This is a genomic window from Halopseudomonas sp., from assembly GCF_036960865.1.
Taxonomy (GTDB): domain Bacteria; phylum Pseudomonadota; class Gammaproteobacteria; order Pseudomonadales; family Pseudomonadaceae; genus Halopseudomonas.
The window spans coordinates 286742-342310 of record NZ_JBALWE010000004.1; the positions used below are offsets into that span (position 1 = coordinate 286742).

The window sequence follows — 55569 nt, forward strand, 5'->3', positions numbered from 1 at the left end:
AGATCCAGAATGTTGCGACCCACCGCATCGGCACTGGTTCGGCCAGTAATCACGCTGTAGGCCTGGTTGACCGCCAGCACGTTCTGCTCCGGGTCGAGAATGAAAATGCCTTCGGAGGTGGCCTCGAACACGGTAGAGGCCAGCAGCGCCTGCTCATCCTGGTATTTGCGCGCGGTGATGTCGCGACGGGTGCCGATCATGCGAATGGCGCGTCCCTGGGCGTCGCGCTCCACCACGCGCCCGGCGTCTTCGACCCAGACCCACTGGCCGTTCTGGTGCCGTACGCGGTATTCCATGCGGTAGGCTTCGGTTTCACCTTTCATGTGCCGTACCAGGGTCTTGCGGACCATGGCCGCATCGGCCGGGTGCAGACGGGGCTTGAGGTCGAGCAGCATGCTCATGCCTTCATCCTGAGCAATGCCGAAAATGGTATCGACCTGCGAGTGGAATACCCGGTCGGTTACCAGGTCCCAGTCCCAGAGCCCTAGCTGGCTGGCATCCATGGCCAGACTCAATTGGGCCTCACTGGCCTGCAGGTTCTGGGTGGCGCGCTCCAGTTCAGCGGTACGCTCCTGTACTCGTGCCTCGAGTGCTTCGTGGCTTTCTCGCAGCGATTGCTCGGCGTTGCGGCGTTGGTTGATCTCGCGGGTCAGCTGCTGATTCAGTTCTTCGCTGCGCTGCTGGGTGCTACCAAGGTTGGTGAGCAGGGCTTCATTGCGCAGGTTACTGATCAGCGCCTCGAGTACCGAGCGATGAATAAAGACGGCGCACAGCACGATGCAGACAAACAGGATCAAGCCCATCAAGGCCCAGGACTGACTGAAATCGTCCTGTTGCATCAACAGGAAGGCAACGGGCGGTAACCAGGCGGGAACAATGAAGCTGGCAAAGGCCGGGAAGCGGCTGGCGTAGATCACTCCGACACAGAGGGCGACACCGCCGGCCAGGCTGTAGATCGGCGCCTGCAGGGTGAAGTCGCCGACCGGCGTCAGACCGACATAGACCCAGGCCAGGCACAAGCCCGAGGCCAGGTTGCCGAGATGGAAGAAAAAGCGCCAGCGGGCCCGCAGACGATCTTGTGGCAGGCAGTTCTGATAGCGCTTGACCAGACGCTGGCGCAATACCGCCAGCAGGCCGATCAGGGCGACCCAGCTCAGCAACCGGGTCGGGCTGGTGTGCTCCCAAAGCAGCGGCACAATCAGCAGGGCTACGCCCAGTATCAACCACTGGGGCAGACGTGAGTAGGCATACAGCTGATTGGTTTGCTGCAGGCGCAGGTCTGGCTCGGAGATGGGCGTGGTGCTGGAGCGCAAGATCGTCATGACGACGTGGGAGTCCTGGAACGCTGTGCGTTTCTTTTTATCATCGGCGGATCTTATAGCTGATCAAAGGCTTTATTCGCTCAACCTTACACCAGCGTACCGGTGCGGCACAGCCCCAAACGGGTAAAAAACTGCAACGCGCGCCTCTGGACCGGGATATGCAGGCTTGGCTTTCGAGCCGAGCGCGGTCGCTGGTAGAATGCCGCAATGGATATCTCCCACCTGCTTCACTCTCTCAATGACGCCCAGCGCCAGGCGGTCACCGCCAGCCTTGGCCAACAACTGGTGCTGGCTGGCGCCGGCTCCGGTAAAACCCGCGTGCTGGTGCACCGCATTGCCTGGCTGGTGGAGGTCGAAAAGGCCTCGCCCTGGAGCATTCTGTCGGTCACCTTTACCAACAAGGCGGCTTATGAGATGCGCGGGCGCATCGAACAGATGTTGGGCATCTCCCCGCAGGGCATGTGGGTTGGCACCTTTCACGGCCTGGCGCACCGCCTGTTGCGCGCGCACTGGCGCGAGGCGGGGCTGGCCGAGCAGTTCCAGATACTCGACAGCGATGACCAGCTGCGGCTGGTTAAGCGGGTGATCCGCGAGCTGGGGTTGGATGAAAACCAGTGGGCGCCCAAGCAGGCACAGTGGTGGATCAATGGCCAGAAGGACGAGGGCCTGCGCCCGCAGCATATCCAGCCCGCTGGCGATCTGTTCCTGACCACCATGGTGCGGGTCTATACCGCTTACGAGCAGGCCTGCGCACGGGCTGGTGCGGTCGACTTTGCCGAGCTGCTACTGCGTTCACTGGAGTTGTGGCGCGACAACCAGACCCTGCGCGAGCAATACCAGGCGCGTTTCAAGCACATGCTGGTCGACGAGTTTCAGGATACCAACGCCGTGCAGTACGCCTGGTTGCGGCATCTGGCGGGCAAGAATCCCAGCCTGATGGTGGTGGGCGATGACGACCAGTCGATCTACGGCTGGCGCGGCGCGCGGATCGAAAATATCCAGCAGTTTCAAACCGACTACCCGAATGCCGAAATGATCCGGCTGGAACAGAACTACCGTTCTACCGCGACCATCCTCAAGGCCGCCAACGCGCTGATCGACAACAACGCCGGGCGTCTCGGCAAGCAGCTGTGGACCGACGGCAATGAGGGCGATCCGATTGCGCTCTATGCCGGTTTCAACGAGCAGGACGAGGCGCGCTTCATTGTCGAGCGCATTGAGCAGGCGGTACGCGATGGCATGAGCCGCAGCGAGATTGCCATCCTCTATCGCTCCAACGCCCAGTCACGGGTGCTGGAAGAAGCCCTGCTGCGTAGCGGCGTGCCCTACCGCATCTACGGCGGCCAGCGCTTCTTCGAGCGCGCCGAAATCAAGAACGCCATGGCTTACCTGCGGTTGATCGGCAACCGCGGTGATGACGGCGCGTTGGAGCGGATTATCAACGTGCCCACCCGGGGCATTGGTGACAAGACCGTCGAAGTACTGCGCCAGCATGCCCGCCAGCAGGATGTCTCATTGTGGCAGGCGGCCTGTGATCTGCTCGACAACAAGGGGCTGCCGGGCCGTGCGGCGAATGCGGTGCAGGCCTTCATGGTGCTGATCGAAGAACTGGCCGAGCGCGCCGAGGGTGTGCCGCTGTACAGCAAGGCGCAGATCGCCATCGAGCACAGCGGGCTGTTGCGCTTTCATGAGCAGGAGAAGGGCGAAAAGGCGCAGGCACGGGTCGAAAACCTGGAAGAACTGGTATCGGCTGCGCGCGGCTTCGAGAACGACATGGCCGACGAAGACGAGGAGGGCGATGTGCTGCTCGCCTTCCTTGCCCACGCCTCGCTGGAAGCGGGTGAAACCCAGGCCGACCGCTTTGAAGACAGCGTGCAGCTGATGACCTTGCACAGCGCCAAGGGGCTGGAGTTTCCGTTGGTGTTCATGGCCGGCGTGGAGGAGGGCCTGTTCCCGCACAAGATGAGCCTGGAGGACCCTGGCCGCTTGGAGGAAGAGCGCCGCCTGGCCTACGTGGGTATTACCCGCGCCATGCAGCAATTGGTGATCACCTGGGCCGAGACGCGCCGCCTGTACGGCAGCGAGACTTTCAACAAGCTGTCGCGCTTTGTGCGCGAGGTGCCGGCGGAGCTGATTCAGGAAGTCCGCCTGGGTAATCAGGTCAGCCGACCCTTCGGCCCCGGCAAGTCCGGCCTGTTTGCTGCCGATGCCAGCGAAAGTACCGGTTTCGCGCTGGGGCAGCGGGTGATGCATTCGCTGTTTGGCGAAGGCGTGGTGCTCAATTATGAAGGCCAGGGTGCGCAGGCGCGCATCCAAGTCAATTTTGATGATGAAGGCAGCAAGTGGCTGATGGTGGCGTACGCCAAACTTGAAGCGCTGTAGACACAGTTAACCCCGGCAGGCCGCAGGCGTGGTGAGCGTCGCCGCCGCTGATTGACGAGAGAAAGGCATCAATGGACAGACGTAAACTACTGACCGCCGCTGGGCTGGGTCTCGGCGTGGCTGCACTGGCTGGATGCAAGGACGACGCGGCTCCGGCGGCGGGTACCGCTACCCAGGCGCAACCCGAGCAGCGTTTTCGCTGGAAGATGGTCACCTCCTGGCCGGAGAACTTTCCCGGCCTGGGCACAACGGCGCAGCACTTTGCCGATACCGTGGCGCGACTGTCGAATGGCCGCCTGAGCATTCAGGTGTTTGCCGCAGGCGCGCTGGTGCCAGCTTTGGAGGTCTTTGACGCGGTCTCCAGCGGCACCGCCGAACTGGGTCACAGCGCGGCTTATTACTGGAAGGGCAAGAGCGCGACAGCGCCGTTCTTTACCGCCGTGCCTTTCGGTTTGAACGCGCAGGAGATGAACGCCTGGCTGTATGAGGGCGGCGGGCTCGAGCTATGGCAGAAAGCCTACGAGCCGCTGGGCGTGCTGCCCTTGCCCTGCGGCAACACTGGCGTGCAGATGGCGGGTTGGTTCAACAAGGAAATCAACAGCCTGGATGACCTGCAGGGGCTGAAAATCCGCATGCCCGGCTTTGGCGGCGAAGTGCTGTCGCGCGCTGGAGCGACCACGGTCAACCTGCCGGGCAGCGAAATCTTCACCTCGCTGCAGACCGGCGTCATCGACGCCACCGACTGGGTCAGCCCCTACAACGATCTGGCCTTCGGTCTGTATCAGGCTGCCAAGTACTATTACTACCCGGGTTGGCAGGAGCCCTGTGCGGTCCTCGAGTTGACCATCAATCAGCAGAAGCTGGCAGAGCTACCGGCGGATCTGCAGGACATCGTCAAGGTCGCCGCCCGCGCTACCAACCAGGCGATGCTGGACGAGTACACCAAGCGCAATGCCGAGGCGCTGGACACGCTGGTGAACGAGCACGGTGTGCAGCTACGGCGCTTGCCCGACGCGGTACTGGAGCGTTTGCGTGATATCAGCCTGGATGTACTGGAAGAAACTGCCGCGGCCAACCCGCTCAATCGTGAGGTGTGGGACTCCATGCAAGCGTTCCGCGATAAAGTGAATGCGTGGCACGCGATCAGCGAAAAGGCGATGTACGACCTACGTAGCTGAGTGCAGGTCTGATACGAAACCCGCCGTCCCGGCGGGTTTTTTGTTTGTGCACGTTCCTGGCCTTTTCCTCGCGGATGCCGTGTTTTTTGACTTGATGGACGCAAGATGGGTATCGTTGTTGCTAGTAAATTTGAAGCACGACAGCACCCGGCTGCGCCGCGCAGCCAAGAATAACAGGTACCCCCACGGCGGAAGGGTAGTCAGCCATGGCGGGTCGGCGAGGTAACGTTAATTGAGCGAATTAAATGAGCAGTACGCGGCTATGGGCTTTCTCGGCTGGTGGCAGCTAGAGGGCGAGTGGGTCGAAGAGCCCAATGAACGGCGCGATGGTCTGAGTGGTGTTCAGTACCTGCATACCCCGGATGGCAAGGTTCTGTACGCTAAACGTCAGTGCGGCCATTTGAGTCGTTCGTTGCGTTATCCCCTCGGCCGCCCCACGGTGGTGCGTGAGCACCGCGCGCTGGAAGCCTATCGCGCCGCCGGCGTGCGCGTGCCACGTCTGGTTTTCGCGGGCTCACGCAAGCAGGATGGCGTCTGGCAGGGTCTGCTGGTGACCGAGGAACTGAAAGGCTTTATCAGCATGGACCAGTGGTACGCTGAGGACGCGCCCAGCGTGCACGGTAGCGCCACCCATCAACATATGCTGCGCGAGTTGGCAAAAACGCTCAGTCTGGCCCATGCCGCCGGGTGGCAGCATGGTTGTCTGTACTCCAAGCATGTGTTTATCCGGGTGCGCAGTCAGGGTGTAGAGATTGCCCTGCTGGATCTGGAAAAGGCGCGTCACCGCCTGCGCCATCACGCCGCCGTGCGCCACGACCTCAAGCAGTTCTACCGTCATCGTGGGCCGATGCCCGAAGCCGATTGGTTTACGCTGCTGCAGTACTATCAGGCAATCGGCACCATTGAACCGACGCAGAAGCTGCTGGGTGCCAAGACACCGGTGACGCCGCACTGATGGGCTGCACCTCACCAGGCTCGGGGGTGAGGCTACAGCGATTCCAGGTCGTCGAGTAGCTGTTCGGCCTGCGCCAGAATGGCCTCGCGCTGCGCCAGCGGTTTTTTCTGCCAATTGGCGTACACCATTTTGTTGCGCGGGTTGCCAGCAAAATCGCGTTGGTGTTGTTGCATGAAGCGCCAATACAGTGAATTCAGCGGGCAGGCGTCAGCGCCGGTCACCTGCTTTACCTGGTAAGTGCAGTCGCTGCAATAGTCGCTCATTTTCTGCACATAGTTGCCGCTGGCGGCATAGGCCTTGGAGCCGACGATGCCGCCGTCGGCAAACTGGCTCATGCCACGGGTGTTGGGTAGTTCAACCCACTCGATGGCGTCGATATAGACACCCAGATACCACTGGTCGACCTCATCCGGATCAATGCCGGTCAGCAGGCAGAAGTTGCCGGTGATCATCAGGCGTTGGATGTGATGCGCGTAGGCAAACTCCAGCGATTGGCTGATCGCCTGCTTCTGACAATTCATGCGGGTATCGGCGCTCCAGAACCAGGACGGTAGCGCGCGCTGCGCGTCCAGCGCATTCAATTGCGCGTAGTCCGGCATGTTGGCCCAGTAAAGGCCACGAACAAATTCGCGCCAGCCAAGAATCTGCCGTACGAAGCCTTCGATCTGAGCGATACCTATGCGTTCCCCGCTCGGGTCGGCCTGGTAGTGCTCGATGGCGACCCGGATGACCTGCTGTGGATCGAGCATCTTGCAGTTGAGCGCAAAGGACAGCCGTGAATGAAACAGACTCCACTGGCGGGCGCGGTCACTGACGTCGAGCTTACCGGTCATGGCATCCTGATACTGGCCAAACTGCGGCAAGGCGTGGCGGCAGAAGTGCTCCAGCAGGGCGATTGCCTGCTGTCGGTTCACCGGCCAGGGCAGCTGCGTCATCGGTGTGCCCATGGTATTGATGCCGTGGCGCCTTAAGCGCTCAAGGATCGGACCGACCTCGTTGGCAAACAGCAGCGGCTCGGGTATCTGATCGAGGTCGGCGGCCTTCAGTTTGTTGCGGTTGTCGGCATCGAAATTCCACTGCCCGCCCTGGGGTGCGGCGCCATCCATCAGAATGTCGAAGCGCACCCGCAGCTTGCGGTAGAAGGCTTCCATCTGGTGTCGCTTGCCCGGCTGAAAGTAGTGCGAGAGTTCCTGATCGCTCAGGCAGAAATGCTCGGTTTCCCAGGCACTGGTGGTGACCGGCACCGCGCTGGCAAAATCGGCCAACTGGGTCCGCAGCCGATATTCGTCGGGCAGCTGGTATTCGAAGCAGGTGACCTGGTATTCGGCGATCAACCGCTTCAGCAGCTCGGGTAGGGTGGCGTCGGCGCGAGTGTCATCCAGGTCCAGGTGCAGTACCTGGTGCCCGGTTTTGCCAAGCGCCTGCGCGAAGGTGGCCATGGCGGCGAAGAAGGCACAGACTTTCTGCACGTGGTGGCGGGTATAGCCGGTTTCCTGATGCAGCTCGGCAATCACGTAGAGCGTGTCGGTATCCTTGTCGCGATACCAGCTGTGGCGCGGGTTGAGCTGGTCCCCCAGGATCAGCCGCAAGCGTTTGTAGGTCTTGGCCATACAGTGCGTCTCGGTGCAAGCGAAGGGCGATAGCCATCAGGTTCAGGCCTTCAAGCGGCGCAACGTCCAGCTGAGTCGGCTGGCGCGCGCAGGGTATCAGTCTGGGGTATGCTGGCGCGATGAACAACAGCGCATCTTCTAGCCGCCCTGTACCACCAGATCGCATCATCCTGTTTGATGCGGTCTGCAAGCTGTGCAATGGCTGGGCGAACTTTCTTATCACGCATGATCGCCGTCGCGTTTACCGGCTGTGCAGCGTGCAATCGACGGCGGGTGAGCAGCTGTTGCAGCAGTTCGGTTATTCGTCCGAGCGGGTTACGACCATGCTGGTGATTGAGCAGGGTTGCTGTTTTGAGAAGAGCGCGGCGTTCTTTCGGGTGATGAGCGGGCTTGGTTGGCCCTGGCGGATGCTGGGTGTTCTGCGCGTGGTGCCAAGGCCAGTACGCGATTGGCTGTATGACCGTATTGCCTTGAATCGCTATCGGTGGTTTGGCCGCTACGATTATTGCACGCTGCCCAACGCCGACCACGCCAAGCGTTTTCTGGATGATGACTGACCCGTTGCGCCTGTTCGTGCTCTGTTATCGCCTGGGATAGAGACTTTACCGCGTGCCGTTGCCGCTTTTTGCATGGGGTGCTGCCAAGCCCTCGGATTCTGTTGTGCGAGCAGCGCAAGGAATCTAAGCCGCATGCTGCGGTCACAGTAGGGCCTGTTCTGGCGTCCACCAAGGAGCTGTTTTGGCCACTGTCAGTCCCCCGAAAATCTGGCTTGCCGCGGTGCTCGGCATCTTTCTGCAACCCTTCGTCTTTCTTTATGTGGGTCGTCCCAGGCTGTTCTGGTCCTATCTGGTGGTTGCCCTGGTGGTCGCCGCGATGGACTGGTATCTGGGATGGGGGCTGCATCTGCTGCTCAGCCTGATTTGTCCGCTGCATGCCTGCTGGGTTATTCGGCGTAGCAAACGAATGCTGGCGCGGCCCTGGTATAGCCGTGTCTGGATGGTGGTCGGGTTTTACCTTGGCCTGATGTTGAGCATCTTGCTGGTGCGCGCGTTGTGCTATGAGCCCTACGCGATACCCTCGGCCTCGATGCATCCGGGTCTGGTTGAGGGTGATGTAGTGGTAGTGCAGAAGTGGGGTTTCGCGCAGTCGGCGCTCTACGGTTACGCGCTGCCCGCCGCAGCGGAGCTATCGCCAACGCGGATGCAACGGGGCAAGGTCTACGTGTTTTATCCGCCAGACACCGACGCGCTTTATGTGAAGCGGTTGCTGGCGTTACCGGGCGACGTCATTGCGCTGACCGAGCAAGGAGTGGTGCTCAACGGCAAAAACCTGACCCGCCGTCAGGCTGGCGAAAGCGAGACATTACGCACGTTTGTCGAGCAGGCCGGTGACCAGACCTATCAAGTTCAATATCGCAAAGACGCGCCAGCGCAAGCCATTCGTACTTTCAAAATACCCGAAGGGCATTACTTCTTTCTCGGCGACAACCGCGACAACTCCGACGACAGCCGGCACTGGGGCAGTGTGCAGGCCGAGCGCATTGTGGGTGAAGTGGTGGCTGTGGTGCCCAACTGAGCAGCCGCTCAGCGTGCCATCAGCCCTGGCAGCCAGGTCACCAGCCCGGGCCAGCAGGCGGCGATGATCAGCATTAGTAGCTGAATCGCGATAAAGGGCAACACACCGCGATAGAGGGCGCTGGTCGGCACGCTGGCCGGGGTCACCCCGCGCAGATAGAACAGCGAAAAGCCAAAGGGCGGCGTCAGGAACGAGGTTTGCAGGTTCAACGCGATCATTACGCCGAGCCAGACCGGGTCCAGGCCCATGCTCAGCAGCACGGGGCCGACAATCGGCACTACCACGAAGGTAATCTCGATAAAGTCGAGAATAAAGCCGAGCAAGAAAATCACCAGCATGACCACCAGGGTGGCAGTGAACACACCGCCAGGCAGCTGCGCGAACAGATGGTGGATCAGATCGTCGCCACCGTAGCCGCGAAACACCAGCGAAAAGATCGAGGCGCCGAGCAGGATCATGAACACCATAGCGCTGATTTCGGTGGTGGCCTGGGCCACTTCGCGCAGTTTCCCGAGGTCAAGCTGCCGCTTGCCCAGCGCCAGCAGTGCGGCACCCAATGCGCCCACGGCGGCCGCCTCGGTCGGCGTGGCAATACCGGCGAGAATCGAACCGAGGACCGACATGATCAGCAGCAGGGGCGGGAGCAGGCTCATCAGTATCCGTCCCCAGGACACCTCGCCACGCTCTTCCGGCGACAACGCCGGCAGCTTCTTGGGTTGCCACAGGGCCACGCCGACCAGGTACAGCAGATAGAGGCCGACGAGCATCAGGCCCGGCAGCAGCGAGCCGATGAACAGGTCGCTTACGGTGACGGTCTTTGGTGAGAAGATGCCCATACGGATCTGCGCTTGCTGGTAGGCGTTGGACAACACATCACCCAGCAGCACCAGAATGATCGAGGGCGGAATGATCTGGCCCAGGGTGCCAGTTGCAGCCAGGGTGCCGGTGGCCACCGCAGGATCGTAACCGCGCCGCAACATGGTGGGCAGCGCGAGTAAGCCCAAGGTGACGACGGTGGCGCCAACGATGCCGGTGCTGGCGGCCAGCAAGGCGCCCACGATGCACACGGAAAATGCCAGGCCGCCACGCAGCCCGCCAAACAGGCGTGACATGGCGTCGAGCAAATCTTCGGCAATGCGCGACTTCTCCAGCATCACGCCCATGAAGACGAACAACGGAACCGCCAGCAGCGTCTGGTTGTTCATAGTGCCGAACAGGCGGCTGGGCAAGGCGCCGAGAAAGCTCGGCTCAAAAAAGCCCAGCGCCATGCCGGCGCCGGCAAACAATAACGACATGCCACCCAGGGTAAAGGCCACCGGATACCCGGCCATGAGGGCCAGGCAGATGCAGATGAACAGCGCCACCGCCATGTATTCCACACCCATTACAGATGCTCCTCGTGGCTGGCCGGTAGATGGGTGGGCAGGGCGCCGAATATCACCGCGCCGGTTTTGATCAACTGCGACAACGCCTGCAAAAACAGGCTGGCTACCAGCAGCAGGATGAAACTCTTCTGGATGTAAACCCACTGCAGGCCGCCGGCATCGGCGGAGCGCTCCTGACGCTGCCAGGCGACACTGACGTAGTCCCAGCAATTCCAGGCCAGAAACAGGCACAGCGGCAACAGAAACAGCAGGGTGCCGGAGCAGTCGATCAGGGCCTTGCCACGCGAAGAAAAACGACGGAAGAAAATGTCCACGCGCACATGGGCATCGCGCTGCAGCGCCCAGGCGGCTGCGCCCATAAAGGCCAGCGAGTGGCTGTACATGATGAATTCCTGGGTGGCGGTCGCGCCGATATTGAAGGCGTAACGCAGCACAACGATCAGGCAGGTGAGCAGCACCATAACCACGCTCAGCCAGGCGACACTGCGACCCAGCAGGCTATTGGCGGCGTCAATGGTGCGCGCCAGCGCTAAGCTGGCGGTGAACAGCGGGCGGGGCATATCAGCGGACACTCAGTTGGGGTGGCGGCGCTGCTACTCCCACCCGGTGGGCATCAGGAGGGAATAACGCGGGTTCGGCCACGGTCATCAATGGCAACGAAGACGAAAGTCGCCTCGGTCACCTTGCGGCTTTCATCGTGGGCCAGGTCTTCGCTCCAGACTTCGACCAGCATCTTGATCGAGCTGCGGCCAATATCCAGCACATCACAGTGGAAGGCCAACTGGGCGCCCACCGGGACCGGTACCATGAAGCCCATGCGATCAATCGCCACCGTAGCCACCCGGCCACGCGCAATGCGCGCTGCGGTGCTGGTGCCGGCCACATCCATCTGGGCGACCAGCCAGCCGCCGTAGATATCGCCAAAGCTGTTGCAATCGCGGGGCAGGGTGGTGATTTTCAGCGCCAGTTCACCCTGCGGAACCGGGTCCATATCTAGATCGTGCATTAAACACTCGAGTCTTGGTCTATTTGTATTTGTTGTGCTGGCCGGCGGCAGAAGGTCAAGAAAATCCGGCTAAGCCTTCTATGGTAAGGGATTGCGGCGGGTGGCTCAATCATTCTCTGCGCTGAAATGCAGGCGTTGGGCGCTGGTTGGCGTGTTTCACACAATTGTCATAATTCGTGAATAGAGTTGTCACATCACGCTTTGATACTGAGTCGCGTGTTGCAAACACTACCTCACTAGGAGAATGACATGAAACTCAAGCGTTTGTTCGCTGCTGTGACCTTCGCTGCCGCCGGCGTAGCCGCCAGCACCAGCTTTGCTGCCGTTGACCAGAGCCTGGAAGATTACCAGCGCGTTGGCGGTGTATCCGGCAACCTGTCCAGCGTTGGCTCTGACACACTGGCTAACATGATGACGCTGTGGGCTGAAGAGTTTAAGCGCATGTACCCTAACGTCAACATTCAGATCCAGGCTGCAGGTTCTTCTACTGCACCGCCGGCGCTGACTGAAGGTACATCCAACCTGGCTCCGATGAGCCGCATGATGAAGGACAGCGAAATTCAGGCCTTCGAAGAGCATTACGGCTACAAGCCGACTGCCGTGCCGGTTGCCATCGATGCCCTGGCGGTCTTCGCACACAAGGATAACCCGATCGAAGGCCTGACCATGGCTCAGGTTGACGGTATCTTCTCATCCACTCACCTGTGCGGCGGCGAAGAGCTGGCCACTTGGGGCAAGCTGGGACTGACCGGCGCCTGGGCTGACCGTGACATTCAGCTGTATGGCCGCAACTCGGTATCCGGTACCTACGGTTACTTCAAAGAGCACGCACTGTGCAAAGGCGACTTCCGTAGTGGTGTGAACGAGCAGCCTGGTTCCGCTTCTGTTGTTCAGTCGGTCAGCCAGTCGCTGAATGCGGTCGGTTACTCCGGTCTGGGTTACAAAACCTCCAGCGTTCGCGCTATTCCGCTGGCCAAGGCTGAGGGCGAACCCTTCATCGAAGCCAACGAAGAAAACGCTATCGCCGGTACCTATCCGCTGTCTCGTTTCCTCTACGTTTACGTAAACAAGGCGCCGAACAAGGAACTGGCTCCGCTGGAGCGTGAGTTCGTCAAGATGATGCTGTCCAAGCAAGGTCAGGAAGTCGTCTTCAAGGACGGTTACGTGCCCATGCCCAAGCGCGCTGTTGACAAGGTTCACGCCGAACTGGGCTTCTAAGCCATTTCGGACAGGCAAGGACGCCAGAGAGAAAGGGGTGTGTCGTAACGACATACCCCTTTTTACCGTCATACCGCTGTAACTAATTTGTCACATTGACCCTGTAGGGTGTGCGCCATGACTATGCAATCATCACCCAAGACGTCCCGCGTCGATTTCAATACGCCAGCGATGCAGCGCCATCGAGCCATGCGTCACTTCAAGGATCACTTCACCCGCTGGTACGTCGCGATTGGCGGCCTAGGTGTGATCGTCGCCGTGTTGCTGATTTTCCTCTACCTGTTATCGGAAGTGCTGCCGTTGTTTGGCGGGGCCGATATGGAGCAGAAGGAACGTTACTCCACCAGTTGGCTGAGTCCGGCGGATCCGCCGTTGATGCTGGCCATGGAAGAGCAGGGTGAAGTCGCGATACGCGTGTCTGCTGCAGGTCAGGTGGTGTTCTTCAAGACCGCCGACGGCGGGCTTGTCTCCGAGCAGCGGTTGCCGATACCCGAAGGCGCGACGGTGTCCAGCTTCAGTGTTGAAAGCCCGAATACCCGTCGCTTTGTGGTCGGCCTGAGCAACGGTCAGGCCATCATCGGCCAGCACAACTACCGGGTGACCTACCCGAATGACGTGCGGCTGATTACCCCCGAATTGAAGTTCCCCTTTGGCGCTGAGCCCCTGACGCTTGATAAGCAGGGGCGCGCGCTGGAGCACATCGCCATGAGTGCCAATGACAGCGGCATGACGCTGGCGGCAAACGTGGGGCGCGAGCTGCTGGTGACGAGTATCAGCCGGCAGGAAAACATCATGACCGGTGAGGTGACTACCTCCCAGAATGACCTGACCTTGAACCCGTCACAGGGCGATGTCAGCAATATCCTGATTGATCCTCTGCGCCAGTGGATGTACGTGTTCAACGGCAATCAATATGTTGACGTGCTGTCCTTGCGCGCCAATGGTGAGCTGAATGGTCACTACAAGGTGGTTGACGGCACTGGCGTGCGAGTAACCGCCAGCAATCTCATGCTGGGCGGTATTTCGTTGATCATCGGCGACAGCAGCGGTGGCCTGCAGCAGTGGTTCATGGTGCGCGGCAACGGTAAACCGACGCTGACACCGGTGCGCAGTTTCGATCAGCAGGCCGGTGAGGCCATCCAGCTGATCCAGCCGGAAGAGCGCCGCAAGGTGTTTCTGACCACCGATGTCGACGGCCAGTTGGGCATCTACAACTCGACCGCGCATAACAACCTGCTGGTTGAGCCGCTGGACGAGCAGCCGGTGCGTTCCTTCGCGATTGGCCCGCGTGCGGACCACTTGCTAGTCGAGCACGAGGACGGCCAGCTCAGTTACTGGGACGTGCAGAACGAACACCCGGAAATTTCCTGGTCATCACTCTGGGGTAAAGTCTGGTACGAAAGTTATCCCGAGCCTGACTATGTGTGGCAGTCGACCTCGGCGACCTCCGAGTTCGAGCCCAAGCTGAGCTTGGCGCCGCTGACTTTCGGTACCCTGAAAGCGGCGTTCTACGCGATGATCCTGGCGACGCCGATTGCCATTGCCGCTGCCGTTTACACCGCTTATTTCATGGCCCCCGGTATGCGCCGCAAGGTCAAGCCGGTGATTGAGCTAATGGAAGCGCTGCCAACGGTCATCCTCGGCTTTCTGGCCGGGCTCTGGCTGGCACCGCTGCTGGAAGACAATCTGCCGGGCATCGTTTCGCTGCTGATTCTCACGCCTATCGTATTTATCGCCTTTGCCTACGGTTGGAGCCGTTTGCCGGAGCGCGTGCGGCTGACCATACCGGATGGTTGGGAAGCAGCGCTGCTGATTCCGGTGACCCTGGTGCTGGGCTGGTTCTGCTTTGAGATGAGTGTCTATATCGAAGCCTGGTTCTTCGGTGGCGACATGCGCGTCTACCTGACCCGCGACCTGGGGATCGACTTTGATCAGCGCAACTCGCTGGTAGTCGGCCTGGCCATGGGCTTTGCGGTGATCCCGACGATCTTCTCGATTGCCGAAGACGCCGTGTTCAGCGTGCCGCGGCACCTCACCCAGGGCTCGCTGGCTCTGGGTGCCACGCCTTGGCAGACCATGAGCCGCGTGGTCATCCTGACCGCCAGCCCGGGCATCTTCTCGGCGGTGATGATCGGCATGGGGCGCGCCGTGGGTGAAACCATGATTGTGCTGATGGCGACCGGCAACACACCGATCATGGACTGGAACATCTTTGAAGGCATGCGCACGCTGTCGGCCAATATCGCGGTAGAAATGCCCGAATCGGAAGTCGGCAGTACCCATTACCGCGTGCTCTTCCTTGCCGCACTGGTGTTGCTCAGCTTCACCTTCCTGATGAACACGGCAGCAGAGCTGATACGTCAGCGCCTGCGCAAGAAATATGCCTCACTCTGACCTACAGGAATGCACACAGTGAAACAGAGCAACTTCACAACCTGGTTCAAATCGGGCAGCCCCTGGGTCTGGATGAATGCGGGCGCGGTCGCCATCGCGGTGATCATGACCTTGGGCCTGCTGTTCCTCATCGCGGTGCGCGGCCTCAGCCACTTCTGGCCGGCCGATATTGTCGAAGCCGAATACACCATTCCCGGTCAGCCGTCGATTACTCTGCTGGGTGAGGTAACGACCCGCGAGCAGGTGCCGACTGAACGTCTGCAAGGCGCGGGCCTACCGGTCGACCCCGAGAAGAACGAGTTTATGGACCGCGAGCTGCTGAAAGTCGGCAACCGTGATCTGTATGGTGCGGATTTTCGGTGGATCGTCGCCGATTGGCTGTCGAACGAGCGCTATCCTGAGGATGTCGTTGCCATCGAACGGCGCGAGTGGGGCAACTTCTATGGTTACCTGCTGAGCGTTAGCCACGATGGCGAAGTCGTCGCCGAGGGCGAGCAAGGCCTGCCGGCGCTCCAGGCCGCCGTCGAGCGCGCTTCTGGCATCTATGAAGAAATCCACTCGCTGGAAACCGGCGCCATCGGCAAGATCAATACCGAGCTTGAGCGGCTGCGGCTGCGGGAGCGTGGCTACGAGCTGGACAACGCTCTGACTCCGGACCGGCAGGCCGAACTGGAAGCCGAGCGCGCCGTGCAGAACGCCCGTTACGCCGAGCTGGAGAGCGAGCTGGTCAACTTGTACCGTGAGTTCAACCGCGACAGCATTATGACTCGGGCCATGGACGGGCAGGAGAAGCGCATCAGCCTGTCGGCAATCGTGCGGGTATTTCAGCCCAATGCCATGAGTTTAACCGACAAGATCGGCCACTATTTCGCCAAGCTGTGGGAATTCGTCAGTGACGAGCCACGGGAGGCCAACACCGAGGGTGGGGTGTTCCCGGCGATCTTCGGTACGGTGCTGATGGTGTTGCTGATGTCGATCATCGTAACTCCCTTTGGCGTGCTGGCGGCGGTCTACCTGCGTGAATACGCCAAACAGGGATTTGTCACCCGTACCATCCGCATCGCCGTGAACAATCTGGCCGGTGTGCCGTCGATTGTGTACGGCGTGTTTGGTCTGGGCTTCTTTATCTACTTTCTCGGCGGCAATATCGACCAACTGTTTTTCCGCGAGTCACTGCCATCGCCCACGCTGGGCACCGGTGGCATGCTCTGGGCGTCGCTGACGCTGGCGCTGTTGACCGTGCCGGTGGTGATCGTAGCGACAGAAGAAGGTCTGACACGGATTCCTCGCTCTTTGCGTGAAGGTTCGCTGGCGCTGGGTGCGACCAAGGCCGAGACGCTGTGGAAGGTGATTCTGCCGATGTCTAGCCCGGCGATGATGACCGGCCTGATTCTGGCCGTAGCGCGTGCCGCAGGTGAGGTGGCGCCGCTGATGCTGGTGGGTGTGGTCAAGCTGGCGCCGACCTTGCCGCTGAACGCCAACTACCCGTATCTGCACCTGGATCAGAAGTTCATGCACCTGGGCTTTCATATCTACGACGTCGGCTTCCAGAGCCCGAACGTCGAGGCGGCGCGGCCGCTGGTTTATGCCACCGCGCTGTTGCTGGTGGGCGTGATTGCCTCGCTGAACTTTGCGGCGGTTGCGATTCGAAATCACCTGCGCGAAAAATACAAAGCGCTGGAAAACTGATAACCCTTTCAACGCGGACTCAAGACTATGTCTAACAGTACCAAAACCCACGCAATGGATATGAGCGCCCTGGGTCGCCCGCAGCAGGACATGAGCATGGATCAGGAAAGCATCGCGCTGGAAGTGCCTGGCCTGAGCCTGTTCTACGATACCAAGCAGGCGCTTCACGACGTCAGCATCAAGATTCCGCGCAACCGCGTCACTGCTTTTATCGGCCCGTCGGGCTGCGGCAAATCAACCCTGCTGCGCTGTTTCAACCGGATGAACGATCTGGTCGACAGCTGCCGCGTCGACGGCCAGATTCTGCTCGATGGTCAGGATATCTACGCCAAGGGTGTGAACGTGTCCGAGCTGCGTCGCCGCGTGGGCATGGTGTTTCAGAAGCCCAACCCCTTCCCCAAGTCGATCTACGAAAACGTGGCCTACGGCCTGCGCATTCAGGGCGTGAACAACAAGCGCACCCTGGATGAGGCGGTGGAGTGGTCGCTCAAGGGCGCTGCCCTGTGGGATGAGGTCAAGGATCGTTTGAATGAGTCGGCTCTCGGCATGTCCGGCGGTCAGCAGCAACGTTTGGTGATCGCGCGAACCATCGCGGTGGAACCCGAAGTACTGCTGTTGGACGAGCCGGCCTCGGCGCTGGACCCGATCTCGACTTTGAAGATCGAAGAGCTGATCAATGAGCTGAAGTCGAAGTTCACCATCGTCATCGTGACCCACAACATGCAGCAGGCGGCGCGGGTATCCGACTACACTGCGTTCATGTACATGGGCGAGCTGATCGAGTTTGGTGACACCAACACCCTGTTCACCAACCCGTCGAAGAAACAGACGGAAGACTACATCACTGGCCGCTACGGCTAACCGGGGATTTTCACCATGCCAGATAAAGAATTGTTTAATCAGCACATCTCCCAGCAATTCAACGCTGAGTTGGAGGAAATCCGTACCCAGCTGCTGGAGATGGGCGGTTTGGTCGAGAAGCAGATCAACGACGCCATAGTGGCGCTGATCGAAGGTGACGCCAAGCTGGCCGAGCAGGTCCGCGAAAAGGACGAGGCCATCAACCAGATGGAGCTGGATATCGACCAGGAGTGCATGCGCATTCTCGCTCGCCGCCAGCCTGCGGCCAGCGACCTGCGTCTGGTTATCAGCATCAGCAAGATCATCGTTGACCTGGAGCGCATTGGCGACGAGGCCTCCAAGATCGCCCGGCGCGCCATTGATCTGGTGGAAGCCGGTCAAGCACCCAAGGGTTACGTCGAGTGCCGCCACATCGGACATCATGTGCGCCGCATGGTGCAGGAAGCGCTCGACGCCTTTGCCCGTATGGACACCGATCAGGCGTTCTCGGTAGCGCGCGAAGACAAGTCGGTGGATCAGGAATACAAATCGGCGATGCGCGAGATGATCACCTTCATGATGGAAGATCCACGCTCCATCTCGCGGGTGCTCAATATCCTCTGGGTATTGCGTTCACTGGAGCGGGTGGGCGACCACGCGCGCAATGTGGCGGAGCATGTGATCTATCTGGTCAAGGGCACCGATGTGCGTCACATAGGCCTCAAGCGCATGGAAGCCGAGGTACGCAAGGACAGCGCGCCGGAGTAACCCATGCTCTGGCTGTGCACAAAAAACCCGCCGAATGGCGGGTTTTTTGTCGGTGGCGGACTCAGTTGTGGCTGAGAACCCACTCGGCCAATATCTTGGCCTCTTCGTCGGTTACCTGATTCGGTGGCATGGGAATCGGGCCCCAGATGCCGGAGACGCCATTCTTGATATGCCCGGCGAGGGTGTCCACCGCGCCTTCCTGGCCGGCGTACTTTTTGGCCACCTCGGTGTAGGCGGGGCCAACCAACTTGGTGTCGATCTGGTGGCAGGCGACGCACGCCTTGCTCTTGTACAGGTCTTCACCTTCGCTGGCGAACCCCGTGCCGGCGGCGAGTAGCGCGCTGGCGGTCAATACCGGTAACAGTATACGTTTCATAAGGCAGTCCTCACGAGCTGAACGGAATAGGCAGGTTGACCTGCTTGTTATGGGCGCTTTACGAGCGTCTTTCTGCGTTTAAACATGCACGCAAAGTGGATAATTGGCAAGTGACGCTTTGCCACGCTCTGCTACCGCTCGTGTGCTTCAGCTGAAGCTGACCCGAACCTGCGCGCCGACGATGCTGATTTCGCCCGCTTCGGGTATTTGCCCGGTGATTTTCTTGTTGCTGGGCGGCGAGTCCAGAGGCTCACCGTTCTTGTCTACCGCGATGACCTCGAGGGCAAAGCGCGCCGCCAACGTCTCGGCTTCCTCCAGCAGTTTGCCCACCATGGCCGGCACTACCCGAATCTCGCTGGCGCGACCGGGTGCCGGCACGGGCACTATACGGAACTGAATCTTGGCTGCTGCGCTGGCCTGAAAGCCGTATCTGTTGGTCAGGTCGGCATTCACTGGGGCAGCATAGACCTTGGCTGCGGGCAGGCGTGGCAGAAAGCGTTCGGCCAGACTCAGCGCCTTGCTGCGCGCCGCGGGCTGGGTTGCCGGCGCGTTGTTGTTGGCACCGCTGTTCTGGCCGCTGATGCTGAGCGCTACCTGAATCTCGCCGGTGGTATCGGGCAATGCGTAGAAGGTGGGCTGATAGCCTATTTCCTGCAGCAGCTTGAGTTCGTCGCTGTCGCTGTCCTGATAGATGGCCAGCACTTGGGCGAGGGAGGCTCGGTCGAGCGCTTCCTGTGCCTGCGCCACGCCCTGGCCGACCGAGGCGATGATGTCGCCGATGGGAGCGGCCATGACGTCGTGGACCAGATCTTTGATAGTGGGCATGGCGTTTATCCTGTGCAATTGGGGGTGTCAGCGGTGCGCCTTGGACGCGCGCTCAGGGTTGAGTAAAGACCACCAGCACCACTTCACCCGGCGGCAACTGCTTGCCCTTGGCGGGTATCTGGCGAATAGCCTGGCCGACCGGCTGTGCACTGTCGCCGACGCTTTGGTAGGCTGCCTCCAGCTGCAGACCCAAGTCTCCGGCCAGGCGTCTGGCCAGTGTCTCGGTGAGATCGCTGAAGTCGGGCACCGTGACCATCGGCTCGCTGGTTTGCGTGTGGCTATCGTCCGGCAGGTACTCCACTGCGACGTCGGTGAAGATGCCGGCGTTGTGCTTGTCTATCTCGGCCAGGGTAGGCAACGTCATGCTGTTGCCGTTGACCAGGGTTTTCAGATTCAGCGACACCTTGCCGAGCCGGTAAGGCACGCCATCGTCGTTGAGTTTGCTCTGCGCCTGCTGCAGCTGTCGGGCAATATTACTGTACAGTTCGCCGGCGTCGACCTGGGTCTCCATCTGGCTTTTCAAGCGCTCGCTTTCCTCTCGCGCCAGAGCGGCCTCTGCGGCCGCCTCACTGCGCTGCTTGCTTAGTACTTCAAGGCGTTCGGAGACTTGCGCCAACTCCAGGTTCTTCTGGTTCAGATTGCGCTGCAGACTGGCGGTGGATAGCTCGAATTCGGTCGACTGGCGCAGAATTTGTTCGTTCAGCTGCAGTTTTATCTGGTTGGTCGCCAGTTCGATCTGCTCACTCCCGGCCGCAGCTGGCTTGCTCTGCAGCTGCTTTTCCAACGTCTGAATCTTCAGTTGCGCCTGCTTGAGCTCATTACCCGTGGTTTGCTTGTCGCGCTCCAGGGTGTTGATCAGTTGCGCCTTCTGGTTCAACTCCAGCGATTGCACCTCGATCTGCTTGCTCAGATCGGCCTGCAGCTTGAGCTGGTTGCTGCTGACCGGCTGCACCTGTGGTTGGGCTTTGATCACTTGCGGGTTAATACGCAGGCTGGCCATGTTCAGGGTCAGCTTGACGATTTCCTTGGGCATGCCGGCCAGCAGGTAGTCGTCTGCGGCACTGAACGGGCTGTCACGTTCGCTACGTGCCACGGCGTTGTCACCCAGACGCTCGATGTCGCCGTAGGACAGTCGCACCAGTTTGCCCGGCTCCACCTTGATGAGGCCTCCTTCGGCCAGCACGCGATGTGGCTGGTTGGCTCTGCTGGGTTCGCACAGTCGGACGGCGGGCAGGGTTTTGTCTTCAGCCAGGTTCAGCTTGAGCGCGAAGTCGCCCTTGGCGTTCAGGCTGCCCTTGGCGGCACTGCGCCAGAGCTGCCTGGCCATGTCATAGAGTTGCAGTTCGACCTGGCCGCTGGCGGGCTTGCCGTCTGCCTCGAACACGCTACCGGTAATGCTCCATTGCATGGGGGTGTAGTCCTATGGGGTCAGGATAAGCTGGGTAAGGGTTGCACCGCTGTTGATCAGCAGGACCAGGTTGGTGTTGGCCGGTAACGTCTTGGTCAGCGTGGCGCCAACCAGAGCGCTGCCTTGCTGGTCGGTCTGCACCAACCGTTGTTCCAGCTGCAGGCCATTGCGCAGCTTGTCCTCGGTGAGGTTGTTGGCGCCGGCGGCTTCGCTCAGTTCGAGGCTGGCCAGCAGGTCGAGATTCAGTTCAACGGGGGCCTCGGCGATGCGCTCGCCAGTGCTGTTGCTGAGTTCGATCAACACTTCGCGCTTGAGCGGGCTGGCCGCATCCGGCACCCGCTCGCGGGCGCTGATGCGCAGGGTTGGCAGGCTGTTGCTGGGCGGCACCGATACCAGACGGCCACTGAAAGTGCTGGTCAGTTCGGTGGCGCCGGCGCTGGCTTCGTTGCTGCGCTTGAGGTCGGGCAGTTGCAGTTTGAGTTGCGGAATACGGCTGGCCTTGATGGCGCTGGTGCGCAGGTGGCGCACCGCGCCCGACGGCTCGGGCTCGCTGGGCAGGCTGGCCTGCACCGTGGCCTTGATGCTGAAATCCAGGTAGGGCAGGTGATAACTGCTTTGCGGTCGCCCGAAGGCATCGGTAGGGGGGATGTCATCTAGCACTGCCTGGGCGTCGCGCAAACCGCGCGCCAGCCCAAGCAGTATCTGCTCGAACGAGCCGCTGACGAAGTTACTGGAGTCGCTCATGATTAGTCGGTACTCAGTTGTGGGCGTTGGCTGCGGCGCTCGGCGGCGCGTTGCTGCAGCAGATCTTGCTGGCGCTCGGCGCGGCGCGCTTCACGGCGCTGTTCAAGGCGCCGCTCCTGCGCCTGTTCGCGGCGTTGCTCAAGTTGGTCGAGCGTTCCAGTCTCAATGCCGAGCAGCCTGCGTTGGCGCTGCGCGTAACGGTCGTCGAAGCTTTGCAGGCTGGTCGGCTCTCGACCCGCTGCCCGAGCGTCTGCCTGGGTGCTGCCAAAGGCGTTGGTCAGGCTGTCGGTGAGCGGCCGCAGCAATGGTTCGCGTAGGGCGTCACTGCGCTCCTGCTGTAGTCGGGACAAGGCATGGCTGCGCGCCTGCGTAACGCGCTGATCAAGCCGCTGCAACAGATTCAGTTGCCCCTGTTGCTGCTGCGTGGCGGTCTCCCTGGCCTGGACCACTTGGCTATCGCGTGCCTGCCACCATTGCTGCAGCGCTGTGGTGCCGCTAGCAGGAGTGGTTTGCTGTTGTCGGGCGCGACGTCGCTCCCAATCAGCCTGCTCGGCACGGCGCTCAGTGCTGCTGGCGACCGGGTAGACGCGACTGGCGGGATTGTTCTGCGGCTGGCCACCGAGCGCGCGCATCTGCTGCTCGAGCGTTTCGCGCTGTTGCAGCAGGCGTTGCAGGCCGGGCACCTGAGCACTCAGTTGGTCAAGGCGGGCACCGGGTGACTCAACGCCGCCACCGCCAGCCTGCTGACGGGCTAGATCGCGCCAGGTCTTGCGGCTCATTCTTCGGCCTCCAGCAGTGCGCGTATGCGTTCTTCCAGCACCGCCGGCGCGGGCACAGGTACCAGCTTTGTGCGCATTACCGAGCTGCCTTCGGCCGAATACTGGTACTTGCTGGCGTAGCTGGCGCTGACTGAGCTGGCGCTAACCGAGCCCGCCGCAAAGAACGGCAGGCCCACGCCTTTGGCGCTGGCCTTCACTTGGGTCCGTTTGTAGGTCGAGCTGCGTTCACTGTTGATGCTGATCGACAGTTTTAGCTCAATCACGGTATCAACAAACTGATAGAAGCTGGGGGTAAAACCCAGTTCCAGCAGGCTGTAGGATTTGCCGTTGCTGAACTCCACTTTGTAAGGGGCTTCGGCGCTGTTCTCGTCTTCATCACTGCCGGTGGCAAAACCGGCCATCATGCGGGCGATGCGCAGTGAGACCAGATCCAGTTCAAGCTGGGCTTCGGCGATGCCTACGCCCATGTTGCGCACAATCAGTGGAAAGGGCGCATTCAATAGTTCTGTGCCAACACTCATGGTGCTAGTCCTCCGTCAGCGCAGTTATTCGTCAACCGGTTCGGCTGGTTGGCGGCGAGCCTCAGCGGCTTCCATCATGCTGCGGATGCGTTCTTCGAGAATCGGCGGCGGCGGCACCGGTGAGAGCTTGGTGCGCAGCAGGCTGGAGCCTTCGGCCGAATAGGAGTATTTGGAGGAGTAGCTGGCGTCAACCTGGCTGGTGGACACGGTGGAGGAGGATTTGTCCTTGCCGCCGAATATCTTGCCGAATACGCCGCTGCCTTTTTTGCTATTGCTGTTGCGTGTGGTCTTGTTGCTGCTGGTGCGGCCGTACTCGGAGGTGCGGGTGATCTTGATCGCGATCTTTACCTCAATGATGGTGTCGACGAAGTTGTAGAACACCGGAGTAAAGCCCAGCTCCAGCATGGACAGGCGAGTAGGCACGCGAATCTGTCCGTCTTCGGTCTGGAATTTCTTGGCCGCCGCGACGATCTCGGTATAGCCCTTGTCGGTGGCGGCCAGGCTGTCGGCTTCGGCGGGGGTCATGTATTCGTGGCCAAAGAAGATGCGGCTGTCATCGAAGGTGATGTTGCCGTCGTCATCGTAGATAGTGCGCAGGCCGCCCATCATTTCCGCCACCTCGATCGAGCTTTCGTCCAGCTTTACCTGGGCCTCGGCGATGGCGAAGGCCATCTGGCGAATCATGTCCCCCATGGGGACGTTCAACAGTTCCTGTCCGATACTCATTGTGATGCTCCTTTAATAGGCAGTCGCCAATCAGCTGTTTGCTCCGGGCAGACCCTCGTCATAGAGGCGCCGCAGGACTTCGTTGAGGGCGTCGGGGGCGGGCAGCGATACCAGGCGTGCGGCAATCGAGCTCGACCCTTCGGCGGATACCGAAAATTTTCGGGCATAAGACACATCAACGCTGGCGGCCACCATGACCACGCCGTAGTTGACCTTGGCGGTGACCCCGGCCGAGACCGAGGTTTCCGTGGTTTCAGTCATGCTGAACGACAGCCTGGCCTCCACCGTGGCCTCGGTGAAGGCGTAGAAACTGGGAGTGAAGCCCAGCGTCAGCAGGTTGTAGGTTTCACCGCCCAGTTCGACCGGGGTTTCGGCCATGGTTTTGGCCACGGCAACCGAGTTGGCATCGAGCGCCGACTGTGCCTGGGCAATGGCCACGCCCAGGCGCTCGATGATCTGCGGCAGCGGGGCACTGACCAGCGAGCGGGTAACGCTGACGGTCTCGCTCATGGCCTAGTCCCTCAGGTAGGTGCGAATGGTGTCGAGAAATTCCGGCGGCGCCGGAATGGACACCAGGCGCGCCGAGATCGAGGAGTTGCCCGTTACATCCAGCTCGAACTGCCGCGCATGACGTACATCCAGCGTGGCACCAAAGGCCACGGTGCTGTTGCCGGTGCGCCGGGTGGTTTCGCGCTCGCTACTGCTGTTGGCGAACTGCTCGTTGATGGTGATGCTGTCGCTGCTGGTCATGCGCAGATCACGGCTGGAGGTGCTGATCAGGTGCAGGTGCACCGGGTCGGTTTTGCGCGCCAGATGACAGACTGCGCCGCCGGATGATGCGCTGATCTGGCTGGCGCTATCGGCGTTGATGCTATTGGCGAGGTTCTTCGCGAAGGCTTGCGGGCTATCGGCGGCAAAGCCTTCAACAGCCGCGCCGGAGAGGGTCCAGCTGCGCCCTTCGGCGGTGACCTGTTTGCCGTTCACACCGCTCATGTCGTTGGCGTCGAAGGTATGTATCCAGCCGTTGCTGGCCGGCTCCGAGTGGTCGCGCCGATCCGGCTCCACGCCGCTGATCACCTGCCCGTTGGCACCTTCGATCACCAGCAGGTCGACATCCAGCAGAATCTGCACGCGGCGATGGGCCTGATCATGTGGTATGCCTTCTGCGCCGCCGGGGTTGGCTGCGGCCTCACCTTCGGCAATGGACGCGGTAATCTGCGTCGGGTCTACCCCGTTGGCGATCAGCTGGCGCTGTACCTCATCGACGCGGCGTTGCGACAGCGCCAGGTTGTAGCCTGGGCTGGCCGGGGCATCAGCATGCCCGACCAGGCGGAAGGGCAGGCCGGCACGGGCCAGCATCTGCGCTGTCTCCTACAGTTCGTCACGCTGGTCGGCGCGAATGTCGTTGCGGTCGATGTCGAACAGGACTTCGTGAATTGCCTCGCCGGGGGGCCAGTGGGTCACGGTGTATCCCGCATCGGTGAAGGCGGTCTTTACCTTGCGGGCGTAGTTGCCGACGCTGTTGGAGCGCGACACCGCCAGACTGGTATCGGGGTTGGCGACAAAGGTGGTATCGCTGTTGCTGGCGATGCGGATCACCCCGCCGGCGTAACCGAAGGCGCGAAAAGCGACCGCGTTGGGTGAGACGATGACCTGCTGCGGGCTGGCGTCGGTGCTCGGGTTGATCGGGGTTTCGCTGCGCTCAAAGGCCACGGCACTGATATCGCTGTTGCCGGCCAGGCCATCAACCAGGCTGCGCAGCCGGCTGTCCAGATCCGGTCCGCTGACCGTCACGCGGCTGTCATTGAGGCGCACCTCACCGGCCGAGCGTGAGGTGATCTGCAGGCTGGCTTCGCGGTTGCGGGTCTCGCTGCGGCTGCCGCTACTGCTGCTGGATGAGCTGCTTTCACTGTCATCATTGCTGGTTTCGGCGTTGTTGAAAGCGCCGTTGATGCCGAAATCGACACCGGTCGACTCTTCCACACGCAGGTGCAGGTTCATCGAGCAGCTGATGTCGGCGTGCTGATAGTGATAAAAGGCCGGGCTGAAGCCCATCTCGATCAGCGTCTTGCCGCCCAGTCCCGGGATGGGCTGAATGAAGCTGTCGAGTTGCTCTATCGAGTTGGTATCCAGTGCCTGCTGCGCGCGGGCGATGCCCAGACCCAGACTGGAGATGAAATCGGCGACACTGGCGTCTGCCAGTATTTCGCCGGGACGCAGACCGTTGTAATCGCTCATGCTGCACTCCTGCTAGAAGGGAATCGCCGCACGCGCACCTTGCCGGTGCGCGGGAGGCAGGGGGATCGCACGCGCCGGATCAACCAGCGCCTTGCGCACAATGAAGTACTGGTGTCGCTGCTGGGCGTCGCCCAGTTGGCGGCTGCCGATCGTCAGGCCACGTCTGTGCCAGCCGGTAAGCTCATGCGCCAGTGGCAGCGGGTCGGGTGCGACCAGCTGCAGTGCCTGCTCAAAACTGGCCATGGCGCAGGCCAGTTGGTGCTGGCGCAGAAGAATACAGCCCCGACGCTGCAGGTTCTCGGCGCGATCACGGCGCACCAGCGCCAGCGCGGAGCTCAGCTGCTGGTAATGCTGCTCGGCTTCGTTGCAGTACCGCAGCACGCTGTCGAGTTCGCCACTCAGCTCCAGGCTTTCCATCACACATTGGGTGTAATGCCGAAAGAAGACCTCCGGTGAGCGGCTGCTGACCGCCAGTCGCAACGCTTCCCGGTAATGCTCCAGCGCCGCCTGATGCTTGCCCTTGAGAGCCAGCAACTTGCCTTGCTCGGCAATACCGAGATGCAGTTTCAGGTTCTGCTCAGTGGCGGCCATGGTCGACCTCCTCCCAACGGTGCTCTATGCCGAGCTGTTCCAGCGCTTGCTGCAGCCAGCGGGGCATCAGCTCGCCGTAGATCACCGGTGAGCGCCAAGGCAGGGAAAGGTGGGTCTGGCCGGGCTCCACCAGGCCGGCTTGTGCGAGCAACGGCAGCGCTGCATCAGTGGCAGTGCTGCCAGCACTGAGCGCCAGCCGAGATTGGCGCAGGGTCACCGGCACGGCTTGCACGGGCAGCCTGGCGCAGCGCCAGGCTTGCAGCCGGCTATCCAGATCCTGCGCGGCAATGCCTTCCTCGACCACCACCGGCAGATTGGTAATCACGCATTCAATCAGCTCGGCCGGCAGGCCAGCCAGTTTGGGCAACTGGCTGGTGTCGCTGTCGGGCTGAACTGCATTGAGACTCAGGTCGTAACGCATGAAGGTCAGGTCGAGCAGACGGATGCCGCCGGCCGATTGGTGGCGGCGCCAGAGGTAGAGCGCCTGATGGGTGTCGATGGCGTCGAGCACCTCGCAGCTATCCGGATCGTAGCGAATCTGCTGCTGGCGCAGGTCGTGCAGCAGGCTGTCGAGACTGGGCCCGGGGGCGCGGTTGATCAGTAGTTGATAGCGCGCCAGGACGCGGGTCGAGCAGATCAGCTCCACGTCCAGGTCGCTCAGGTGATGCCGCAGCGCATGCGCGGTAGCCTCACTGACGTCGCCCAGTACCACGCCGGGCGGGGTGAGCAGCATGTTCAGTGCGGCCTCGGGCCGGCAGCCCAGAAAATGCGCGAGGCGCTGACAGCACGCCGGCAGCTGGCTGATGTCGCGTACATAAAGCGCGATGTCCAGCGTCTTGCCCGCCTGCGGCGCGGGGGTGTTGGAAGGCTCAACGCGGATATGCAGCCCCGCCTGTTGCAGAATGTTGGCCAGCCCTTGCGCCTGCGCCGGCGGCAGGTCTTCCAGCAGCACCGAGGGAGCGCGGTAAAGCGCATTGGCCACGCGGTTGGCAGGCAACCCCAGCTGCCGCGCGAGCAGGCCGGCAAGCCCAGGCTGGGCGGAGCCGACCGACTCGATGACGACCCGCTGAGCGTTGGCAAGGTGGGGCAGAATGGATGCGTCCATGACGGGGGCTCCTTAAGGCAGGCGCCGGCGCTCGGCGCGCGCGTCGTCTAGGGGGGATCGGGTTGGATATGTGGCGTTGTTTTGCAACCGCGCGGTGGCGCGAGAGGGCAACCCCACCGGGGTATTGGAGATGGCTCGCGAGTGCGCATTGCTCAAGCTGGCAAGCATGCGAACAACGCCCTCAGCCTGCGTTGCGGGATGCTCGTGATAGCGGAATGAGCGCAGTAAAGCATCTGCGCAGGTCATGCTGGACTTCGCCAAAACCCACACCTCCGTGTCGGGAATCGACGACAGCGACGCGGTTAAGGCGTCCGACGATAAAAAGAAAATTACAGCTAGGTGATTAACATAGTTCAGCGCAAAAAACTGTCAATGGTGGCCCTTTGCTGTAAAGCTGCTGGGGTTTTTGTGCTGCTCTACGCTAAGCTAGGGGCATTATTCGAGGAACCAGAAAACCATGGCAAAAGTGTCTGTCCTGATTGTTGATGATGCCCCCTTTATCCGCGATCTGGTGAAGAAGGCGCTGCGTAGCCACTTCCCTGGCTTGCAGATTGAGGAAGCGATCAATGGTCGCAAGGCTCAGCAGATGCTCACGCGCAGCAGCTTTGACCTGATTCTGTGCGACTGGGAAATGCCGGAGATGGGTGGCCTTGAGTTGCTTCAATGGTTCCGTGGCCAACCGGGTAAGGAGGGCATTCCCTTCATCATGGTGACCAGCCGCGGCGACAAGGAGAACGTGGTTGAGGCCATACAATCTGGCGTGAGCGATTATGTCGGCAAGCCCTTTACCAATGAGCAGTTGCTGGCGAAGGTCAGAAAAGCGCTGCAGCGCGCGGGCAAGCTATCGTTGCTGCAAGGGCCCCAGGCGCCGCGTCCGAGCGTTGGTACGGCGCAGGATTCGATCGCCAACCTGACCGGCGGTCGGAAAGTTGAAACGCCGGTCGCGGCCGCGCGCCCCGCCGCCCCGGCACGCAACCCCGAGACCCCTCCCGCGGTCAAGCCGGCCGCGGCGACCAGCGCCCAGTCGGTACGCGGCCAGGCGCAGTTGCGGCTGGCTGGCGAGCAGTTCGCCTGTGTCATCAAGACGCTGAGCTTGCGCGATGCGCTGGTGGTGGTGCGTCGGGGAGAGCGGCTGCCGCAGTTGTTTGAAAGTGGTGTGCTGGATCTGGAGCAGGACAGCGATCAGTCCATCGCGCGCATCAATGCCTACGTCCATGCGGTCGCTGCGCTGGAGCCGAAGATGGACTCGGAGTGGGTCAAGGTTACGCTGAAATTTGTTGATCAGGACCCGCAGAAGCTGGACTACCTGTCGCGGCTGATTGCCTCAGGCACCGCGCAGCAGCACTACAGTCCGGGCGCCTGACGCCGCTCAGGGGCGGCGCTTGGCCGGAAAGTGGCAGATGAAGGTGCTGCCTTCGCCCGCCTTGCTGAGTATCTCCAGGCGACCCTGATGGCGCAGCAGCACGTGCTTGACGATGGCCAGACCCAGTCCGGTGCCGCCGGTATTGGTGCTGCGGCTTGAATCGACACGGTAGAAACGCTCGGTCAGACGGTTGATGTGCTGGGGTGCGATGCCCACGCCGTTATCTTTGACGGCCAGATGCTGACCCTTGTCATCACTCCACCAATGCAGCTGTATCTCGCCCTGTTCCGGGGTGTACTTCACCGCGTTGAACGCGAGGTTGGAAAACGCGCTGCGCAGCTCCCCCTCCACGCCCTGCAGCTGGGTATTGCCATCGATTTGCAGATGGATGTGGTGACCCTGCTCGGCGGATAATGCCTGGGCATCCTTGCGAATGCTTTCCAGCATGGGCGCGACGTCCACGTTCTCCTCTTCACTGGTATGGTCCGATGTTTCCAGGCGAGCAAGCAGCAGCAGGTCGTTGAGTAAGCTTTGCATGCGGTTGGATTGCTGCTGCATCTGCTGCAGCGGCCGCTTCCAGCGCGGATTCATCTGCTCTTCACTGTCCAGCAGCGTCTCTACATAACCGACTACGACAGTGAGCGGCGTTCGCAACTCATGGGAGACGTTCGCGACAAAATCCTTGCGCATCTGCTCAAGATTGTGCAGTCGGGTAACGTCGCGCACGACCATCAGACGATCCCCCGGCCCGTAGCGGGTGACGGCATACTGCAGCTGGGTATTGAGGTCTATTGGCGAGTGAATTTCCAGCGGTTCGCGGAAATCACCCTGTTCGAAAAACTCGATAAAACGTGGGTCGCGAATCAGGTTGTTCACGTGCTGGCCACTGTCGTCCGGGGTGCGCAGGCCGAGCAGACGTTCGGCGGCGTGGTTCCACCATTCCAGGTGCCCGTCCTTGTCGATCATCACCACTGCATCGCGCAGCGCCGAGGTGGAGGATTGAATCCGATCGATTACAGCCTGCAAACGCGCGCGCATGCGCCCATCGCGGCGCTGCAGGTGGTAGATGCTATCGAATATTTCGCCCCAGACGCCTTTGGCTTCGGGGGGCGGCTCGTTTGGATGGGTGCTGAGCCATTCGTAGAAGCGCGACATCTGGCGCAGCGTCCAGGCCAGATAGAAGCCAAGGCCGAAGACCAGCGTCCAGGCGGGTTGCTTGATGATCCAGCCAACCAGCAGGCAAGCCAGGACCAGCAATAGCAGCTGACCCAGGACCCGACTGAAACTGTTTTTACTCACAGGCGCTCCCTAGGTTCAGCTACTTCTGCGTGCCGTTGCTCGTGAGTTACACGCACACGCGGCCGTCAAGCCTTGGTCGAAAACCGATAACCGGTGCCGCGCACGGTTTGTACCAGATGCTCGTAGTTGCTGCCAAGCGCCTTGCGCAGGCGGCGGATATGCACGTCAACGGTACGCTCTTCCACGTACACATTGCCGCCCCAGACCTGATCAAGCAACTGTCCGCGGGTGTAGGCGCGTTCCTGGTGGGTCATGAAGAACTGCAGCAGTCGGTATTCGGTAGGACCCATTTCAGCGGCGCTGTCGTCGATGGTGACGCGGTGGCTGACCGGATCAAGGTGCAGGCCGGCAACCTCGATGGGGGCTTCGCTGTCGACCGGGCCGGCACGGCGCAGTACGGCCTTGAGGCGGGCGACCAGCTCGCGTGGTGAAAAGGGCTTGGTGATGTAGTCGTCGGCGCCCACTTCCAGGCCCTGAATCTTGTTGTCCTCTTCGCCCTTGGCGGTGAGCATGATGATCGGGATATCCGTGGTCATCTCGTCGCGCTTGAGGCGGCGCGCCAGCTCAATGCCGGTCGTGCCTGGCAACATCCAGTCGAGCAGGATCAGATCCGGCTTGCTGTCGATGATGCTGGCGTGCGCTTGTTGGGTGTTTTCGGCTTCGAGGCAGTCATAGCCTGCCATTTCCAGTGCAACCGCGATCATTTCGCGGATTGGAGCTTCGTCATCGACGATCAGAATGGTTTTGCCTGACATGGTTTACCGTCTCGTTGCAGATTTCTGACATGCGCCGATTAGATAACATTTTTATTTCAGTTATGTGACCGTACCGGGTCGGGTCGATGAAAGTGTGCTGCCTTGCGCCTCTTCAACCCAGCCAGTAGTCGAGCGCCAGGCCGATAAACACCAGCATGCCGGCCCAATGGTTGGACAGGAAAGCACTCAGACAGGCATCGGCGTCACGCTCACGGATCAGCCAATGTTGCCAGACAAAGCCAAGCACCATACCCAGCAGCCCCAGGTAGTAGTAAAGGCCCAGATCGAAGCGCGCACCGACCAGCAGCAGGCAGAGCAGCGTCAGTCCCTGCAGCATGCCGATGATGGCACGGTCGGCCTCGCCGAACAGGATAGCGGTAGACTTGATGCCGATGCGCAGGTCGTCCTCGCGGTCGCACATGGCGTACTCGGTGTCATAGGCTACGGTCCACAGCAGGTTGGCTAGAAACAGCAGCCAGAGTGCCGGTGGCAAGTTGCCGGCTTCGGCCGCAAAGGCCATGGGGATCGCCCAGGAGAACGCGGCGCCCAGCACCACCTGCGGATAGAAAGTAAAGCGCTTGCAGAATGGGTACAAGGCGGCCAGCGCCACGCCGCCGAACGACAGCATGATAGTCAGTTGGTTGGTAAACAGCACCAGTAGGGCGCTGAGCGATACCAGTACGGCAAACAGGATCAGCGCCTGCTTGGCACTGATACGGCCGGTGGCCAGCGGCCGTTGCTGGGTACGTCGTACGTGGCCATCGAAATGGCGGTCGGCATAGTCGTTGATCACACAGCCGGCGGCGCGCATAAGAATCACGCCAAGTACAAAGATGATCAGGTTGGCGGTGCCGGGGACGCCCTCGGCAGCCAGCCATAGGGCCCAGAGCGTGGGCCAGAGCAGCAGATAGGTGCCGATCGGGCGATCAAGCCGCATCAGTTGAATGTAATCGTTGGCTTTCGGGTGCAGGCGCCCCAGCGGTTTGATCAGCAGACCCAGCAAGGTGTCACTCCAGACAGGATGAAGGTTCAGGTGCCGGCCGGCGGCCAGCCCTGCAAGAATACTTCACAGACCAGCAGCTGCAAGTCGCCGTCGGAAAAGTGTGAACGCCGTGCCCAAAGCCCCTCGGCTTGCCATGCGCAAGGCAGCCATGCGGCCGGGTAGCGCGAGATCTCGATTGGTCCGCGACGAATCTGCGGGTTGCGAAACAGCAAGTGGCCCAGACTGGTGGTACCCAGGCCGTTGAGTTCGACGGCAGCGCTGCCGAGTGCGCTGAGCGGGGCTACCGAGCGCGCAAATACCCTGGGTGCACCATCGGTATGCAGCAATACCTGGCGTACCCAAACGGGTTGCCCGGTAGCAATGCCGAGCGCCTGCGCCTCATCCGTGCGCGCGGGCTGCTCCTCCTGGGCGAGCAGTTCAACCCGGAAATCATCGTTGCCGGCGTCGGTCAGCCGCTGGGTCAGTGAGCCTTCGGCACACAGCCAGTTGAACAGGGGAACAGGGGGCGGTGCCGGGTGGCAGTCGGTGGCAAACCAGTCGGGCAGCATTGCGAAAGGACATCTCCGGCGGGCGGTTTAACGGGTGGTCGGCAGAGTACCACGAAACACCGCTGCACCGCGCTGGCAGGCGCTGATACGCACCGTTACAGCGGGCCAGCTCATGGCCTGGCCTTGGACTTGCATTGCAATTGCGGTAGTGTCGCCAGCAGATTGATTCCAATTTTTTATGTGGGTAGCAGCAATGAAGAAGTGGCAGTGCATCGTGTGTGGTTTCATTTATGACGAAGCCGAGGGCTGGCCAGATGACGGCATTGCCGCCGGTACGCCTTGGGAAGATGTTCCAGCAGACTGGATGTGTCCGGACTGCGGTGTAGGCAAGGAAGACTTTGAAATGATCGAGATTGGCTGACGCCGCTGGCAGGGAGATACGCAGGTGAGTGATAAGGCCCCGCTGGTTATCGTGGGCACCGGATTGGCGGGTTACAACCTGGCCAAGGAAGTGCGCAAGCTGGACGCAGAACGTGAACTGGTGCTGATTACCGCCGATGATGGCCGCTTTTATTCCAAGCCATTGCTGTCCACCGGCTTCGCCAAGGCCAAGGAAGCCGACGAGCTGGCTGCGCACAGCGCCGCCGGTATGGCCGAGCAACTGAATGCCCGGGTGCTTGAGCGTACCCAGGTGACCGCAATTGATGCGCAGCAACGCCGCGTGCTACTCGGTGATTGTGAGCAGGCATATTCCGAGCTGGTGCTGGCGGTGGGTGCCGAACCGCGCCGTCTGCCCTGGGCCGATGAGCTGGGTGAGCGGCTGCTGTCGATCAACGATCTGCACGATTACGGCCGCTTCCGCGCCGCTGTGCAGGGCAAGCATCGGGTGGTCATCATCGGCGCGGGCCTGATTGGCTGCGAGTTTGCTAACGACCTGGTGGCCGGGGGGTTTGAGGTGACCGTGGTCGCCTCCGATCCTTATCTTATGCCGCAGCTGATTCCCGAACCCGTGGCCGCGGCTGTGCAGGCACAATTGGAAGCGCTTGGCGTGGTCTTTCATCTGGGCTGCGCGATTGAATCATTTGAAGGCAACGAACAGGGCGTGCAGCTGCGCCTGGACGACGGCAGTCAGGTCAATGCCGATCAGGCACTGTCTGCCATCGGTCTGTCGCCGCGCTTGGCGTTGGCCGAGCAGGCCGGACTGGAGATCGGCCGAGGCATAGTGGTGGATCGGCACCTGGCGACCAGTCAGCCGCACATCTACGCGCTGGGTGACTGTGCCGAGGTGCAAGGCCTGAATTTGATGTATGTGATGCCGCTGATGACGGCTGCGCGCGCTCTGGCCAAGACCCTGTGCGGTGATCGCAGTGCCCTGAGCTACCCGGCGATGCCGGTGGTGGTCAAGACACCGGCCTGCCCGCTGGTCGTCGCTCCGCCGCTCACAGCCGAATCCGGACACTGGAGCACGAGCGGTGAAGGTGCGGATCTGCAGGCGCTATTTCACGATGAGCAGGGCCAGCTGCACGGCTTTGCCCTGACCGGCAACCGGGTCGCAGAGAAGCTCAAACTGACCCGTGAATTGCCCGGTTGGCTGCTGCCCCTCGAAGACTGAATGAGGCACTTTGGCCTTTTGTCGGGAAAATGTGGTTTGCGGCACGGCTTAGGCCCTATGGCGGCTGGCGTAATCGAATCAGTCGTGCCATGCTGAACGGGCTGTGGCAGAGCGCCTGGGCCTTGCGTCCGGGTGCCTAATCACTCCCGCTGCGAGGATGCGGCGGTAACAACAAAAACAACAGATTAATGAGGCTTTATATGCGTAAACCGGATCTCGCGGCGGCGATTGCCGACAAGGCGGACCTGAGCAAGGATCAGGCAAACCGAGTACTCAATGCCGTACTGGATGAAATCACTCAAGCCCTCAGCCGCCAGGATTCAGTGACCCTGGTTGGTTTTGGAACCTTCCTGCAACGTCATCGCGGTGCCCGTACCGGCAAAAACCCGCAAACCGGCGCTCCCGTTCAGATCAAAGCCAGTAACACAGTGTCTTTCAAGCCAGGCAAGAGTCTCAAAGACGCCGTCAACTGATTGCACTGCGTAACAGGGGCCGAGCCTCGGCCCCTGTTACTGAAAGTCCTTCTTCGGTGCTGTCAGTTCGCCGCCTGATAATTGTTGACCAGCACCCGCAGCGCATCGCGCGCCTCCAACACCTTGCCCACGACTTCTTCCGCCTTGTCCTCGCTCAGGCCAAGACGTGTCAGCAGTGCGTCTGGAATCGGCATCTGTGGACCCGAACCAATCTGATGTCGGCTGAGTAGCGCCAGGGTCAGGTACACCAGATTGGCATACACATGCTCTTCACCCTGATAGTGCGGGTTGTGCTGGTGGCGCAGCGCGATGCTGACCTCATCGGGCATGTCCCAGCAGCGTGACAGCCAGCTGCCGATTTGATCACGCGTTACCCCGATCAGGTGCTGCTCAATCAGGTGCGGTGCCACATGGGGGTTGGCCTCCACATGACGGCAGATCATCTTGAAATACGGCGGGAAGATGTAGGCCAGGACCAGGTAGCCAAAGTTGTGCAGCAGCCCGGCGAGGTAGTTCAGGCCCAGCTCGGGGCGCCGATCGCGGGGCATGGCTTTGGCCAGACCTTCGATCACGGCGGCGGTATAGATGGCCTGTTCCCAGTAGGGCGTGCTGCGCTCGGGGGCATCCTTGGGCAATTTGAAGGTCTTGCCCAGCGCCAGGCCCACGGCGAGATTGATCACCAGATCAAAGCCCAGCACGCGACCGATGGCATCTTCTACCGAGCGAATCTTGCCGGGCGCCGCGTAGTAGGGCGAGGCGGCCCAGCTGACCACCTGAGCGGCAAGGCTGGGGTCGGTTTCCACCACATCGGCCAGATCTTCAATGTCGGCATCGGGATTGACCCGCAGCTTCATGATCTTCTGCGCGGACTCTGGCAGTGGGGGAATTTCGATTGTTTCTTCCAGTCGCTGCTTCATGCGCAGGGCAGTGAAGTTCTGTACGGCGTCGGTCAGGTCCTGGCTGTCCTGCTCGGGGCTGCCTGCCGGATCGCTCAGGCTGCTCAGGGGGACGGCGAAGCGGGCCATGCTGGCCTTGGCCAGCAGCGTGCGAGCGTCGTCCTGGCTGAGTTGCAGGCACCAGCCAGGCAGACCGCTATCGAGGCTGACGTAGCTGTAGTCGAGCAGACTCTGCTCGCACACGCAGGGTGAGTTGAACAGGATGGGTAGCCCCGGCAACTCGCTTAGCTGATGTTTGCTCAGAATGCGCTGTAACTCGCCGTCGCGCACTGGTTGCAGGTCGCGGCCGAGCAGGCTGCCAACGCGTTTCAAGTCAAGCAGATGGTCTTTGGGAATCAGCGACAGCACGGTGCCGATGCTGTCGCACAGCAGGCAAGCCTGCACTTGCTGGGCTGCCGGCCCGGCATACGCGACAGGCCGCAACTGGTAAGCGATACCCTGCTGTTGCAGGAGCTTTTCAATAAGATCAGGCAGGCTGGTGCCGTGGGTGTCGCGGGCTGCTTCAATGGTCATTGCGCTTTCCTTGATCCGTAGGCTGAGACGGGCTCAGGGTGTCAGGCTTTTCTTCGATATTAGCATGGCTGCCCGACCCTTCGAGCATAGCCGGCCTCAGACTTGCGCAAAATGCTGGCCCTGGGCTATCCAGCGGTCCAGCAGGGGTTGCACGTGGCCGGGGTAGCGGCTGGCCAGTTGTTGCGCGGCCTGTTGTACCTCCGGCAGCAGGTCGGCATCGCGCACCAGGTCAGCAACGCGGAACTGCACCAGCCCGGTCTGGCGCGTGCCCAGCACCTCGCCGGGGCCGCGCAGGGCAAGGTCCTTTTCCGCAATCACAAAGCCGTCGCTACTTTCGCGCATGATACCCAGTCGTTCCCGCCCCAGGGCTGAAAGCGGCGCGTGGTAGAGCAGTACACAATGGCTGGCGGCGCTGCCCCGTCCGACCCGGCCGCGCAACTGATGCAGTTGCGCCAGGCCCAGGCGCTCGGGGTTCTCGATCACCATCAGGCTGGCGTTGGGCACATCCACGCCAACCTCGATGACCGTAGTGGCGACCAACAAGTGCAGGTCTCCGCCCTTGAATGCCGCCATGATCTCGGCCTTTTCGCCGGCCTTCATGCGACCGTGGATCAGCCCGATGGACAGCTCCGGCAGACTGTTGCACAGATCTTCCCAGGCGCTTTCTGCCGCCTGCGCCTGCAACTGCTCGGATTCCTCGATCAGCGTGCAGACCCAGTAGGCCTGGCGGCCTTCGGCGCAGCCGGCACGTACCCGCTCGATCACCTCCGGGCGGCGGCTGTCCGACACTAGAACGGTGTTGACCGGCGTGCGTCCGGGTGGAAGTTCATCCAGTACCGAGGTGTCCAGATCGGCGTAGGCGCTCATCGCCAGGGTGCGTGGGATGGGCGTGGCGGTCATGATCAACTGGTGCGGTGAGAAGCCGCCGGCGGCGCCCTTGTCACGCAACGCCAGGCGTTGCTGAACACCAAAGCGGTGCTGTTCGTCGATGATCGCCAGTCCCAGGTTGTGAAACTGTACCTCCTGCTGGAACAGCGCGTGGGTCCCGACAATCATCGCCGCCTCACCGGTGGCGATCATCTGTAGTTGATTGGCACGGGCTTTGCCCTTGAGCTTGCCGGCGATCCAGGCCACTGACAGGCCCAGAGCGGAAAACCAGCGCTGGAAATTGTTGAAGTGCTGTTCGGCAAGAATCTCGGTGGGTGCCATCAAGGCCACCTGCCAACCGGCTTCCAGTGCCTGCAGCGCAGCCAGCGCAGCGACCACGGTTTTACCTGCTCCGACATCGCCTTGCACCAGGCGCAGCATGGGTTGGGGCTGGCGCAGATCAGCCAGTATCTCTTCGGCGATGCGCGCCTGGGCGCCGGTCAGCGGGAAGCCCAGCTGCTGTAAAAAGGCCTTGGCCAGCGTACCTTTAGCCTGCATGACCGGGGCGTGGTGCGCGCGCATCTGCGCACGCAAGCGCAGCATCGCCAACTGGTGCGCCATCAGCTCCTCGAAGGCGAGACGATGCTGGGCCCAATGCCGCCCATCCTGCAAGGCTTCGAGGTCAATGTCGGGCGGCGGTCGGTGTAGGATCTGAACGGCCTGATGAAGCGATGGCAGCTGGTATGCGGCCGTCAGCTCGGGCGGCAACCATTCAGGCAGGTGATTGCCATTGTTCAGCCAGCTTAGTGCGGCTTCGCTCAAGCTGCGCAGGCGCTGTTGCGACAGGCCCTCGGTAGCGGGATAGATGGGCGTCAGGGTCTCGTTGACCGGCAGCGTCTGGGCACCATCAAGATTCTGCATCTCGGGGTGATAGATCTCCAGTCCCGAGGCACCTGGGCGTACCTCGCCGTAACAACGCCAGTGGCTGCCGCGGCTCAGGTTGGCCTTGAGTGCGGCTGAAAAGTAGTAGAAACGCAGGCTGATAGTGCCGCTGCCATCCTGAATACGACACATCAGACTGCGCCGCCGCCCCATAACGACATCAGCGGCGACTACGACCCCTTCTATTACCGCGTCGAGGCCCGGCTGCAACGCGCCGATTGGCGTCACCCGGGTACGATCCTGGTAGCGTAATGGCAGGTGGAAGAGCACGTCCTGCACACTGTTCAGGCCGAGCTTACCGAGCTTTTCTGCCAATGCCGGGCCTATGCCCTTGAGCACTGTCAGCGGTGTGTGTTCCGTAACGCTGCTCACTTGGGCGGCTGGCCCACCGAGCACAGGCGTATTGAGTCGCTGAGTATTTCTACTGCCTTGGGCCTTGGGAAACTGGCGCGCCAGGCAATGGCCACCGTGCGGTAGGGTGCGGGTGCGGCAAAGCTTTTGGTGACCAGCAACTCCGAGCTGTAGTAGCGATCATCGGCGGCGGACATCGGCAGCACCGTCATGCCGATACCGGAGGCGACCATATGTCGAATGGTTTCCAGTGAGCTGGATTCCACCGTGGTGTGCTTGTGCTGCTCATCGCCCTTGCGCAGCGTCGGGCAGGCTTCCAGCACCTGGTCGCGGAAACAATGGCCTTCACCGAGCAAAAGCAGTTTGTTGTCGTCCAGCTCGTCGAGGCTCACGTTGGTGCGCTCGGCCCAGGGATGGCTGGCCGGGATCAGCAGGCTGAAGGGCTCGTCGTACAGCGGCTTGGTGAGTACGTCCGGCTCCTGGAACGGCAACGCGATGATGATGGCATCCAGATCGCCATTGCGCAGTTTGTCGCGCAGCACGTGGGTGAAGTTTTCCTCGATGTATAGCGGCATTTCCGGGGCCACCTTGTGCAGCTGCGGCACCAGGTGCGGAAACAGGTAGGGCCCGATGGTGTAGATGGCGCCGACCTTTAGTGGCGCGGCCAGCTGGTTCTTGCCGGCGCTGGCCAACTCGCGGATGGCCAGCGCCTCTTCCAGTACCTTTTGCGCCTGGGCGACGATGCGTTCGCCGATCGGGGTAACCCGCACCGCGCTCTTGCTGCGCTCGAAAATCATGATGCCCAGCTCTTCCTCCAGCTTCTTTACCCCCACGCTGAGCGTTGGCTGGGACACGTGGCAGCGTTCGGCAGCGTGGCCGAAATGCTGTTCCTGGGCGAGGGTGACGATGTAGCGTAATTCGGTCAGGGTCATGACGTCGCGGCCTGCGCTGGCAACTGGGAAGGGTCGGGCTCTAGCATAGCCCTTTGGTCGATAGAGTAAAACAATCAGAGGGCAGCGCACACAAGGTTATCTCTGCCGCGCGGCCTGCTAGAGTGTGCCCCTGACACTTATCAATGAGGTGGTTATGAAGCAGGTGGTCATTGCCGGTTGTGGCGATGTGGGTACGGCCCTGGGACTGGCGTTGCACGCGCGCGGTTGGCAGGTATACGGCTTGCGGCGTGATCCGTCGTTGTTGCCCGAAGGCATTTTGCCCATCGCGGCCGATCTCACCCAGCCTGCCAAGCCGGCGGACTGGCCGGCCAAGGTCGACTACTTGGTGTACTGTCCGGCGGCAGGCAAGCGCGACGTCGAGCTGTATCAACGGCTGTACGTTGAGGGTTTGCAGCATGTACTGGGCTGGATCAGTGAAAGCCGGCAGCAATTGCAGCACCTGTTGCAGGTCTCCAGCACCGCTGTTTACGCGCAATCGGAGGGCGAATGGGTCACTGAAAATAGCCGCGCAGAGGCTGATACCCCCACCGCGGCGCAGTTGCTGGCGGCGGAGGATGTGGCGTTGCGCAGCGGCGTGCCGGCCAGCGTGGTGCGGTTGGGTGGCATTTACGGCCCTGGCCGCAATCGGTTGATCGAGCAGGTGCGCGCGGGCTTGCAGGTCGCGGAAGTGCCCCCCCAGTACACCAACCGGATTCATCGCGATGATGCTGCTGGGCTACTCGCGCACCTGTTGGCGCTGGCCGAACGGCGTGAGCTGCTGGCGCCCTGTTATCTGGGCGTGGACGACGAGCCAGCCAGTCTGTTCGAGGTCACCAGCTGGCTGGCCGCGCAGTTGGGAACCCGGCTGCAGGCTGATGGGGCGCGATCAACCCGTAGCGGTAGCAAGCGCTGCAGCAATGCGCTGGCCCGCGAATCCGGCTGGCAGCCCGCGTATCCCGGTTATCGTGAAGGCTACGCCGAGTTGCTGAAAGACTGAGGCTCAAGGCTGGGTGCTGCTTACGCGCCAGATGATGTTACCCACGTCATCGGCGACCAGCAGCGCACCTGCTCCGTCTATTGCAACGCCGACCGGACGGCCCTGGGCTTCGCCCTGAGCATTCAGGAAGCCGTCGAGCACGGTGTAGGGCGCATCATTCGGGCGGCCTTCCTTGAAGGGCACAAACAGTACCTTGTAGCCGCTAGGCGGCTCGCGATTCCAGGAGCCGTGCTGGCCAATAAACAGCCCTTCGGTAAAGGGCGCAGGCAGGCGGCTGCCCACCGCGTTGCTCAAACCAAGCGAGGCGGTATGTGAGCCCAGGGCGTAATCGGGCTTCAGCGCCTTGGCCACCATAGCGGGGTTGCCCGGCTGGACCCGTGCATCCTCATGCGAGCCGAAGTAGCTCCACGGCCAGCCGTAGAAGCCGCCGTCCGCTACCGAAGTCATGTAGTCGGGCACCAGATCGTTGCCCAGCCCATCGCGTTCATTGACCACCGTCCATAGTTCGCCGCTGTAGGGCTCCCACGCCATGCCAACGGGGTTGCGCAGGCCACTGGCATACAGCCGTTTGCTGCCGTCAGTCGGATTGATCTCCCAGATGGCGGCGCGGCCCTGTTCCTGTTCCAGACCGTTTTCTGCGATGTTGCTGTTGGAGCCAACCGTGGCATAGAGCCTGCTGCCGTCCGGGCTGGCGATCAGATTCTTGGTCCAATGATGGTTGAGCGGGCCGGCGGGCAGGTGGGTAACTGGCTCGCCGGGCGTGGTGATCTGTGTCTGGTCAGCGCGGTAGGGAAAGCGCAGCACGCCGTCGGTGTTGGCGACATATAAATCGTTACCGATCAGCGCCATGCCGAAGGGTGAATGCAGGCCGGCGATGAAAACCGTGCGCTGATCTGCGATGCCATCGCCATCGCTGTCTCGCAGCAGGCTGATGCGGTCCGCGCTGGGCGTGGCGGCGCCCGCCTTGGCCATGGCCTTTTGGGTCAGCCAGGCTTTCACGCCGCCACTGTCTTCGGGCCGTTCGGGCGCGTTGGTTTCGGCCACCAGTACATCGCCATTGGGTAGGACGTGCAACCAACGTGGATGATCCAGCCCGCGGGCAAAAGCCTGAACCTGCAGACCCTTGGCGGCCGTCGGCTTGCCCCCGGACGGCCATCCGACGGCAGGGGCGATGTTCACAATGGGTAGTAAACCCGTCTGTGGCTCGGGTAGGGCGGGGTGCGGTCCCATGCCGGCGGTGATCGGCAGAGCCGGTTGGTTGCTGCTGCAACCGCTGAGGATCAGCGCCATACCGAGGAGTGGTAAACAGACGCGTGGGGAATTATTCACGGTATTTCCTTGTCGGTGTTAAGGCAGCCGGAGAAAAGCTCAGTTTAGGTGAGCTGCTGGATAACCTCTATCACTGACCCGTTCAGGACGGGGATGTTCACCCGGCTGGCTCGATTCCGCATCACTCCGCTGGTCAATCGGTCAGCGGCGCAACTCGTAAAACGAGGAGAAACAGATGAAAAAGTCAGCATCCGCACACTGGGAAGGTTCGCTGAAGGAAGGCAAAGGTACTATTTCGACCGAGAGCGGTGCGCTCAAGGCTAACCCTTACGGCTTCAATACCCGCTTTGAGGATCAACCCGGCACCAACCCGGAAGAGTTGATTGGTGCGGCGCACGCGGGCTGCTTTTCGATGGCTTTTTCCATGCTGCTGGGCGAGGCGGGCTACACGCCGGACAGCGTCGATACCCAAGCTGTGGTCACCTTGAGCAAACAGGACGATGGCTTTGCCGTGACTGCGGTCGCGCTGACCATGAGCGCAGCGATCCCGGGTATTGAGCAAAAGGAGTTTGATGAGATTGCTGGCAAAGCCAAGAGCGGCTGCCCGATTTCAAAACTGCTGAAGGCGGATATCAGTCTGGACGCCAGCCTGAAAGGCTGAGTTCACGCTGTTGGTTCATGCAGGCTGGGGCGTTGCGCCCCAGCCTGTTTTGTTTGTGCTGGCGGCTCAGCCAACCACCATGATGCCATCCATTTCTACCGGCACGCCCTTGGGCAGTGCGGCAACGCCAATCGCCGCGCGGGCCGGGTAGGGCTTCTCGAAGTAACGCTCCATGATCTCGTTGACCTTGGCGAAGTTGCCCAAGTCGGTCAGGAAGATGTTCAGCTTGACGATGTCCTGCAGCTGGCCACCGGCGGCTTCGGCAACGGCGGTCAGGTTGTCGAACACGCGGCAGACCTGGGCTTCAAAGCCTTCAACCACTTCCATGGTGGCCGGGTCGAGCGGAATCTGGCCCGACAGGTAAACCGTGTTGCCAACTTTAATGGCCTGGGAATAGGGACCGATCGCGGCAGGTGCCTGCTCGCTGGTGATGACTTGCTTGTTCATTTGTGCTCCGGGAAATCAGTTTTTCAGACGGGTAATACGCATCACGCCATTGAGCGAGCGGATGCGTTTGATGAGTTGTGACAGGTGCAGGCGGTCGCGCACCCGGATGACCAGTTGAACGACGCTGATACGGCCGTCGCGTTCGTCAACGCTGATCTTGTCGATACTGGCATCGGCGACGGTGATGCCGGTGGCCAGCTGGGCAATGATGCCGCGCTGGTGTTCCAGTTCGACCCTGAGCTCTACTGTAAATTCGCCGCTGACATCTTTGTCCCATGTCAGATGCATGGTTTTTTCGGTGTTATGGCGGCTGTCGACCAGATTTTTACAGTTCTCTTGGTGAATAACCATACCCTTGCCGGATGACAGGTAGCCGACAATCGGGTCGCCCGGAATCGGGTTGCAGCACCGTGCAAAACTGACCACGAGCCCTTCCGTGCCGCGAATTGCCAGTGGGCTTTCGCCGCTGCCGGTGTCGTCCTGGCTCTGGTCGATGCGTTGCTTTTCGGTCTCTTCTACATTGCCGTCCGCCGCCAGCAGTCGGCGGGCGACCACATACGCCATGCGGTTGCCCAGACCGATGTCCGACAGCAGGTCTTCCAGGTGCTCCATGCCGCAGTCCTTCAACACCCGATCAATGCGGGGCTGGGGAATATCGCCCAGGTGGGTATCAAAGCTGGTCAACACTTTGTCGAGCAGCCGCTCGCCCAGTGCAATGGACTCAGAATGGCGCTGATGCTTGAGGAAGTGACGGATGTTGCTGCGCGCCTTGCCGGTAATCACGAAGCTCAGCCAGGCTGGATTGGGGCGGGCCCCAGGCGCGGTGATAACTTCGACCGTCTCACCACTTTGCAGGGGCTCTGACAGCGGCGCCAGGCGACGGTTGACGCGACAGGCGATACAGCTGTTGCCCACATCGGTATGCACCGCATAGGCGAAGTCGACTGGCGTAGAACCCTTGGGCAGCTCCATGATGCGGCCTTTTGGGGTGAAGATGTAGACTTCATCGGGGAACAGGTCGATCTTGACGTTTTCGATGAACTCCAGCGAGTTGCCGGCGTTCTGCTGCAGTTCCAGCACGCTCTTCAGCCACTGACGGGTACGCGCATGGTTACCGTTGATCACGTCGTCCTTGGACTTGTACACCCAATGCGCAGCGATGCCGCTATTAGCCAGCTCTTCCATCTCTTCGGTGCGAATCTGGATCTCGATGGGGACGCCGTGCATGCCGAACAGCGTGGTATGCAGTGACTGGTAGCCGTTGGCCTTGGGGATGGCGATGTAATCCTTGAAGCGGCCGGGGAAGGGCTTGTAGAGGCTGTGCACTGCGCCGAGTACGCGGTAGCAGGTGTCGGCCTTGTCGACGATGATGCGGAAGGCGTAGACGTCCATGATCTCGGTGAAGGCTTTACGTTTGCCGCGCATCTTCTGGTAGATGCCATACAGATGCTTCTCGCGACCCATGACCTTGCCCGGTAAGCCTTCGCGTTCCAGGCAGGCCTGCAGGGACTCCAGGATCTTGTTCAGTAGCTCCTTGCGGTTGCCACGGGCGCTGCGCACGGCCCGGTCAATCAACTGCGAGCGCATCGGATACATGGCCTTGAAGCCCAGATCCTCAAACTCGGTGCTCAGGCTATGCATACCCAGACGCGCTGCGATAGGGGCGTAGATTTCCAGGGTTTCCTTGGCGATGCGGCGACGCTTTTCCGGTGCCAGTGCGCCCAGTGTGCGCATGTTGTGCAGGCGGTCGGCCAGCTTGACCAGAATCACGCGAATGTCGCGCGCCATGGCCAGCGCCATTTTCTGGAAGTTTTCGGCTTGCGCTTCAGCCTTGGTCTCGAAGGTCATCTGGGTCAGCTTGCTGACGCCGTCGACCAGCTCGGCCACGGTATCGCCGAACTGCGCGACCAGCGCATCCTTGGGGATGCCGGTGTCTTCGATCACATCGTGCAGCATGGCGGCCATCAGGCTTTGATGATCCATGTGCATGTCGGCAAGAATGTGGGCTACCGCGAGGGGGTGGGTGACGTAGGGCTCACCACTGCGACGGGTCTGGCCGTCGTGCGCCTGTTCGGCGTAGAAATACGCGCGCCGGACCAGGTTGACCTGCTCCGGCTCGAGATAACTGCCGAGGTTGTCGGCAAAAACTTCTATCGCAGACATGTAGCTCTCCTGCGTCCAACCAGATGGACGTATACGTCAGGAATGCCCGGCCTGCGCAATCTGCTTACTCGGCTTCGTCGGCTTCCAGCGAGTACAGCGGTTCTTGCTGATCCTGCAGGGCTTCTTCAGCCATGATCTGGTTGGTCACCAGGCCTTCAGCAATTTCGCGCAGGGCAACCACGGTCGGCTTGTCGTTTTCCCAGGCTACCTTGGCATCTTTGCCGCCGGTGGCCAGCTGACGTGAGCGCTTGGAGGCCAGCATGACCAGCTCAAAACGGTTTTCTACATTTTCCAGGCAGTCTTCAACGGTGACGCGGGCCATGGTGTTACTCCGGAACGGGTATCAGTGAAATCGGGTTGCGCTGCTATCAAGGCCTAGCAGCAGCTTGATAATAACGCAGGACCGAGCAGTTTACTTAATTGCGCCTCAGTCTGACAAGAGCGCCTGTAACAGGCGGGTGTGGCGCGATTGCTGCGAGTTCGTCTGCAGGTGCTTGGCGCGCAGGATGGCCTTGAGGTCATCGAGCGCCGTAGTGAAGTCGTCGTTGATCACCAGGCTGTCGAATTCGACGTAGTGGCTCATCTCGGCCACGGCCTCGGCCATGCGCTTGTCGATCACTTCACCGGCATCCTGGCCGCGCTGGGTCAGGCGTTCGCGCAGGGCGCTTTGCGACGGAGGCAAAATGAATATCGAGTGCGCCTGCGGCAGCTTGTGACGTACCTGCTGCGCGCCTTGCCAGTCGATCTCGAGGATCAGGTCATGACCTTCGGCGAGGGTCGTTTCAACGGTACTCTGCGAGGTGCCGTAGAGATTGCCAAAGACCTCGGCATGTTCGAGAAAGTCGCCATGGCCCACCAGCTCCATAAAGCGCTCGCGGCTCGTGAAGTGGTAGTTGACGCCGTCTATTTCGCCTGGGCGCATGGTACGCGTGGTGTGCGAAACAGACACGTGCAGGTTGTCGGTCTGCTCCAGCAGCGCCTTGACCAGGCTGGTCTTGCCTGCGCCTGAGGGGGCGGAGACGATGTACAGGGTGCCGGTGGCGTGGCTCATCAGAAACAATTTCCTGCGGGTCGTTGGTAGGGGGAATGGCGCAAATTATAGGGACATTGCCCGCCGCCGTCATGGGTAACCTTTGTCTGACGCAATCCGTTAAGCTGTCAGCACTGGTCAAACGGCAACAGGATGCGCATCGGTATGATCTCCAAATGGCAGTGGCTGCTGGCGCAGCTGACCCGCATGCTCTGGTTACGAGCGTCCTTGTTCGCACTGCTGGCGGTGTTTGCGGCCTTGCTCGCCACCGCCGCCGATCGCGTGATGCCCGAGGATTTTCCGCTGAGTATCGGCGCTGACTCGGTGGAGCCGATTCTGAATATCCTGGCCTCCAGCATGCTGACGGTGACCACCTTCTCGCTCACCGTGATGGTGTCGGCCTACGCGGCGGCGACCACCAGCGTGACGCCCCGTGGCGTGCGTCTGCTGATGCAGGACACCACCACCCAGAACGTGCTGGGTACCTTCTTGGGCTCGTTCCTGTTCAGTCTGGTGGCGATCATCGCGCTGAGCACGAACGCCTACGGCGAGCGCGGGCGCATCGTCTTGTTCGCTTTCACCTTACTGGTCATCCTGATCATCGTAATTACCATGTTGCGCTGGATCGACCACCTGTCACGGTTTGGCCGCGTGGGGGATACCACCGACCGGGTGGAGCAGGCGACCCTGGCGGCGTTACAGCATCGCATCGACAACCCCTGTATGGGTGCGCGGCCTTGGTTGGATGGTGCCCTGCCGGCGGATGTGGTGCCGATCTATGCGCAGAGTGTGGGTTACGTTCAGCACGTGGATGTCGAAAAGCTGCAGGAGGCGGTCGTTGGCCAAGGCATGCGGGTTCACGTTACCGCGCTGCCAGGCGGCTTTGTGCAGGCCGGTCGAGCACTGGCCTGGGTGGACGCAGACGCCGATGAGCAAACGCGCGCGCAGTTGTGCGCCGCCTTTACCGTGGGCAAGGAACGTTCCTTTGATCAGGATCCGCGTTTCGGTCTGGCGGTCTTGGCGGAAATCGCCTCCCGGGCCCTGTCACCGGCGATGAACGACCCGGGCACCGCGATTGATGTGATCGGCCGGGGCGTGCGCACGCTGTCGTACTGGCCTGCCGACCCCGGCACCGTGCTCTCCAAAACCATACACTACCCGCAGGTGAGCGTGCCGCCGCTGGCCCTGGGCGACTTGTTCGATGATGTGTTTGCCCCGATTGCCCGTGACGGTGCCAGCCTGATCGAGGTGCAGTCACGGCTGCAAAAGGTATATCAGGGGCTGGCGGCCAGAGGCGGCAGTTTTCAGGCTGAGGCGCAGCGGCACGCCGCGCTGGCCCTCAAGCGCGCTGAAACAGCCATGACCCTGGAAGAGGACTTGGCCAAGGTGCGCTCGCTCGCTGCCCCGCTGGTGAGCTGATCGGCTTGACGTTTTTGCTCGGGCGCCCCCTCAGCTGTATACAATAGGCCCCCCGTTTGCCTGTATTCGAGAGACCGTTTTGATGAATGATCACCGCTCGCCGCCAATCGCTACCCGCGCTGAGCCCGAGCCTGCTGACGCCCCGCTAGCGAGCGACGACAGGGCCTCTGGCCGGCCCAAGGGCGCGTTGCGGCAGGATGCCATATACCGCGCGATCAGCGACGCGGTGATCGAGCACCGCCTCAAGCCCGGCGCACGGTTGCGTGAGGACGCCCTCGCCGAGGTGTTTGGCATCAGCCGCACCGGCATTCGCAAGGTGCTGCAACGCTTGGCGCTGGAGCAATTGATTACGTTGACGCCGGGGAAGGGGGCTGCGGTGACGCGACCCTCTGCGGAAGAGGCGCGAGATATCTTTGATGCCCGGCGATTGACCGAATGCGCTTTGATGGCGCGTCTGGCCGCCCGCATTCAACCCGCCGAACTGGCGCAGTTGCGTGCGCTGGCCGCTGACGAGCAGCACGCTCTGCAGGGGCGCGAGCAGAGTGTTGCGATTCGCCTCTCGGCCGACTTCCATGCGCGCTTGGCAGAGCTGGCAGGTAACCAGACCCTGGCGCGTTTTGTGGGTCAGCTGTGCTCGCGTTCGTCACTGATTCTGGCGGTCTATGGGCATGCGGGGAATTTGGGCTGCGAATGCAATGATCACAATCAGTTGATCGACCTGCTACAGGCCGGTGACAGTGAGCAGGCGGCGGCCTTCATGCGCCGCCATCTGGACTCAATCGAAGCGTCGCTGTCGATTGACGAGGCCCCAGACGAGGCCCCGGATCTGCGCGATATCTTCGCTACCTACCGGTAACCGACCCAGCGCCACCCATGCGCGACGGGCTGAGCGCGATCGGGCGCCGTGCGGGTTACTGGCGGAAACGCTGGCAGGGTCCCCAGTACTGCATCAGCAGGTAATAGCTCAATCCGGCGGGAAGCAGACTGGCATACCAAGACACGGTGGCGATGTTCAGCGCCACGATAGCGCCGATGGCGGTGGCGATCAGTGCTGCATAGTTGACGCCCCGGTAAGGCCCCTGGGCATCGTACAGGTGCTCCAGGTTCAGCGTACGTTTGCGTAGCAGATAATAGTCGACCACCAGAATGGCGAAGATCGGGCCCAGGAAGGCGGAGTAGGTCTGCACGAAGATCTGCAGCCCGGCGGCAGAATCATCACTCACCAGTTTCCAAGGGAAAGTGGCAAAGGCCAGCAGGCCAACGATCACGGTGGCAGGGCGAAACTTCAGCTTGAACACGTCCATCAGCACGTAGGTCGGCGGCACTACGTTGTTCAACACGTTGGTGGTGACCTGCGCAAAGGCAATGAACAGCAGTGTGGTCATCAGCAGCGGCGTGTTGTCGACCGCATTGGCAAACACCTGGATCGGATCCGCCACGCCGGTGGCTTCCGACACCATGTAGCCGATCAGGCCCATGAACAGCGTGCAGGGCAGAATCGACATCGAGTAAATGGTGGTCAGCAGGCCGGGACCAGTGCCGTGCTTGTGCTCGCGCGAGTAGTCACTGACGTTGAGGATCATGGTGCTGTAGATGCCCAGAAACAGCATGGTCGCACTCCAGAACGGCAGCCCCCAGGAGCCCTGCATGGTCAGCAGGCTGGTGGACAGCTCATCGCCGTAGCGCTGCACCGTGCTGTAGAACATGTAGACCAGCGAGGCGAGGATAAAGGCGCTGCCGACATTCTCCAGCCACTTGATGCCCTGAAAGCCCATGACCGACAGGCCGATCTGCAGGAACTGGAAGGCAATAAAGAAAAACACCAGATTGTCGAAGCCGAATAGGGTGGCAGACACCATGTTCAGCGCGCCGGCACCGATCCAGCTCTGAAAGCCGTACCAGACAATCGCCGGCACCGCGCGCACCAGGCCGGGCAGGCGTGTGCCGCCAAAACCGAAGGCAGCGCGCGCTTGCACCATGAACGGAATGCCGTACTTGTAGCCGGCGGCACCATTGAGCACCAGGGCAATGCCGATGACGAAACAACCGATGGCGATCGCCAGCGTGGCCTGCAGCAGATTAAGCGTACCGACTACGCTGGAACCCATGGTGAAGGTCCCGATGGAAACGCAGCCGCCGAACCAGGCTAGCAGGTAGGACACGCGGCCCATGATGCGGGTTTTCTGCGGCGCCAGTGATTCCTCGCCGGGCGCTTTGCTGGCGGCGGCCGGTTGGCCGCTCAGGGTGGCGGTGTTGATGTCAGTATTCATGAGGCAGCCTCTTGGCATTTGTTGTGCATTGTTATCTCCGGAGGTTCAGCTGTCGTTTACTGCTTGCGAGTGGTGGTGATGCTGGCAGCGACCACGCCCAGTTCAGTGGCGTGGTAGTCAGTCCAGCGTGAGATTGGAATAGCGCGCAAAGCTGCCGCTAAAGGGTTTCGGACGCGGGAACGCCAAGTCGCCGAACTTGCTGGTGCCCAGCCCAAGCCCAACTACGGCTTCGGCCAGCTTGACCGCGGCGGTCACTCCTTCGACGATCGGTAGGCCCACGGCCTCAGTAATCTGTGGTGTCAGGTCAGCCATGCCGCCGCAGCCGAGCACGATGGCACCGATGTTGTCTTCGCGCTTGGCGCGCAGACACTCTTCGATGATCAGTTGCAGGGCCAGATCGGGATTGTCTTCCAGTTCCAGGACTGGAATGTCAGCCGCGCGTACCTTGCGGCAGCTATGGCTGAAGCCATAGCTATCGAGCAGGTGCTCGGCGATGATGGCGGTGCGGGGCAGGGTGGTCACCACTGAGAAGCGTGTGCTGATCAGGCTGGCAACATGGAACGCTGCCTCGGCGATGCCGATGACCGGTGCGCGGGTCAGCTCCCGTGCGGCATTCAGGCCAGGGTCGCCAAAGCAGGCAATAATGTAGGCGTCGGCACCTTCCCGTTCGCCGGCAAGCACTTCTTCCAGGACGCCGACCGCGCTGACGGCCTCGTCGAAGTGGCTCTCGATCGAGACCGGTCCGCAGCTCGGCTGGCTGGCGGTAATCAGGGTGCCTGGTGCGGCCGCTGCCGTGGCAGCGCTGCCGATGGTCTCGGTCATGGCACGGGTGGTATTGGGGTTGATGACGCGAATATGCATTGCTCTGGCCTGCTCGGTAGTGAGATGTCTGTTGTTTGTACACAACAGTATTTGATAATTGTATACAATTGATCGAATGTAAAACCAAAGATAGCCCCTGCTTATTGTTCGCAATAAGCATGCCTTGTGCGCCATAGCCGCGTGCGGGCGGTAAAAAACGTAGAGAAAGGACACACCACGATGAGCAACAGCTCCCATTACCCGCGTGATCTGATTGGGTACGGCAGAACCCCGCCCGAGGCCAACTGGCCTGGCAAGGCCCGCATCGCCGTGCAGTTTGTGCTGAACTATGAAGAGGGCGGCGAAAACTGTGTGCTGCATGGCGACAGCCACTCCGAGAAGTTTCTCTCGGAGATAGTCGGCGCCGAAGCCTTTGCCGACCGCCACCTGAGCATGGAGTCCATCTACGAATACGGCTCGCGCGCAGGCGTGTGGCGGCTGCTGAACGAGTTTGAAAAGCGCGGCTTGCCGCTGACCGTCTTTGGTGTGGCCATGGCGCTGGAGCGCCACCCGGAGGTGGCACAGGCATTCCAGGAGTTGGGCCATGAAATCGCCTGCCACGGCTGGCGCTGGATCCACTATCAGAACATCCCCGAAGCTGTGGAGCGCGAGCACCTGCAGCGTGCACTGGAGATATTTCAGCGCCTGTACGGTGCACAGCCGGAGGGTTGGTACACCGGCCGCGACAGCCCGAATACCCGCCGCCTGCTGCTGGATCAGGGTGGGTTCTTGTATGACAGCGACTATTACGGCGACGATCTGCCGTTCTGGACCCGCGAGGCCGACAGCCAGGGCGAGCTGCACAACCACCTGATCGTGCCCTACACGCTGGATACCAACGATATGCGCTTTGCTTCGCCGCAGGGCTTCAATACCGGCGAGCACTTTTTCCAGTACCTGAAAGACGCCTTCGACGTGCTCTACGCTGAAGGGGAAGAACTGCCGAAAATGCTGTCGATCGGCCTGCACTGCCGGCTGATCGGTCGGCCGGGGCGGTTCCGTGCGCTGCAGCGCTTTCTTGATTACATCGAATCCCATGATCGGGTCTGGGTGACACGGCGCGTCGATATCGCCCGTCACTGGGCCACGCATCATCCCATACAGACCCAGGAGTCAGCATGACCAAGCCAGCCATACCTCGCAGCTATTACGCGCCGACCGGGGGTCACCCGCCGCAGACCCAGCTGACCACCGACCGCGCAGCCTTCACCGAGGCCTATGCGGTGATCCCCAAGGGCGTAATGCGCGACATCGTCACCAGCCACCTGCCGTTCTGGACCGGCACGCGTCTGTGGGTGCTGTCGCGTCCGCTCTCAGGCTTCGCCGAGACCTTTTCGCAGTACATCATGGAAGTGCAACCGGGCGGCGGCAGTGACAAGCCGGAAACCGACGCCACAGCCGAAGGCGTGCTGTTCATCGTTGAAGGCGGCATGACGCTAACCCTCAATGGTCAGCAGCATCAGATGAAAGAAGGGGGTTACGCTTTTATTCCCCCGGCCAGTGACTGGCAGGTGCGCAACGATTCCGGCGCCGTGGTGCGCTTTCACTGGATACGCAAGGCCTACCAGAAAGTCGAGGGTATCGACGCGCCGGAAGCCTTTGTTACCAACGAGAACGACATTGAGCCACTGGTGATGCCCGGTACCGACGGCGCCTGGAGCACCACGCGTTTTGTCGACATGAGCGATATGCGCCACGACATGCACGTCAACATCGTCAACTTCCAGCCCGGCGGCGCGATTCCCTTCGCCGAAACCCACGTCATGGAGCACGGCCTCTATGTGCTGGAAGGCAAGGCGGTGTATCTGCTGAACAAGGATTGGGTTGAAGTCGAAGCCGGTGACTACATGTGGCTGCGCGCCTTCTGCCCGCAGGCCTGCTACGCTGGCGGCCCGGGCCCATTCCGCTACCTGCTGTACAAGGACGTCAACCGTCACATGAAGTTGCCGACCTTTGCGCGCTGAGGAGTGATCGAAATGGCCGCTGACGTATTGCAGCTTACCGCGCAGCCACTGACACCGGAGGCCTTCGCGGCTTTCGGCGAGGTGATCGACTCGCGCAGCTCCGAGCACTTCCTGATCAACTCAGGCCGTACCCGTCGGCATCATGATCTGGCCAGAGTTGAAGTGGCTGGTGATGAGGCGCGGGTATTGATCAGCATCTTTGTCAGCCAGCCGGTACAGGTGCCATTGGAGTTGAGCTTTCTCGAGCGACACCCGCTGGGCAGTCAGGCTTTTATGCCGCTGCACGAAGAGCAGTTCCTGATCGTGGTAGCGCCGCCGGGCGACACTATTGATCCGGCCGAGGTGCGGGCCTTCATTACCGACGGTCGGCAGGGCGTCAACTACCGTATCGGTACTTGGCACGCGATCCAGTCGGTGCTGGAGCGGGAGGGCGAGTTTCTGGTGGTGGATCGCGGCGGTGCAGGGCACAACTGCGATGAGTACCCCCTCGGTATCCGCGTCGTTCTCTGACGTAAGGGTGGCCGGGCGTAGCGTGCCGGCTCACCAGCCATGAGCGCTCAGTCCTGAGCGCTCTTTTCCTGATAGCGGACACGCGACTCGACTATTTCGCGGTGGTGGCTATCGGCCCAACCTATCAGCTGTTTCATCGGCTGCAAAAATGAATGCCCCAGCGGTGTTAGCGTGTACTCAACCCGTGGCGGTACTTCAGGGTAGAGCTGGCGCGTGACGAACCCATCCTGCTCCAGCTGCTTGAGTGTGCGTGAAAGCATCTGCCGCGAAATGTCGCCAATTTCCCGCATCAAGGCATTAAAGCGCAGCGTTCCTGGCTCCAATGCTTCAAGAATCAGTAGGCTCCACTGATCGCCTATGCGATCCAGTACGTCGCGGATAGGGCAGGGCTGCTCAAAGATAAAGCTGCCGTCGTCATTTGTAAGCATGGTGGTTTCCCGAGTTATCAAGCGCCCAAAGGTCAGCTTGGTGTGACTGTGTCAGGCCCGCCTGACCTCTTGTGCTGATCTGCATAGTGCCTTAGATTGCCTTCATTGGTCTAGTAAGTAGACCAAGTGCGAAAAACACACTCAAGGAAGCGACACATGAAAATCCCCACCCGGTCTTCTGGTCTGGCGCTGCTGGCTTTGCTCGCCCCGCTGTCTACCTACGCCCAACCGGCTGAGCGCAACCTGGCAGCCGAAGAGGCTAATAAAGCCCTGGTCGTCAATTTCTACAACCAGTTCTTTAACAATCATGAAACCGAAACCAGCAGCCAGGTGGTTGCCGACGATTACATACAGCACAACCCTGACGTACCAGACGTGAAAGCGCCTTTTGTCGGCTATTTTGCGGAATATTTCGTTGAAAACCCCGATTACCGCAGCAAAATTGTACGCAGCGCCACTGACGGCGATGTGGTTTGGCTGCACGTGCATTCCACCAATGGAGAGCAGGATCGTGGTGATGCGGTAGTGGATATCTTCCGGGTTCAAGACGGAAAGATTGTCGAGCATTGGGATGTGATTCAGCCGGTGCCGGCAGAGGCGGCTAACAGCAACAGCATGTTCTGAGGTGCCTTACCTTGCTAGCGGGCAGATCACCGGCCGGTAGCAAGGTTTTGATACTGGCATTTCAGTCGATTAATCATTCGATATTCTGGATTTGCTCGCGCATCTGCTCGATAAACACCTTCAGATCCACTGCCGCCTGGGTGCTGCGGGTATCGATCGCCTTGGAGCCGAGGGTGTTGGCTTCGCGGTTGAACTCCTGCATCAGAAAATCCAGGCGGCGGCCGATGGCGTCCTTGCTGTCCAGCACGCGGCGGGTTTCGACCACGTGGGTGTCGAGGCGGTCGAGTTCTTCGGCAACGTCGATCTTCTGCGCCAGCATGACGATTTCCTGCTCAACACGGGTGCTGTCCAGTTCCAGCTTGGCTTCGTTGAAGCGGTCGATCAGCTTTTGCCGATGGGCGCTGAGCAGGGTGGGCATCATCTCGCGCAGAAGAGCAGTGCGGTCGCTGATGCTGGCCAGGCGTTCTTCAATCAACAGTTTGAGCTCGGCACCTTCGCGGGCGCGGTGCGCCTTGAGTTCGCTGAGGGCGGGTTCGAACAGCTCGCGCGCAGTTTTCACCAGTGCTGCTTGATCGCGCTCCTGACCACTGAGTACGCCGGGCCAGGCCAGCAGCTCCAGCGGATTGACCGCTGCGGGATTCGCCAGTTGGTCAGCAATCTGCTCGGCAGCCTTGGCGAGCTGCTCGACCAGCGGCTGGTTGAGGGTCAGGCTCTGGTTGGCGTCGTCGCTGGCGTTGAAGCGCAGGGTGCATTCTACCTTGCCGCGGGCCAGCTGCTTGCGCAGGCGCTCACGCAGCGGGCCCTCCAGTTCGCGGAAGGCTTCGGGCAGGCGCAGGGTGACTTCCAGGTAGCGATGATTGACCGAGCGGATCTCCCAGGCGAGGTTACCCTGATCAGTACTGAGTTCGCTGCGGGCGAAGGCGGTCATGCTGTTAACCATGGGATTCCTCTGAGCTGGCTGATGCGGACGGCAAAGGCGCATTGTAGCCGCTTGGCGTCGTTAAGGTTAAGCAGGTGGTCAGGTTGGCGGCGGGCCTGGCCCGCAGCCTGCTATACTCCGCCGACTTTACACACTGCAGTACAAGGATTCCGCTATGAAACGTCCCAGTGAACGCGCCGCTGACCAAATGCGTCAGGTAACCCTGACTCGCCATTACACCAAACACGCGGAAGGCTCGGTCTTGGTCGAGTTTGGCGATACCAAGGTCATCTGTACGGTCAGTGTCGAAGCCGGCGTGCCGCGTTTTCTGCGTGGCTCTGGCCAGGGTTGGGTAACCGCCGAGTACGGCATGCTGCCGCGTTCGACCGGTTCGCGCATGCAGCGTGAAGCCAGCCGTGGCAAGCAGGGCGGTCGTACGCTGGAGATTCAGCGTCTGATCGGTCGCGCGTTGCGCGCGGCAGTTGATCTGAAAACGCTGGGTGAGAACACCCTGTATATCGACTGCGATGTGATTCAGGCGGACGGCGGCACGCGTACGGCTTCCATTACCGGTGCCTGTGTGGCACTGGTTGATGCGCTGCGGGCGATGAAGGCGCGTGGGGCTATCAAGAAGGTGCCCGAGGTGCAGATGATCGCGGCCATCTCGGTCGGTATCTACCAGGGTGTACCGGTACTGGATCTGGACTACCCGGAAGACTCTGCCGCTGACACCGACCTCAACGTAGTGATGACCGACAAGGGCGGTTTCATCGAGGTGCAGGGTACCGCCGAGGCGGCGCCGTTTAGCCCGGAAGACC

Annotated in this window: 56 protein-coding genes (2 of these 56 only partly in view); 23 read left to right on the forward strand and 33 right to left on the reverse strand. The window is 61.1% G+C overall.

Annotated elements, in window-relative coordinates; genetic code table 11:
• On the reverse strand, window positions 1-1322 hold the beginning of the coding sequence (locus tag V7747_RS07705; protein WP_335615466.1) for an EAL domain-containing protein. Its footprint begins 1540 nt before the window's first position; 1322 of the gene's 2862 nt are visible here — the first part of the coding sequence; it begins with the start codon at window positions 1320-1322; its stop codon lies off the left edge, out of view.
• Between the two features lie 207 nt (window positions 1323-1529).
• Here V7747_RS07705 and uvrD point away from each other — a divergent pair, with 207 nt between their 5' ends.
• From uvrD to V7747_RS07720, 3 genes are all read left to right on the forward strand, one after another.
• Window positions 1530-3704 (forward strand): DNA helicase II, encoded by a 2175-nt coding sequence (gene uvrD / locus V7747_RS07710; protein ID WP_335615467.1) that lies wholly within the window; start codon window positions 1530-1532, stop codon window positions 3702-3704.
• A 71-nt stretch (window positions 3705-3775) separates the two neighbouring features.
• Complete coding sequence (locus V7747_RS07715; protein ID WP_335615468.1) at window positions 3776-4882, forward strand: TRAP transporter substrate-binding protein; 1107 nt, start codon at window positions 3776-3778, stop codon at window positions 4880-4882.
• A 262-nt stretch (window positions 4883-5144) separates the two neighbouring features.
• Entirely contained in the window at window positions 5145-5837 is a 693-nt protein-coding gene (locus V7747_RS07720; protein ID WP_442909205.1) for a lipopolysaccharide kinase InaA family protein, read from the forward strand.
• Between the two features lie 32 nt (window positions 5838-5869).
• Here V7747_RS07720 and V7747_RS07725 read toward each other — a convergent pair whose 3' ends face one another.
• Entirely contained in the window at window positions 5870-7447 is a 1578-nt protein-coding gene (locus V7747_RS07725) for a cryptochrome/photolyase family protein (RefSeq protein WP_335615470.1), read from the reverse strand.
• 119 nt (window positions 7448-7566) lie between these two features.
• Between V7747_RS07725 and V7747_RS07730 the strand changes: the two genes are divergently transcribed.
• The gene (locus tag V7747_RS07730) at window positions 7567-8004 is read left to right on the forward strand and encodes a thiol-disulfide oxidoreductase DCC family protein (protein ID WP_335615471.1); all 438 of its coding nucleotides are present in this window, start codon (window positions 7567-7569) and stop codon (window positions 8002-8004) included.
• 181 nt (window positions 8005-8185) lie between these two features.
• Window positions 8186-9022 carry a signal peptidase I gene (gene lepB, locus V7747_RS07735; RefSeq protein ID WP_335615472.1) on the forward strand — a complete coding sequence of 279 codons (837 nt, stop codon included), beginning with the start codon at window positions 8186-8188 and terminating at the stop codon, window positions 9020-9022.
• Between the two features lie 8 nt (window positions 9023-9030).
• Here lepB and V7747_RS07740 read toward each other — a convergent pair whose 3' ends face one another.
• Genes V7747_RS07740 through V7747_RS07750 form a run of 3 tightly spaced genes read right to left on the reverse strand, consistent with a single transcriptional unit; the run spans window position 9031 to window position 11413 of the window.
• Complete coding sequence (locus tag V7747_RS07740) at window positions 9031-10407, reverse strand: TRAP transporter large permease (RefSeq protein ID WP_335615473.1); 1377 nt, start codon at window positions 10405-10407, stop codon at window positions 9031-9033.
• Entirely contained in the window at window positions 10407-10967 is a 561-nt protein-coding gene (locus V7747_RS07745; protein WP_335615474.1) for a TRAP transporter small permease subunit, read from the reverse strand. Before V7747_RS07745 ends, V7747_RS07740 begins: the two co-directional genes overlap by 1 nt.
• Window positions 10968-11020: 53 nt before the next feature.
• The gene (locus tag V7747_RS07750; RefSeq protein WP_092287122.1) at window positions 11021-11413 is read right to left on the reverse strand and encodes an acyl-CoA thioesterase; all 393 of its coding nucleotides are present in this window, start codon (window positions 11411-11413) and stop codon (window positions 11021-11023) included.
• A gap of 249 nt (window positions 11414-11662) precedes the next feature.
• On the opposite strand from V7747_RS07750, the gene V7747_RS07755 reads away from it, so the two are divergent.
• The 5 genes from V7747_RS07755 to phoU all read left to right on the forward strand — a co-directional run bounded on the left by V7747_RS07755 (window position 11663) and on the right by phoU (window position 18322).
• On the forward strand, window positions 11663-12631 hold the full coding sequence (locus V7747_RS07755; RefSeq protein WP_335615475.1) for a PstS family phosphate ABC transporter substrate-binding protein: 969 nt from the start codon (window positions 11663-11665) through the stop codon (window positions 12629-12631).
• A gap of 117 nt (window positions 12632-12748) precedes the next feature.
• On the forward strand, window positions 12749-15025 hold the full coding sequence (locus V7747_RS07760) for an ABC transporter permease subunit (protein ID WP_335615476.1): 2277 nt from the start codon (window positions 12749-12751) through the stop codon (window positions 15023-15025).
• A gap of 9 nt (window positions 15026-15034) precedes the next feature.
• Window positions 15035-16714: a phosphate ABC transporter permease PstA gene (gene pstA / locus V7747_RS07765; RefSeq protein ID WP_335615477.1), complete on the forward strand. Its 1680-nt coding sequence runs from the start codon at window positions 15035-15037 to the stop codon at window positions 16712-16714.
• Between the two features lie 27 nt (window positions 16715-16741).
• A complete protein-coding gene (pstB, locus tag V7747_RS07770) occupies window positions 16742-17575 on the forward strand; it encodes a phosphate ABC transporter ATP-binding protein PstB (RefSeq protein WP_335615478.1) in 834 nt (277 codons plus the stop codon).
• 15 nt (window positions 17576-17590) lie between these two features.
• On the forward strand, window positions 17591-18322 hold the full coding sequence (phoU, locus tag V7747_RS07775) for a phosphate signaling complex protein PhoU (RefSeq protein WP_092287132.1): 732 nt from the start codon (window positions 17591-17593) through the stop codon (window positions 18320-18322).
• Between the two features lie 61 nt (window positions 18323-18383).
• On the opposite strand, the gene V7747_RS07780 is transcribed toward phoU, so the two are convergent.
• The 12 genes from V7747_RS07780 to V7747_RS07835 all read right to left on the reverse strand — a co-directional run bounded on the left by V7747_RS07780 (window position 18384) and on the right by V7747_RS07835 (window position 27635).
• The gene (locus tag V7747_RS07780) at window positions 18384-18698 is read right to left on the reverse strand and encodes a c-type cytochrome (RefSeq protein ID WP_335615479.1); all 315 of its coding nucleotides are present in this window, start codon (window positions 18696-18698) and stop codon (window positions 18384-18386) included.
• A 147-nt stretch (window positions 18699-18845) separates the two neighbouring features.
• Window positions 18846-19523: a hypothetical protein gene (locus tag V7747_RS07785; RefSeq protein ID WP_335615480.1), complete on the reverse strand. Its 678-nt coding sequence runs from the start codon at window positions 19521-19523 to the stop codon at window positions 18846-18848.
• A gap of 52 nt (window positions 19524-19575) precedes the next feature.
• Window positions 19576-20931, reverse strand: coding sequence for a PASTA domain-containing protein (locus V7747_RS07790; protein WP_335615481.1), 1356 nt, complete (start codon window positions 20929-20931; stop codon window positions 19576-19578).
• Window positions 20932-20943: 12 nt separating this feature from the next.
• Window positions 20944-21675, reverse strand: coding sequence for a hypothetical protein (locus V7747_RS07795; RefSeq protein WP_335615482.1), 732 nt, complete (start codon window positions 21673-21675; stop codon window positions 20944-20946).
• Between the two features lie 2 nt (window positions 21676-21677).
• Window positions 21678-22454 (reverse strand): hypothetical protein, encoded by a 777-nt coding sequence (locus V7747_RS07800; RefSeq protein WP_335615483.1) that lies wholly within the window; start codon window positions 22452-22454, stop codon window positions 21678-21680.
• Window positions 22451-22975: a hypothetical protein gene (locus V7747_RS07805; RefSeq protein WP_335615484.1), complete on the reverse strand. Its 525-nt coding sequence runs from the start codon at window positions 22973-22975 to the stop codon at window positions 22451-22453. Before V7747_RS07805 ends, V7747_RS07800 begins: the two co-directional genes overlap by 4 nt.
• Before the next feature lie 24 nt (window positions 22976-22999).
• On the reverse strand, window positions 23000-23701 hold the full coding sequence (locus V7747_RS07810; protein ID WP_197674487.1) for a hypothetical protein: 702 nt from the start codon (window positions 23699-23701) through the stop codon (window positions 23000-23002).
• A 30-nt stretch (window positions 23702-23731) separates the two neighbouring features.
• Entirely contained in the window at window positions 23732-24211 is a 480-nt protein-coding gene (locus V7747_RS07815; protein ID WP_335615485.1) for a hypothetical protein, read from the reverse strand.
• Between the two features lie 3 nt (window positions 24212-24214).
• The gene (locus tag V7747_RS07820) at window positions 24215-25060 is read right to left on the reverse strand and encodes an OmpA family protein (RefSeq protein WP_335615486.1); all 846 of its coding nucleotides are present in this window, start codon (window positions 25058-25060) and stop codon (window positions 24215-24217) included.
• Between the two features lie 12 nt (window positions 25061-25072).
• Window positions 25073-25939 carry a hypothetical protein gene (locus tag V7747_RS07825; RefSeq protein WP_335615487.1) on the reverse strand — a complete coding sequence of 289 codons (867 nt, stop codon included), beginning with the start codon at window positions 25937-25939 and terminating at the stop codon, window positions 25073-25075.
• A 12-nt stretch (window positions 25940-25951) separates the two neighbouring features.
• A complete protein-coding gene (locus V7747_RS07830) occupies window positions 25952-26530 on the reverse strand; it encodes a hypothetical protein (protein ID WP_335615488.1) in 579 nt (192 codons plus the stop codon).
• Window positions 26517-27635, reverse strand: coding sequence for a hypothetical protein (locus V7747_RS07835; protein WP_335615489.1), 1119 nt, complete (start codon window positions 27633-27635; stop codon window positions 26517-26519). Before V7747_RS07835 ends, V7747_RS07830 begins: the two co-directional genes overlap by 14 nt.
• Before the next feature lie 457 nt (window positions 27636-28092).
• On the opposite strand from V7747_RS07835, the gene V7747_RS07840 reads away from it, so the two are divergent.
• Window positions 28093-28998, forward strand: coding sequence for a response regulator (locus tag V7747_RS07840; protein WP_335615490.1), 906 nt, complete (start codon window positions 28093-28095; stop codon window positions 28996-28998).
• 6 nt (window positions 28999-29004) lie between these two features.
• On the opposite strand, the gene phoR is transcribed toward V7747_RS07840, so the two are convergent.
• From phoR to V7747_RS07860, 4 genes are all read right to left on the reverse strand, one after another.
• Complete coding sequence (gene phoR, locus V7747_RS07845) at window positions 29005-30297, reverse strand: phosphate regulon sensor histidine kinase PhoR (RefSeq protein ID WP_335615491.1); 1293 nt, start codon at window positions 30295-30297, stop codon at window positions 29005-29007.
• A gap of 65 nt (window positions 30298-30362) precedes the next feature.
• A complete protein-coding gene (phoB, locus tag V7747_RS07850) occupies window positions 30363-31052 on the reverse strand; it encodes a phosphate regulon transcriptional regulator PhoB (protein ID WP_335615492.1) in 690 nt (229 codons plus the stop codon).
• A gap of 112 nt (window positions 31053-31164) precedes the next feature.
• Complete coding sequence (gene ubiA / locus V7747_RS07855; protein ID WP_335615493.1) at window positions 31165-32055, reverse strand: 4-hydroxybenzoate octaprenyltransferase; 891 nt, start codon at window positions 32053-32055, stop codon at window positions 31165-31167.
• Between the two features lie 26 nt (window positions 32056-32081).
• Window positions 32082-32603, reverse strand: a complete 522-nt coding sequence (locus V7747_RS07860) for a chorismate--pyruvate lyase family protein (protein ID WP_335615494.1) — start codon at window positions 32601-32603, stop codon at window positions 32082-32084.
• 193 nt (window positions 32604-32796) lie between these two features.
• Between V7747_RS07860 and V7747_RS07865 the strand changes: the two genes are divergently transcribed.
• The 3 genes from V7747_RS07865 to V7747_RS07875 all read left to right on the forward strand — a co-directional run bounded on the left by V7747_RS07865 (window position 32797) and on the right by V7747_RS07875 (window position 34628).
• Window positions 32797-32964, forward strand: a complete 168-nt coding sequence (locus tag V7747_RS07865) for a rubredoxin (protein ID WP_092287165.1) — start codon at window positions 32797-32799, stop codon at window positions 32962-32964.
• A 24-nt stretch (window positions 32965-32988) separates the two neighbouring features.
• Window positions 32989-34155: an NAD(P)/FAD-dependent oxidoreductase gene (locus tag V7747_RS07870; protein WP_335615495.1), complete on the forward strand. Its 1167-nt coding sequence runs from the start codon at window positions 32989-32991 to the stop codon at window positions 34153-34155.
• A 200-nt stretch (window positions 34156-34355) separates the two neighbouring features.
• On the forward strand, window positions 34356-34628 hold the full coding sequence (locus tag V7747_RS07875; RefSeq protein ID WP_092287169.1) for an HU family DNA-binding protein: 273 nt from the start codon (window positions 34356-34358) through the stop codon (window positions 34626-34628).
• 62 nt (window positions 34629-34690) lie between these two features.
• Here the strand turns inward: V7747_RS07875 and V7747_RS07880 are convergent, their stop codons facing one another.
• From V7747_RS07880 to V7747_RS07890, 3 genes are all read right to left on the reverse strand, one after another.
• Window positions 34691-36091 carry an HDOD domain-containing protein gene (locus tag V7747_RS07880; RefSeq protein ID WP_442909206.1) on the reverse strand — a complete coding sequence of 467 codons (1401 nt, stop codon included), beginning with the start codon at window positions 36089-36091 and terminating at the stop codon, window positions 34691-34693.
• A 102-nt stretch (window positions 36092-36193) separates the two neighbouring features.
• A complete protein-coding gene (gene recG / locus V7747_RS07885; protein ID WP_335615497.1) occupies window positions 36194-38278 on the reverse strand; it encodes an ATP-dependent DNA helicase RecG in 2085 nt (694 codons plus the stop codon).
• Window positions 38275-39189 carry a hydrogen peroxide-inducible genes activator gene (locus V7747_RS07890; protein WP_335615498.1) on the reverse strand — a complete coding sequence of 305 codons (915 nt, stop codon included), beginning with the start codon at window positions 39187-39189 and terminating at the stop codon, window positions 38275-38277. The genes recG and V7747_RS07890 overlap by 4 nt, the downstream gene beginning before the upstream one ends.
• Before the next feature lie 154 nt (window positions 39190-39343).
• Here V7747_RS07890 and V7747_RS07895 point away from each other — a divergent pair, with 154 nt between their 5' ends.
• Window positions 39344-40186 carry an NAD-dependent epimerase/dehydratase family protein gene (locus V7747_RS07895; protein WP_335615499.1) on the forward strand — a complete coding sequence of 281 codons (843 nt, stop codon included), beginning with the start codon at window positions 39344-39346 and terminating at the stop codon, window positions 40184-40186.
• A gap of 3 nt (window positions 40187-40189) precedes the next feature.
• Here V7747_RS07895 and V7747_RS07900 read toward each other — a convergent pair whose 3' ends face one another.
• Window positions 40190-41476 carry a PQQ-dependent sugar dehydrogenase gene (locus V7747_RS07900; RefSeq protein ID WP_335615540.1) on the reverse strand — a complete coding sequence of 429 codons (1287 nt, stop codon included), beginning with the start codon at window positions 41474-41476 and terminating at the stop codon, window positions 40190-40192.
• A gap of 214 nt (window positions 41477-41690) precedes the next feature.
• Between V7747_RS07900 and V7747_RS07905 the strand changes: the two genes are divergently transcribed.
• Window positions 41691-42116, forward strand: coding sequence for an OsmC family protein (locus tag V7747_RS07905; RefSeq protein WP_335615500.1), 426 nt, complete (start codon window positions 41691-41693; stop codon window positions 42114-42116).
• Window positions 42117-42182: 66 nt separating this feature from the next.
• On the opposite strand, the gene V7747_RS07910 is transcribed toward V7747_RS07905, so the two are convergent.
• The 4 genes from V7747_RS07910 to gmk all read right to left on the reverse strand — a co-directional run bounded on the left by V7747_RS07910 (window position 42183) and on the right by gmk (window position 45777).
• Window positions 42183-42563: a RidA family protein gene (locus V7747_RS07910; RefSeq protein ID WP_335615501.1), complete on the reverse strand. Its 381-nt coding sequence runs from the start codon at window positions 42561-42563 to the stop codon at window positions 42183-42185.
• 15 nt (window positions 42564-42578) lie between these two features.
• On the reverse strand, window positions 42579-44726 hold the full coding sequence (gene spoT / locus V7747_RS07915) for a bifunctional GTP diphosphokinase/guanosine-3',5'-bis pyrophosphate 3'-pyrophosphohydrolase (protein ID WP_335615502.1): 2148 nt from the start codon (window positions 44724-44726) through the stop codon (window positions 42579-42581).
• A gap of 64 nt (window positions 44727-44790) precedes the next feature.
• Window positions 44791-45048, reverse strand: coding sequence for a DNA-directed RNA polymerase subunit omega (gene rpoZ, locus V7747_RS07920; protein WP_335615503.1), 258 nt, complete (start codon window positions 45046-45048; stop codon window positions 44791-44793).
• Between the two features lie 105 nt (window positions 45049-45153).
• Window positions 45154-45777, reverse strand: a complete 624-nt coding sequence (gmk, locus tag V7747_RS07925; RefSeq protein WP_335615504.1) for a guanylate kinase — start codon at window positions 45775-45777, stop codon at window positions 45154-45156.
• Between the two features lie 144 nt (window positions 45778-45921).
• On the opposite strand from gmk, the gene V7747_RS07930 reads away from it, so the two are divergent.
• Both V7747_RS07930 and V7747_RS07935 read left to right on the forward strand, forming a co-directional pair.
• On the forward strand, window positions 45922-47175 hold the full coding sequence (locus V7747_RS07930) for a DUF2254 domain-containing protein (RefSeq protein ID WP_335615505.1): 1254 nt from the start codon (window positions 45922-45924) through the stop codon (window positions 47173-47175).
• Between the two features lie 82 nt (window positions 47176-47257).
• A complete protein-coding gene (locus tag V7747_RS07935) occupies window positions 47258-48031 on the forward strand; it encodes a GntR family transcriptional regulator (protein ID WP_335615506.1) in 774 nt (257 codons plus the stop codon).
• 55 nt (window positions 48032-48086) lie between these two features.
• Here the strand turns inward: V7747_RS07935 and V7747_RS07940 are convergent, their stop codons facing one another.
• On the reverse strand, window positions 48087-49445 hold the full coding sequence (locus V7747_RS07940) for an NCS1 family transporter (protein ID WP_335615507.1): 1359 nt from the start codon (window positions 49443-49445) through the stop codon (window positions 48087-48089).
• Window positions 49446-49562: 117 nt separating this feature from the next.
• Window positions 49563-50306 (reverse strand): aspartate/glutamate racemase family protein, encoded by a 744-nt coding sequence (locus V7747_RS07945; protein ID WP_335615508.1) that lies wholly within the window; start codon window positions 50304-50306, stop codon window positions 49563-49565.
• 180 nt (window positions 50307-50486) lie between these two features.
• Here V7747_RS07945 and puuE point away from each other — a divergent pair, with 180 nt between their 5' ends.
• The 3 genes from puuE to V7747_RS07960 are packed head-to-tail and all read left to right on the forward strand — an operon-like array spanning window position 50487 to window position 52780.
• Complete coding sequence (puuE, locus tag V7747_RS07950) at window positions 50487-51428, forward strand: allantoinase PuuE (protein WP_335615509.1); 942 nt, start codon at window positions 50487-50489, stop codon at window positions 51426-51428.
• Window positions 51425-52270: a bifunctional allantoicase/(S)-ureidoglycine aminohydrolase gene (locus tag V7747_RS07955; protein WP_335615510.1), complete on the forward strand. Its 846-nt coding sequence runs from the start codon at window positions 51425-51427 to the stop codon at window positions 52268-52270. Before puuE ends, V7747_RS07955 begins: the two co-directional genes overlap by 4 nt.
• A 12-nt stretch (window positions 52271-52282) precedes the next feature.
• Window positions 52283-52780, forward strand: a complete 498-nt coding sequence (locus V7747_RS07960; RefSeq protein WP_335615511.1) for an ureidoglycolate lyase — start codon at window positions 52283-52285, stop codon at window positions 52778-52780.
• A 47-nt stretch (window positions 52781-52827) separates the two neighbouring features.
• Here V7747_RS07960 and V7747_RS07965 read toward each other — a convergent pair whose 3' ends face one another.
• Complete coding sequence (locus V7747_RS07965; RefSeq protein WP_335615512.1) at window positions 52828-53208, reverse strand: winged helix-turn-helix transcriptional regulator; 381 nt, start codon at window positions 53206-53208, stop codon at window positions 52828-52830.
• A gap of 156 nt (window positions 53209-53364) precedes the next feature.
• On the opposite strand from V7747_RS07965, the gene V7747_RS07970 reads away from it, so the two are divergent.
• Window positions 53365-53832, forward strand: a complete 468-nt coding sequence (locus V7747_RS07970; protein ID WP_335615513.1) for a nuclear transport factor 2 family protein — start codon at window positions 53365-53367, stop codon at window positions 53830-53832.
• 73 nt (window positions 53833-53905) lie between these two features.
• On the opposite strand, the gene V7747_RS07975 is transcribed toward V7747_RS07970, so the two are convergent.
• On the reverse strand, window positions 53906-54772 hold the full coding sequence (locus tag V7747_RS07975) for a YicC/YloC family endoribonuclease (RefSeq protein WP_335615514.1): 867 nt from the start codon (window positions 54770-54772) through the stop codon (window positions 53906-53908).
• A 154-nt stretch (window positions 54773-54926) separates the two neighbouring features.
• Here V7747_RS07975 and rph point away from each other — a divergent pair, with 154 nt between their 5' ends.
• Window positions 54927-55569, forward strand: partial view of a ribonuclease PH gene (gene rph / locus V7747_RS07980; protein ID WP_335615515.1) — the 5' portion only. It continues 77 nt past the right edge of the window; only the first 643 of its 720 coding nucleotides appear in the window; the start codon lies at window positions 54927-54929; the stop codon falls past the right edge of the window.

Bases quoted from the DNA above. Each gene is read 5' to 3' on its own strand.
- V7747_RS07810 (WP_197674487.1), bottom strand. From the start codon at position 23,701: ATGAGTATCGGACAGGAACTGTTGAACGTCCCCATGGGGGACATGATT.
- V7747_RS07940 (WP_335615507.1), bottom strand. From the start codon at position 49,445: ATGAATACTGACATCAACACCGCCACCCTGAGCGGCCAACCGGCCGCC.
- V7747_RS07815 (WP_335615485.1), bottom strand. From the start codon at position 24,211: ATGAGCGAGACCGTCAGCGTTACCCGCTCGCTGGTCAGTGCCCCGCTG.
- V7747_RS07960 (WP_335615511.1), top strand. From the start codon at position 52,283: ATGGCCGCTGACGTATTGCAGCTTACCGCGCAGCCACTGACACCGGAG.
- pstB (WP_335615478.1), top strand. From the start codon at position 16,742: ATGTCTAACAGTACCAAAACCCACGCAATGGATATGAGCGCCCTGGGT.
- V7747_RS07965 (WP_335615512.1), bottom strand. From the start codon at position 53,208: ATGCTTACAAATGACGACGGCAGCTTTATCTTTGAGCAGCCCTGCCCT.
- phoB (WP_335615492.1), bottom strand. From the start codon at position 31,052: ATGTCAGGCAAAACCATTCTGATCGTCGATGACGAAGCTCCAATCCGC.
- spoT (WP_335615502.1), bottom strand. From the start codon at position 44,726: ATGTCTGCGATAGAAGTTTTTGCCGACAACCTCGGCAGTTATCTCGAG.
- V7747_RS07955 (WP_335615510.1), top strand. From the start codon at position 51,425: ATGACCAAGCCAGCCATACCTCGCAGCTATTACGCGCCGACCGGGGGT.
- V7747_RS07900 (WP_335615540.1), bottom strand. From the start codon at position 41,476: ATGGCGCTGATCCTCAGCGGTTGCAGCAGCAACCAACCGGCTCTGCCG.
- V7747_RS07830 (WP_335615488.1), bottom strand. From the start codon at position 26,530: ATGGCCGCCACTGAGCAGAACCTGAAACTGCATCTCGGTATTGCCGAG.
- V7747_RS07750 (WP_092287122.1), bottom strand. From the start codon at position 11,413: ATGCACGATCTAGATATGGACCCGGTTCCGCAGGGTGAACTGGCGCTG.
- V7747_RS07725 (WP_335615470.1), bottom strand. From the start codon at position 7,447: ATGGCCAAGACCTACAAACGCTTGCGGCTGATCCTGGGGGACCAGCTC.
- V7747_RS07730 (WP_335615471.1), top strand. From the start codon at position 7,567: ATGAACAACAGCGCATCTTCTAGCCGCCCTGTACCACCAGATCGCATC.
- V7747_RS07930 (WP_335615505.1), top strand. From the start codon at position 45,922: ATGATCTCCAAATGGCAGTGGCTGCTGGCGCAGCTGACCCGCATGCTC.
- V7747_RS07945 (WP_335615508.1), bottom strand. From the start codon at position 50,306: ATGCATATTCGCGTCATCAACCCCAATACCACCCGTGCCATGACCGAG.
- V7747_RS07890 (WP_335615498.1), bottom strand. From the start codon at position 39,189: ATGACCCTGACCGAATTACGCTACATCGTCACCCTCGCCCAGGAACAG.
- V7747_RS07745 (WP_335615474.1), bottom strand. From the start codon at position 10,967: ATGCCCCGCCCGCTGTTCACCGCCAGCTTAGCGCTGGCGCGCACCATT.
- phoU (WP_092287132.1), top strand. From the start codon at position 17,591: ATGCCAGATAAAGAATTGTTTAATCAGCACATCTCCCAGCAATTCAAC.
- uvrD (WP_335615467.1), top strand. From the start codon at position 1,530: ATGGATATCTCCCACCTGCTTCACTCTCTCAATGACGCCCAGCGCCAG.
- V7747_RS07840 (WP_335615490.1), top strand. From the start codon at position 28,093: ATGGCAAAAGTGTCTGTCCTGATTGTTGATGATGCCCCCTTTATCCGC.
- V7747_RS07970 (WP_335615513.1), top strand. From the start codon at position 53,365: ATGAAAATCCCCACCCGGTCTTCTGGTCTGGCGCTGCTGGCTTTGCTC.
- V7747_RS07875 (WP_092287169.1), top strand. From the start codon at position 34,356: ATGCGTAAACCGGATCTCGCGGCGGCGATTGCCGACAAGGCGGACCTG.
- V7747_RS07860 (WP_335615494.1), bottom strand. From the start codon at position 32,603: ATGCTGCCCGACTGGTTTGCCACCGACTGCCACCCGGCACCGCCCCCT.
- rpoZ (WP_335615503.1), bottom strand. From the start codon at position 45,048: ATGGCCCGCGTCACCGTTGAAGACTGCCTGGAAAATGTAGAAAACCGT.
- V7747_RS07780 (WP_335615479.1), bottom strand. From the start codon at position 18,698: ATGAAACGTATACTGTTACCGGTATTGACCGCCAGCGCGCTACTCGCC.
- V7747_RS07905 (WP_335615500.1), top strand. From the start codon at position 41,691: ATGAAAAAGTCAGCATCCGCACACTGGGAAGGTTCGCTGAAGGAAGGC.
- V7747_RS07795 (WP_335615482.1), bottom strand. From the start codon at position 21,675: ATGAGCGACTCCAGTAACTTCGTCAGCGGCTCGTTCGAGCAGATACTG.
- V7747_RS07910 (WP_335615501.1), bottom strand. From the start codon at position 42,563: ATGAACAAGCAAGTCATCACCAGCGAGCAGGCACCTGCCGCGATCGGT.
- V7747_RS07865 (WP_092287165.1), top strand. From the start codon at position 32,797: ATGAAGAAGTGGCAGTGCATCGTGTGTGGTTTCATTTATGACGAAGCC.
- V7747_RS07720 (WP_442909205.1), top strand. From the start codon at position 5,145: ATGGGCTTTCTCGGCTGGTGGCAGCTAGAGGGCGAGTGGGTCGAAGAG.
- V7747_RS07790 (WP_335615481.1), bottom strand. From the start codon at position 20,931: ATGCAATGGAGCATTACCGGTAGCGTGTTCGAGGCAGACGGCAAGCCC.
- V7747_RS07835 (WP_335615489.1), bottom strand. From the start codon at position 27,635: ATGGACGCATCCATTCTGCCCCACCTTGCCAACGCTCAGCGGGTCGTC.
- puuE (WP_335615509.1), top strand. From the start codon at position 50,487: ATGAGCAACAGCTCCCATTACCCGCGTGATCTGATTGGGTACGGCAGA.
- V7747_RS07760 (WP_335615476.1), top strand. From the start codon at position 12,749: ATGACTATGCAATCATCACCCAAGACGTCCCGCGTCGATTTCAATACG.
- pstA (WP_335615477.1), top strand. From the start codon at position 15,035: ATGCACACAGTGAAACAGAGCAACTTCACAACCTGGTTCAAATCGGGC.
- V7747_RS07755 (WP_335615475.1), top strand. From the start codon at position 11,663: ATGAAACTCAAGCGTTTGTTCGCTGCTGTGACCTTCGCTGCCGCCGGC.
- V7747_RS07800 (WP_335615483.1), bottom strand. From the start codon at position 22,454: ATGAGCCGCAAGACCTGGCGCGATCTAGCCCGTCAGCAGGCTGGCGGT.
- V7747_RS07805 (WP_335615484.1), bottom strand. From the start codon at position 22,975: ATGAGTGTTGGCACAGAACTATTGAATGCGCCCTTTCCACTGATTGTG.
- V7747_RS07785 (WP_335615480.1), bottom strand. From the start codon at position 19,523: ATGCCCACTATCAAAGATCTGGTCCACGACGTCATGGCCGCTCCCATC.
- V7747_RS07975 (WP_335615514.1), bottom strand. From the start codon at position 54,772: ATGGTTAACAGCATGACCGCCTTCGCCCGCAGCGAACTCAGTACTGAT.
- V7747_RS07895 (WP_335615499.1), top strand. From the start codon at position 39,344: ATGAAGCAGGTGGTCATTGCCGGTTGTGGCGATGTGGGTACGGCCCTG.
- V7747_RS07820 (WP_335615486.1), bottom strand. From the start codon at position 25,060: ATGCTGGCCCGTGCCGGCCTGCCCTTCCGCCTGGTCGGGCATGCTGAT.
- V7747_RS07935 (WP_335615506.1), top strand. From the start codon at position 47,258: ATGAATGATCACCGCTCGCCGCCAATCGCTACCCGCGCTGAGCCCGAG.
- gmk (WP_335615504.1), bottom strand. From the start codon at position 45,777: ATGAGCCACGCCACCGGCACCCTGTACATCGTCTCCGCCCCCTCAGGC.
- V7747_RS07740 (WP_335615473.1), bottom strand. From the start codon at position 10,407: ATGGGTGTGGAATACATGGCGGTGGCGCTGTTCATCTGCATCTGCCTG.
- V7747_RS07715 (WP_335615468.1), top strand. From the start codon at position 3,776: ATGGACAGACGTAAACTACTGACCGCCGCTGGGCTGGGTCTCGGCGTG.
- V7747_RS07825 (WP_335615487.1), bottom strand. From the start codon at position 25,939: ATGAGCGATTACAACGGTCTGCGTCCCGGCGAAATACTGGCAGACGCC.